This is a genomic window from Microvirga aerophila (assembly GCF_003332305.1).
Lineage (GTDB): Bacteria > Pseudomonadota > Alphaproteobacteria > Rhizobiales > Beijerinckiaceae > Microvirga > Microvirga aerophila.
This window is the reverse complement of sequence record NZ_QOIO01000008.1, coordinates 56,322-113,262: the sequence shown is the minus strand read 5'-3', so window position 1 is coordinate 113,262 and position 56,941 is coordinate 56,322. Positions and strand designations below refer to the sequence as shown.

At 61.4% G+C, this 56,941-nt stretch carries 51 protein-coding genes and 2 pseudogenes (1 of these 53 running past the window's edge); 37 read left to right on the top strand and 16 right to left on the bottom strand.

Annotated features, from left to right (window positions below; translation table 11 throughout):
- On the top strand, positions 1-213 hold the 3' portion of the coding sequence (locus DRB19_RS06285; RefSeq protein WP_114185173.1) for a hypothetical protein. It extends 186 nt beyond the left edge of the window; only the last 213 of its 399 coding nucleotides appear in the window; its start codon lies beyond the left edge, outside the window; the stop codon is at positions 211-213.
- 273 nt (positions 214-486) lie between these two features.
- On the opposite strand, the gene DRB19_RS06280 is transcribed toward DRB19_RS06285, so the two are convergent.
- The 4 genes from DRB19_RS06280 to DRB19_RS06265 all read right to left on the bottom strand — a co-directional run bounded on the left by DRB19_RS06280 (position 487) and on the right by DRB19_RS06265 (position 3,087).
- Entirely contained in the window at positions 487-834 is a 348-nt protein-coding gene (locus DRB19_RS06280) for a hypothetical protein (RefSeq protein ID WP_114185172.1), read from the bottom strand.
- Positions 835-1,267: 433 nt separating this feature from the next.
- On the bottom strand, positions 1,268-1,675 hold the full coding sequence (locus DRB19_RS32055) for a four-helix bundle copper-binding protein (protein ID WP_114185171.1): 408 nt from the start codon (positions 1,673-1,675) through the stop codon (positions 1,268-1,270).
- A 51-nt stretch (positions 1,676-1,726) separates the two neighbouring features.
- Positions 1,727-2,479: an FAD-binding oxidoreductase gene (locus DRB19_RS06270; RefSeq protein WP_114185170.1), complete on the bottom strand. Its 753-nt coding sequence runs from the start codon at positions 2,477-2,479 to the stop codon at positions 1,727-1,729.
- A 2-nt stretch (positions 2,480-2,481) separates the two neighbouring features.
- Positions 2,482-3,087, bottom strand: a complete 606-nt coding sequence (locus tag DRB19_RS06265; protein WP_114185219.1) for a sulfite oxidase-like oxidoreductase — start codon at positions 3,085-3,087, stop codon at positions 2,482-2,484.
- Between the two features lie 368 nt (positions 3,088-3,455).
- Here DRB19_RS06265 and DRB19_RS06260 point away from each other — a divergent pair, with 368 nt between their 5' ends.
- Complete coding sequence (locus DRB19_RS06260; RefSeq protein ID WP_114185169.1) at positions 3,456-5,084, top strand: NADP-dependent glyceraldehyde-3-phosphate dehydrogenase; 1,629 nt, start codon at positions 3,456-3,458, stop codon at positions 5,082-5,084.
- A gap of 525 nt (positions 5,085-5,609) precedes the next feature.
- Here the strand turns inward: DRB19_RS06260 and DRB19_RS06250 are convergent.
- Together DRB19_RS06250 and DRB19_RS06245 are read right to left on the bottom strand one after the other, a co-directional pair.
- Positions 5,610-5,813, bottom strand: coding sequence for a hypothetical protein (locus DRB19_RS06250; RefSeq protein WP_114185167.1), 204 nt, complete (start codon positions 5,811-5,813; stop codon positions 5,610-5,612).
- Between the two features lie 187 nt (positions 5,814-6,000).
- Positions 6,001-6,735 (bottom strand): helix-turn-helix transcriptional regulator, encoded by a 735-nt coding sequence (locus tag DRB19_RS06245; RefSeq protein WP_114185166.1) that lies wholly within the window; start codon positions 6,733-6,735, stop codon positions 6,001-6,003.
- A 1,135-nt stretch (positions 6,736-7,870) separates the two neighbouring features.
- Between DRB19_RS06245 and DRB19_RS30720 the strand changes: the two genes are divergently transcribed.
- A complete protein-coding gene (locus tag DRB19_RS30720) occupies positions 7,871-9,769 on the top strand; it encodes an amidohydrolase family protein (RefSeq protein WP_210207443.1) in 1,899 nt (632 codons plus the stop codon).
- A gap of 67 nt (positions 9,770-9,836) precedes the next feature.
- A pseudogene (locus tag DRB19_RS06230) lies at positions 9,837-11,762 on the top strand (FAD-binding oxidoreductase); the annotation flags it as partial.
- Here DRB19_RS06230 and DRB19_RS06225 read toward each other — a convergent pair.
- Positions 11,734-12,678: pseudogene (locus DRB19_RS06225) on the bottom strand (acetyl-CoA C-acyltransferase); the annotation flags it as partial. The pseudogenes DRB19_RS06230 and DRB19_RS06225 sit on opposite strands and share 29 nt — an antisense overlap.
- A gap of 78 nt (positions 12,679-12,756) precedes the next feature.
- Between DRB19_RS06225 and DRB19_RS06220 the strand changes: the two are divergent.
- Together DRB19_RS06220 and fabF are read left to right on the top strand one after the other, a co-directional pair.
- Positions 12,757-13,353, top strand: a complete 597-nt coding sequence (locus tag DRB19_RS06220) for a TetR/AcrR family transcriptional regulator (RefSeq protein ID WP_114185217.1) — start codon at positions 12,757-12,759, stop codon at positions 13,351-13,353.
- Positions 13,354-13,402: 49 nt separating this feature from the next.
- Positions 13,403-14,668 (top strand): beta-ketoacyl-ACP synthase II, encoded by a 1,266-nt coding sequence (gene fabF, locus DRB19_RS06215; RefSeq protein ID WP_114185164.1) that lies wholly within the window; start codon positions 13,403-13,405, stop codon positions 14,666-14,668.
- A 370-nt stretch (positions 14,669-15,038) separates the two neighbouring features.
- Here the strand turns inward: fabF and pdhA are convergent, their stop codons facing one another.
- Complete coding sequence (gene pdhA / locus DRB19_RS06210; protein WP_114185163.1) at positions 15,039-16,037, bottom strand: pyruvate dehydrogenase (acetyl-transferring) E1 component subunit alpha; 999 nt, start codon at positions 16,035-16,037, stop codon at positions 15,039-15,041.
- A 48-nt stretch (positions 16,038-16,085) separates the two neighbouring features.
- Complete coding sequence (gene nuoF, locus DRB19_RS06205) at positions 16,086-17,381, bottom strand: NADH-quinone oxidoreductase subunit NuoF (RefSeq protein ID WP_114185162.1); 1,296 nt, start codon at positions 17,379-17,381, stop codon at positions 16,086-16,088.
- A gap of 298 nt (positions 17,382-17,679) precedes the next feature.
- On the opposite strand from nuoF, the gene DRB19_RS06200 reads away from it, so the two are divergent.
- The 7 genes from DRB19_RS06200 (at position 17,680) to DRB19_RS06170 (ending at position 27,427) form a co-directional block, all read left to right on the top strand.
- Positions 17,680-18,858 (top strand): efflux RND transporter periplasmic adaptor subunit, encoded by a 1,179-nt coding sequence (locus tag DRB19_RS06200; RefSeq protein ID WP_114185161.1) that lies wholly within the window; start codon positions 17,680-17,682, stop codon positions 18,856-18,858.
- An 82-nt stretch (positions 18,859-18,940) separates the two neighbouring features.
- Positions 18,941-22,126, top strand: coding sequence for an efflux RND transporter permease subunit (locus DRB19_RS06195; protein WP_114185160.1), 3,186 nt, complete (start codon positions 18,941-18,943; stop codon positions 22,124-22,126).
- Between the two features lie 13 nt (positions 22,127-22,139).
- Complete coding sequence (locus tag DRB19_RS06190; RefSeq protein WP_114185159.1) at positions 22,140-23,435, top strand: epoxide hydrolase family protein; 1,296 nt, start codon at positions 22,140-22,142, stop codon at positions 23,433-23,435.
- Positions 23,436-23,619: 184 nt separating this feature from the next.
- The gene (locus DRB19_RS06185; protein WP_373867340.1) at positions 23,620-24,894 is read left to right on the top strand and encodes an epoxide hydrolase family protein; all 1,275 of its coding nucleotides are present in this window, start codon (positions 23,620-23,622) and stop codon (positions 24,892-24,894) included.
- A gap of 138 nt (positions 24,895-25,032) precedes the next feature.
- Positions 25,033-25,713 (top strand): NAD(P)H:quinone oxidoreductase, encoded by a 681-nt coding sequence (gene wrbA, locus DRB19_RS06180; RefSeq protein ID WP_114185158.1) that lies wholly within the window; start codon positions 25,033-25,035, stop codon positions 25,711-25,713.
- 208 nt (positions 25,714-25,921) lie between these two features.
- A complete protein-coding gene (locus tag DRB19_RS06175; protein WP_114185157.1) occupies positions 25,922-26,998 on the top strand; it encodes an alkene reductase in 1,077 nt (358 codons plus the stop codon).
- A 39-nt stretch (positions 26,999-27,037) separates the two neighbouring features.
- Positions 27,038-27,427: a RidA family protein gene (locus DRB19_RS06170; RefSeq protein ID WP_114185156.1), complete on the top strand. Its 390-nt coding sequence runs from the start codon at positions 27,038-27,040 to the stop codon at positions 27,425-27,427.
- Positions 27,428-27,517: 90 nt separating this feature from the next.
- On the opposite strand, the gene DRB19_RS06165 is transcribed toward DRB19_RS06170, so the two are convergent.
- Entirely contained in the window at positions 27,518-28,372 is an 855-nt protein-coding gene (locus tag DRB19_RS06165; protein ID WP_308494261.1) for an SDR family NAD(P)-dependent oxidoreductase, read from the bottom strand.
- Between the two features lie 342 nt (positions 28,373-28,714).
- Between DRB19_RS06165 and DRB19_RS06160 the strand changes: the two genes are divergently transcribed.
- From DRB19_RS06160 to DRB19_RS06140, 5 genes are all read left to right on the top strand, one after another.
- Positions 28,715-29,128 (top strand): cupin domain-containing protein, encoded by a 414-nt coding sequence (locus tag DRB19_RS06160; protein ID WP_210207445.1) that lies wholly within the window; start codon positions 28,715-28,717, stop codon positions 29,126-29,128.
- Between the two features lie 10 nt (positions 29,129-29,138).
- Entirely contained in the window at positions 29,139-29,603 is a 465-nt protein-coding gene (locus DRB19_RS06155) for a carboxymuconolactone decarboxylase family protein (RefSeq protein ID WP_114185153.1), read from the top strand.
- A gap of 36 nt (positions 29,604-29,639) precedes the next feature.
- Positions 29,640-30,629 carry an NADP-dependent oxidoreductase gene (locus DRB19_RS06150; RefSeq protein WP_245439297.1) on the top strand — a complete coding sequence of 330 codons (990 nt, stop codon included), beginning with the start codon at positions 29,640-29,642 and terminating at the stop codon, positions 30,627-30,629.
- A 291-nt stretch (positions 30,630-30,920) separates the two neighbouring features.
- Positions 30,921-31,265 (top strand): DUF1476 domain-containing protein, encoded by a 345-nt coding sequence (locus DRB19_RS06145; protein ID WP_114185152.1) that lies wholly within the window; start codon positions 30,921-30,923, stop codon positions 31,263-31,265.
- A gap of 369 nt (positions 31,266-31,634) precedes the next feature.
- The gene (locus DRB19_RS06140; protein WP_114185151.1) at positions 31,635-32,354 is read left to right on the top strand and encodes a hypothetical protein; all 720 of its coding nucleotides are present in this window, start codon (positions 31,635-31,637) and stop codon (positions 32,352-32,354) included.
- A 103-nt stretch (positions 32,355-32,457) separates the two neighbouring features.
- Here DRB19_RS06140 and DRB19_RS06135 read toward each other — a convergent pair whose 3' ends face one another.
- Positions 32,458-33,393: a YeeE/YedE thiosulfate transporter family protein gene (locus DRB19_RS06135; RefSeq protein WP_114185150.1), complete on the bottom strand. Its 936-nt coding sequence runs from the start codon at positions 33,391-33,393 to the stop codon at positions 32,458-32,460.
- A gap of 689 nt (positions 33,394-34,082) precedes the next feature.
- Here DRB19_RS06135 and DRB19_RS06130 point away from each other — a divergent pair.
- The 5 genes from DRB19_RS06130 (at position 34,083) to DRB19_RS06110 (ending at position 38,163) form a co-directional block, all read left to right on the top strand.
- Positions 34,083-34,379, top strand: a complete 297-nt coding sequence (locus DRB19_RS06130) for a hypothetical protein (protein ID WP_114185149.1) — start codon at positions 34,083-34,085, stop codon at positions 34,377-34,379.
- Positions 34,380-34,568: 189 nt separating this feature from the next.
- Positions 34,569-35,801, top strand: a complete 1,233-nt coding sequence (locus DRB19_RS06125; protein ID WP_114185214.1) for a bifunctional alpha/beta hydrolase/OsmC family protein — start codon at positions 34,569-34,571, stop codon at positions 35,799-35,801.
- 167 nt (positions 35,802-35,968) lie between these two features.
- Positions 35,969-36,106 (top strand): DUF1127 domain-containing protein, encoded by a 138-nt coding sequence (locus DRB19_RS06120; protein ID WP_114185148.1) that lies wholly within the window; start codon positions 35,969-35,971, stop codon positions 36,104-36,106.
- 82 nt (positions 36,107-36,188) lie between these two features.
- Positions 36,189-37,193, top strand: a complete 1,005-nt coding sequence (gene trxB, locus DRB19_RS06115; protein ID WP_114185147.1) for a thioredoxin-disulfide reductase — start codon at positions 36,189-36,191, stop codon at positions 37,191-37,193.
- 76 nt (positions 37,194-37,269) lie between these two features.
- Positions 37,270-38,163, top strand: coding sequence for a sigma-70 family RNA polymerase sigma factor family protein (locus tag DRB19_RS06110; RefSeq protein ID WP_162815603.1), 894 nt, complete (start codon positions 37,270-37,272; stop codon positions 38,161-38,163).
- A 100-nt stretch (positions 38,164-38,263) separates the two neighbouring features.
- On the opposite strand, the gene pdxR is transcribed toward DRB19_RS06110, so the two are convergent.
- Entirely contained in the window at positions 38,264-39,673 is a 1,410-nt protein-coding gene (gene pdxR, locus DRB19_RS06105) for a MocR-like pyridoxine biosynthesis transcription factor PdxR (protein ID WP_114185145.1), read from the bottom strand.
- A gap of 349 nt (positions 39,674-40,022) precedes the next feature.
- Between pdxR and DRB19_RS29785 the strand changes: the two genes are divergently transcribed.
- The 3 genes from DRB19_RS29785 (at position 40,023) to DRB19_RS06095 (ending at position 40,955) form a co-directional block, all read left to right on the top strand.
- Positions 40,023-40,286, top strand: a complete 264-nt coding sequence (locus DRB19_RS29785) for a hypothetical protein (protein WP_147021672.1) — start codon at positions 40,023-40,025, stop codon at positions 40,284-40,286.
- A gap of 3 nt (positions 40,287-40,289) precedes the next feature.
- Positions 40,290-40,433, top strand: coding sequence for a hypothetical protein (locus DRB19_RS29780; RefSeq protein WP_162815602.1), 144 nt, complete (start codon positions 40,290-40,292; stop codon positions 40,431-40,433).
- Positions 40,434-40,739: 306 nt separating this feature from the next.
- Entirely contained in the window at positions 40,740-40,955 is a 216-nt protein-coding gene (locus DRB19_RS06095; protein ID WP_114185143.1) for a dodecin, read from the top strand.
- Between the two features lie 71 nt (positions 40,956-41,026).
- On the opposite strand, the gene DRB19_RS06090 is transcribed toward DRB19_RS06095, so the two are convergent.
- A complete protein-coding gene (locus DRB19_RS06090) occupies positions 41,027-41,662 on the bottom strand; it encodes a TetR/AcrR family transcriptional regulator (protein ID WP_114185142.1) in 636 nt (211 codons plus the stop codon).
- Between the two features lie 237 nt (positions 41,663-41,899).
- Between DRB19_RS06090 and DRB19_RS06085 the strand changes: the two genes are divergently transcribed.
- The 6 genes from DRB19_RS06085 to cysS all read left to right on the top strand — a co-directional run bounded on the left by DRB19_RS06085 (position 41,900) and on the right by cysS (position 48,176).
- On the top strand, positions 41,900-42,433 hold the full coding sequence (locus DRB19_RS06085) for a YkgB family protein (RefSeq protein ID WP_114185213.1): 534 nt from the start codon (positions 41,900-41,902) through the stop codon (positions 42,431-42,433).
- A 109-nt stretch (positions 42,434-42,542) separates the two neighbouring features.
- Entirely contained in the window at positions 42,543-42,710 is a 168-nt protein-coding gene (locus DRB19_RS06080) for a DUF1127 domain-containing protein (protein WP_114185141.1), read from the top strand.
- 34 nt (positions 42,711-42,744) lie between these two features.
- Positions 42,745-43,197 carry a peptide-methionine (R)-S-oxide reductase MsrB gene (gene msrB / locus DRB19_RS06075; RefSeq protein WP_114185140.1) on the top strand — a complete coding sequence of 151 codons (453 nt, stop codon included), beginning with the start codon at positions 42,745-42,747 and terminating at the stop codon, positions 43,195-43,197.
- A 2-nt stretch (positions 43,198-43,199) separates the two neighbouring features.
- Entirely contained in the window at positions 43,200-43,715 is a 516-nt protein-coding gene (msrA, locus tag DRB19_RS06070; protein ID WP_114185139.1) for a peptide-methionine (S)-S-oxide reductase MsrA, read from the top strand.
- Positions 43,716-44,376: 661 nt separating this feature from the next.
- A complete protein-coding gene (locus tag DRB19_RS06065; RefSeq protein ID WP_114185138.1) occupies positions 44,377-46,641 on the top strand; it encodes a CDC48 family AAA ATPase in 2,265 nt (754 codons plus the stop codon).
- A 173-nt stretch (positions 46,642-46,814) separates the two neighbouring features.
- Positions 46,815-48,176: a cysteine--tRNA ligase gene (cysS, locus tag DRB19_RS06060; protein ID WP_114185137.1), complete on the top strand. Its 1,362-nt coding sequence runs from the start codon at positions 46,815-46,817 to the stop codon at positions 48,174-48,176.
- A gap of 850 nt (positions 48,177-49,026) precedes the next feature.
- On the opposite strand, the gene DRB19_RS06055 is transcribed toward cysS, so the two are convergent.
- Positions 49,027-50,343 (bottom strand): class I tRNA ligase family protein, encoded by a 1,317-nt coding sequence (locus DRB19_RS06055; RefSeq protein ID WP_114185136.1) that lies wholly within the window; start codon positions 50,341-50,343, stop codon positions 49,027-49,029.
- Between the two features lie 1,005 nt (positions 50,344-51,348).
- Here DRB19_RS06055 and DRB19_RS06050 point away from each other — a divergent pair.
- Positions 51,349-52,338, top strand: a complete 990-nt coding sequence (locus tag DRB19_RS06050; protein ID WP_114185135.1) for an MBL fold metallo-hydrolase — start codon at positions 51,349-51,351, stop codon at positions 52,336-52,338.
- Positions 52,339-52,429: 91 nt separating this feature from the next.
- On the opposite strand, the gene DRB19_RS06045 is transcribed toward DRB19_RS06050, so the two are convergent.
- A complete protein-coding gene (locus tag DRB19_RS06045; RefSeq protein ID WP_114185134.1) occupies positions 52,430-53,113 on the bottom strand; it encodes an HAD family hydrolase in 684 nt (227 codons plus the stop codon).
- A gap of 208 nt (positions 53,114-53,321) precedes the next feature.
- Between DRB19_RS06045 and DRB19_RS06040 the strand changes: the two genes are divergently transcribed.
- The gene (locus tag DRB19_RS06040) at positions 53,322-54,218 is read left to right on the top strand and encodes a pirin family protein (protein WP_114185133.1); all 897 of its coding nucleotides are present in this window, start codon (positions 53,322-53,324) and stop codon (positions 54,216-54,218) included.
- A 328-nt stretch (positions 54,219-54,546) separates the two neighbouring features.
- On the opposite strand, the gene DRB19_RS06035 is transcribed toward DRB19_RS06040, so the two are convergent.
- Positions 54,547-55,563: a hypothetical protein gene (locus DRB19_RS06035; RefSeq protein ID WP_114185132.1), complete on the bottom strand. Its 1,017-nt coding sequence runs from the start codon at positions 55,561-55,563 to the stop codon at positions 54,547-54,549.
- A 226-nt stretch (positions 55,564-55,789) separates the two neighbouring features.
- Here DRB19_RS06035 and DRB19_RS06030 point away from each other — a divergent pair, with 226 nt between their 5' ends.
- From DRB19_RS06030 to DRB19_RS30710, 3 genes are all read left to right on the top strand, one after another.
- Positions 55,790-56,053 carry a hypothetical protein gene (locus tag DRB19_RS06030; protein ID WP_147021673.1) on the top strand — a complete coding sequence of 88 codons (264 nt, stop codon included), beginning with the start codon at positions 55,790-55,792 and terminating at the stop codon, positions 56,051-56,053.
- A gap of 11 nt (positions 56,054-56,064) precedes the next feature.
- A complete protein-coding gene (locus DRB19_RS30715; protein WP_174799915.1) occupies positions 56,065-56,313 on the top strand; it encodes a hypothetical protein in 249 nt (82 codons plus the stop codon).
- A 243-nt stretch (positions 56,314-56,556) separates the two neighbouring features.
- Positions 56,557-56,709, top strand: a complete 153-nt coding sequence (locus DRB19_RS30710) for a hypothetical protein (protein ID WP_174799916.1) — start codon at positions 56,557-56,559, stop codon at positions 56,707-56,709.
- The last annotated feature ends 232 nt before the right edge of the window (positions 56,710-56,941 follow it).

The window sequence follows — 56,941 nt, the reverse complement described above, 5'->3', positions numbered from 1 at the left end:
CCACTTGAAGTTCACCTGACCGAAATACATCCGGAAGACACCACTCCTGGCGTACCGCCCTTCTGGATCGAGGTGTTCGACTGGCCGCAGCAGGCATCCATCGACAGCGTCGGATGCTACGAGTTCGACGAGGACGAACTGGTTGCTGCTGTCGAGATGATCGTGAGCACCGCGCAGGACACCCGGCGTCGGAAGAATCTGCCCCCACACTGACCACTAACCTGGATGGCACGGCTGAAATGTCGTGCCCCAAAGCGGGGTTGAGCCATGGACAGCAACAATGACCAAGGATCTTTCTGGGCGTCCGTCACTGCAGTGCTCACACTGACGCTGGTGATTGGCACACTTTATCTTCCCCTGTTCCTATAAGCCAGACGGATGCCGCTTCTGGTGAGCCGATGAAATCGTTGATCTCAGTGGCGGCGATCCAATTGCAAGAAGCGGCAGCACTTGCTTGAGCCAGAGATCAGTCATGCCCTGTTGGGCTCAGTTCGGGGTCGCGGGCCAGGGCTCATTCCGATGGGAGACCTTGCTGGAGATCCGGGCGGCAGCTTCGGTGCTGAAGCCGACCTCGATCAGGTCCCCCTCCAGTTCATCCAGGGTGTCAGGCTCCAGGGTAATCAGAGCACTGGCCGGATCGTCGGTTGCCACACTTGCCTGCCGGCTCGCAGCCATCCCGGGCTCATCATCGCAGTCGCGCAGGCACGTGATCGTGACGCGGAGGCCGGGTTGTCCATCCTGACCGATATCCGGCGGATCGTTGGGCCTGCGAACCTCGACCACGACCAGGTGCCCATCGAACTCGTCGTTGATGACAGTGTCCCATTTGCCCATGGTTCCTCCAGGCATTACCGCATGACCAGGTCCAGTCAAACACGAGATGAAGGCAGCAAAACGGTAGAGCGACATCATCTCGTTGCCAACAAAGCTGCCTCGTGGGAAAGAGGCGGCGGACCTGTGGAGCCGCCGCCAAGTTTCGGAAGGATGTACACTGAACCCACGAGGGATTGGGCGGTGTACAACGCGGGATCTTAGCGAAGTCCCCAGCCCTTTCCTGCAGGACCATGGCCTGAAGACTCAGATTGTCGCAACTTCGGGCGAAATCCGCAATCCGGACCTGAAGCAACTGCAGGAAGGCCGGAGATGTAAGCCGACCTGCGGCCACTCTCAGGCGCGGTGTCACCGTAGCGCAACCAAGGCTGGTCTCGATCGAGGCACCGGCTTGACGACAGCCGGTTGCCTGCCAAGGGCGACGAGCCTTCGTCTTTCACATCAAGGATGCGCCATGAAGCAGTGCCCGGCACGCCTGCTCGCAGCTGCGGCACGCCTCGGCACAGACACGGCAGTATTCATGCCTCGCGGCACGGTCCTCACATTCCTCCGCACAAACCCGGCAGGCCTCAGCGCAGGCCATCAGCTGCGCCTCCACCAGCATCGGGCTCGGGCGTGTCAGACGTGCGACGATACGGGCCGTGGCAAGGCAGACGTCCGAGCAGTCGAGGCAGGTTCGAATGCAGCAGACGAGGTCAGCCACGTGAGCCTCGCCCAGGCATGCATCGGAACAGCTGGCGCACAGGCTACAGCACTCATAGCACGCTGTCGTGCACGCCTCGATCAGGGACGGGTTGGGAGGCCGCTGAGGGTGAGTTGAGAAGACTGCACCTATTCTTTCCATGACCGCCTCCAAAAACGAACATTTCAGTGCCTAAGGCTGCCGCCGGCACGGCTAACCGCCAAACCGCTCGGTTCGGATGGTCCTCGGGTCCAACCCAATATCCAGGAGATGACCGGTGACGGCTTCAACGAAAGCGTTCGAGCCGCACGCGAAGGTCAGTCGCGGCGCGGTGCCCAGCCTTGCCAGGGTCATGTTGAGCAGGGATGCATCGATCCTGCGACCAAAATCCTGCGGACGACGCGCGGTGTCCCTGGACAGGCTCAACAGAAGCGTGAAGTTGGCCTCAGTTGCATCCCGTGCGATCAATTCCTCACGGAAAATCACGTCATCCCAGGTTCGGGCGGCGTGAAGAAGTACGACAGTGACGTCACGGCCAACTGCCGCGCGATGGCGCACGATCGACATCAGCGGTGCAACCCCGGACCCGCCCCCAATGAGCAGGAGAGGTCCGCCGTCCTCAGGACCCCACGCGAAGTGACCACCGATCGGGCCGCGGATCTTGATTGCGTCGCCGACCTCGGCCACATCATGGAAGAAGGGCGAGACCTCGCCGTCATCAAGGCGCTCGACGACGAGTTCGTAGAGCCCCTTAAATCCGGGGGCAGACGCAACCGAGTAGCTTCGCTGGGTCTGGTAGCCATCCGGTGTGGTGAGCCGGAGATCGAGGTGCTGGCCCGCCCGGAAGGAGCGCCAGGTCTGGGGACGAAGGAGAAAACTCTTCACCCCCTCTGTTTGACGCTCGATCCGTTCGATCACAGCCTCCTGCCATTGTACGTGACCTGCCTGTAGGGTCGCGTCTGTCATGGTCAGTCGCCCCTGTAGCGCTGCTCGCGCCAGGGATCACCGTAGATGTGATAGCCCCGCAGCTCCCAGAAACCGGCCTCATCGCGTTCGAGAAATTGAAGCGCATTGATCCACTTCGCCGATTTCCAGAAGTAGAGATGCGGCACGAGGAGCCTTGCCGGCCCGCCGTGCTCGGGCGTCAGAGGCTTGCCTTCGTAGTGCGTGGCGACCATGGCCTTGCCGCCGATGAGGTCGGCCGTGGGCACATTTGTCGAGTAGCCGTCAAAGGAATGGGCCAGCGTGTAGTCGGGTGGTAACGCAAGCCCGGCTTCGGCAAGAATATCGTCGATCAGGACACCTCTCCACGGCGTGTTCAGTTTCGACCACTTGGTCACGCAGTGGATGTCACGAGTCATCTTGGTCTGCGGCAGGGCAGTAAACTCCTCCCAGGTCCAGCGCATCATCGGGCGTGGACCGATCTTGAGGGTGAACGACCAGTCACCCAGCGAAACTCGCGGCGTCGGACCGGCTGAGAGGACGGGGAAGCCCTCGGTGCGGGATTGTCCAGGCGGGATACGATCCGCGTAATCTGCGGGTGACGTCTTCCTGGTGAAACCACGTGTCGCCATGTTCATATTCCTGGATGACGATGTTCCGTTTAGCGACGAACAAAAACTGGTAATGGAGTAGAGCCGCCTCATCTCGCCACAAGGTTTCCTCTGGAAAGGGACGGCGGTCCTACAGGATCGCCGCCAGGTTGAGGAAGAAGTACACCAAAGACCCCAGAGGAAATGAGCCGTGTACAGGCAAAGAGGTTAGCGGAGTATCGAGCCTTGTCTCGCAGGAACGTGCTGAGAGAGCTCTGATTGCCGCAATTCTGGGCGAAGACACGCAATCCAGAGCTGAATCAGGTCTGCGCAGGGGCGACCGGATGACGTACCATCAACACCGATGCCTGCTGACAGGATCCATTGACGGGCAGCACGGGAGGCAGTACATGGCCAACTCCGATGCGCTGAGGCAGCTCTTCCCCAAGGACGGCGAGCTCCCGGCTGACCACCGCCCTCCCCCGCCCCTTCACCAGCGCGCTTATTTGGTCAACGGCGAACTCAAGGCTTGGGACGGACCCGTCGACTCCGTGCGGTCGCCAGTCTGCGTCCGCACGGCGGATGGCCGTCTTGAGCAGATCGAGCTCGGGAGTGTGCCCTCTGGCGCAGAACAGGAGGCGGAAGAAGCCCTTGAGGCCGCCGTGGCTGCCTACGATGACGGTCGCGGCCTGTGGCCGACCATGACGGTGGCCGAGCGGATTGGCTGCCTGCAGGACTTCACAAACCAGATGATCAGCCGGCGGCAGGAGGTTGTCGATCTGATTGTGTGGGAGATCGGCAAGCCGAAAGCGGATTCCGAGAAGGAGTTCGACCGGACCGTCGATTACATCCGAGCGACGATCACCGCCCTGAAGGATCTCGACAACAGCAACTCCCGGTTCACCATCGTCGAAGGCACCATTGGCCAGATCCGGCGCACCCCGCTCGGGGTCGTCCTGTGCATGGGGCCGTACAACTATCCCCTCAATGAGACCTTCGCCACGCTGATCCCGGCCCTCCTCATGGGCAACACCGTGGTGTTCAAGCCGCCGCGGTTCGGTGCACTGTTGTTCTACCCGCTGATTGAGGCCTTCCAAAGCGCCTTCCCCAAAGGCGTGGTCAACATGGTGTACGGACGCGGCTCGGTGGTTGTGCCCCGTCTGCTCGACACCGGCAAAGTCAACGTGCTGGCCCTGATCGGCTCGAGCAAGGTCGCAGATCATCTCAAGAAGCTGCACCCGAAGGTGAACCGCCTGCGGGCCATTCTCGGCCTCGACGCCAAGAACGCTGCCATCATCCTGCCGGACGCCGACGTCGAGCTCGCGGTCAAGGAGTGCCTGATCGGAACCCTGACCTTCAACGGCCAACGCTGCACGGCGCTGAAGATGCTGATCGTCCACCGGTCCATCGTCGAGCCGTTCCTACGCCGGTTCAGCGAGGAGGTGGGCAAACTCAAGGTCGGCATGCCGTGGGAGAAAGGCGTCAACATCACGCCCCTGCCTGAGGCGGGCAAGACCAACCACATGACAGCTCTGGTGGAGGACGCCAAGGCCAAAGGGGCTCGGGTTGTGAACAAGGATGGTGGCAGTGTCGCCGGCACCCTGTTCTATCCGGCGGTGGTCTATCCTATCGAGGAAGGCATGAAGCTCTATCGCGAGGAGCAGTTTGGGCCTGTCGTGCCGGTGATGCCATTTGAGGAGCTTGAGATGGCGCTTGAGTACGTCACCACGTCCGAGCATGGCCAGCAGGTGAGCATCTTCAGCTCCAATCCGGATCAGGTCGGCCGGCTTGTCGATCCGCTCGTCAATCAAGTGTGCCGGGTCAACATCAACTGCCAGTGCCAACGCGGCCCCGACGTCTTTCCCTTCACCGGGCGCAAGGACTCGGCCGAGGGCACGCTGTCGGTGACGGATGCGTTACGCTCGTTTTCGATCCGCTCGATGATAGCGACCAAGGAAACGCCCGCCAACAAGGACCTGCTGGATGCGATCATCACCGAGCAGACGTCCAACTTCATCAACACGCGGTTCATCTTCTGACAAATGGGTCTGACCTCATGTTGAAGTTTGCTTTGACGTCTCTCCTGCTTCTGATGGGGAACGAGGCGTGGTCCCAGGTCAGACCTGTGAGCACCACCCTGACCTGCTCTCGCGCCGCCAGCCTTGTGGCCTCGCAAGGGGCAATTGTCCTTGGCACAGGAGTTTACACTTATGATCGATACGTCAATGGTCCGAACTTCTGCGCACGAGGTGAAACCGCCGAAGCTGCGTGGGTTCCGACAGTCGACAATCCCCAGTGCTTTGTCGGTTATCAGTGCCGCCAAGGGTTTCAGCGCCAAGGTAGCCGTTGATCATCCGGCTGTGGCGAGACACGGCTCACGTTCAGACCTCATGCGGACACTGACTAGAACGTTGAGAGCACATAATCCGGATGTCTCCAGTATATTAGGGCTGTTCCGGCGCGGTTTTCGGGGCTGAGCGAGAGGCCGAAAACTAGCTTGCTTCGGCGTTGCACCGAGCCACGACTCCGGAGTTCTGTAACTTTCGGTAAGCGACCAGAATGAGCTACTGTTCATCCTGGTAGCCGATTTCCGCCATCAGCCTGTCGGCCGCCTTCAGGAAGGGACGGAGGGTCTTCAAGGCCTTGAAGTCCTCCTCTATGAGCTGACCTTTTAGGACGACCGTGTAAGCCGCAATTCTCCGCAGCAAGGCATCAACCATTTCCTCCCGGGTCAACTCGTTCCCGTCAGGACCTTTCACCTTGGGCATCGGAATGTCCGTTCGACGTACCGTTGAGATCACCTGTCAAATAGCCGAGCATGGAGCTCAGGCTGGGGCTCCTGGTTGCAATCCTGCACGTTGGGAGCTCCCGCCCGGTGCCGCCCTGCTGCCGTGTCAGCCGGGCGTGATTATCATCTTACCTGAGGGAGGCCGGTATCCCAAGATCTTAGGAGGCTCAGTAGAGTTGCAGTTCCCCGGTCTGCAGGGCCACCACCACGGCGTGCGTGGTGTTGGCGGCGTTGAGCTTGCGCCGGGTGTTATCCAGGTGGGTGATAACCGTGGCCTCGGAGATGCCAAGCAAAGCGGATGTTTCCCAGGCGCTCTTGCCGGCAGCCGCCCAGGTCAGAACTTCGCGCTCGCGCGGAGTCAGCCTAGTTCTCGCATGGGGCTCTTCGCTATGGAGGATCCGGAGCCTTCCGTAAACCGTGAGAGCGAGAAGGTGAGCGGCCGCCAACTCCCTGGGACTGGCGTCGATTTTGCGGTCATGGGCGAAACTGAAGGCCGACTGCCACCCTGTCGCGCCGTGAATCGGCACGCAGAAGCCATCCCTGAGGCCGAACTCGGCGGCCTCTCCCAGCATCGGCCTGGAAAGGCTCTCGTCCCTCTGGTTGGGCGCATCACCCCACAGGAACGGAGAGCTCGTCGCAAGGACGTTTTGTCCGACAGGATCAACCTCGAAGTAGTTCTGTGATGAGTAGCGCTCCATCCAGCCGCCGGGCCAGGAGTCGAGAAGAACAAGGGGCTCCAGAGGTCGGTTCAGGAGCGGGAGCCCGGTGAGGATGAACGAAGAGAAGCCGAGGTCTGCCACGATCGGTCTGATCGCATGCATGCATTCCTCAAAGCTGGTCAGGGTCTCGCAGACCTCGACAAACTCGAAGACTTGATCGATAGAGCCGCAGTTTGGGGCCATTCTGAGCTCTTGAGATTACCCCCATCATAGTCCTATTTCATAGCTTAAATTCCTAGTTGTCAAATACGGGGCGAACCGCCCTCGAGCCAAAAGCCAAGGGCACACCTGGGCGCGGGGTGTATTGATATCCTCCGAGCACCTTGAGCGCACGGAACCTACCAAGGTGCCCCTTCCAAATCGGCGGCACTGAAACCGCTTCTCGCAACCGAATGCCAAATCGGCCTTTGAGCCCGGGGCGAAGTCTCCGCCCGCGATTTTGGCTGAGGATCTTTATCTAGGCTTGTCCAAGTGACGGGAAGCATCTTGCCTACCGCGACGACTCAAAGCATCACGCTCTCATGAGCGTCGAGCGGGCATACCGGCTCTTCTGGCGATCGGTGATCTGGCAGGGGCTACGCGTCTGGTGACGAACGGGGCTGAGGACAAGCATCCCTGCTATGATCATTGGTGGAACGCTGGCGGACCTGGGTTGGATCGGGAGAGGTTCCGGTCCTCCTTGCGCTTCTGATCGTGCTTGCCGCAGCGTGGCTCCCTGCTCTTGGGAGGTCGCATGTTTTTGGGAGGGTTCGTTGCCTTAACCGGCCCTGAAACTATGGCGAGACACCTGGCACCTCCCCCGCGTGTCTCTGTTGTCGACGAACTTGAGACGTGAGCGTCACATAAGAACCTGAGTCGTTATCCAACCAGAACGAGAGCGACAAAAGACCGAATAAACCGTGGGCTCGCATCACCGGAGCAACTTCCGGAAGAAGTGCGGGTGCCCGTCCAATCTGCTGCAGGGCCAGGATTGAGGCGGTAGCCCTTCAGGAACACGCGTGCGCACATCTTGGTTTGCGTAGCATGCCGGCCGAGTCACGAGGATCCTTGAGCAGAATCCGTCTTTGGTCGCATCGCTGATATAGGCGCTGTCGATCCCGTGATAGGGCCTGTCGCCCCTGGGGAAGGTCTCGTGTCACTTCGCTCGCAGCAGCAGCGACCCTGAGCCTTTAAGTTTCAGGAGGCGCAGCTCGTTGGCGGCACCCGACCAGCACTCCGGCGGACCTGTAAATGGCGATTATTTGATATGATCCGTCGAACCGTCGGGAGGCGAACGGGGCCGGGGTCGATATCTTCGTGTCGTTCTACTGAGCGACCGATGATGCTGCTGACAATGCCACGGATTGATGCCCATGTGCACTTCGACACAGCCAGAGATCTGGCCCGAGTCGCGGGCGGGCTCCCGTACGCACTGCCTGCTCCGCATCCTCTCAGCGCTTATCTTAACGCCCTGATCGATGCCGGGGTGACCCCTACCCTGCTCAACAATGTTCACCTGAGCATCCTGCCCGACTCCCAGAACGTATTCGCGTCTTTTGCCGAGCTGGCAGGCTTGCAGGAACGCGACCCGTTCCGCTACGGGAGTGTCCGGCTGGTCGGAACGATCCTAGCCGATCCCCTCTATGCCAACGCCGAACGCTTGGCGCATCCGCAGATTCAGGGGATTCGCATCGTGCTTCACGACGCCGGTCCCGAGGCGGTCGGCGACGATGCCTTTACCGGTGCGGACTGGCAGCAGCTTTTCACGCGGCTGCGGCCTGACCAGCATGTGCATGTGTATGCGCAGGAGGCCGCGGTCAACCTCAAGGTGTTGCGGCAACTGCCCGAACGGGTTCCCGTCCTGATCGATCACCTTGGCACGTGCCGTCCCGAGCGCGGCGTTGACGAACCTGCCTTCGCCGCCTTGCTCCGCGAAGCCAGAGAACGTGGAAACGTGTACTTCAAGGGACCCGGATACCGTACGGCGATCGACGCGGCGGCCGCATTGCCCTTCGCCGTGCGGATCGCCGAGCGGGTGGGCGCCCACAGGCTGCTGCTGGAGGCCAGCGACGCCCCCCCATGTCGGCGGCGACCGCGAGGGCCGGGCCTACGCCGATCACTTCACCCCTCTGGCCGCGTTCGACTTCGCCGCGCGGCTTGCCCGCGCCACCGCCGCACAGACAGGCACCACAGCCGATGCCCTGCTTCGCGGCGCATCCGCCGAGATCTTTCCGACCTCCTCTTGAAAGGGAAATCCATGACGAACTTGATTGAAGAAGAAATCATCTTCCCCGCGCCCTATCACGATGGCACCCATCAGCTGCGTGGGCGGGTCTTCCTCCCGGTGAGCCTGAGCGTCGAGCAGGAAAAGCTGCCTCCGGTCGTCTTCAACTCGGGCTTTACCGGCGGCGCCAGCATGTACGGCCAGTTGATGGGCAAGGCCCTCGCCGAGCGCGGCTACCGTGTGATGACCTATGATGTTGCCGGTTTCTTCAAAAACAAGGACGTACGCAACACCGTCAGACGCGGCGACCTCACGGTGACGAACGTCAGCCTTGAGGACCAGAAGGACGAGGTGCTCGCTGCGATCTCCTGGACCAAGGAACGCTTTGGTCGCATGCCGGTCGTTGCCTCGTGGGCAATGGGCTCGGTCGCCAGCCTGGCCGCTGTCGCCGAGCTGGCCCGCGCGGGCGGCGATCAGGTGCCGTACTACGTGCCGATGAGCTACACCCGCATGAGCGCGTTGCAGAACCTTCGCGCCGACAAGGAAGCCGCACATGCGGCGTTGATGGGTCTCTCCGACGACGAACCGGTGCCACCGTTCGACACGGGGACCGAGGCGACGAAGCTAGGTTACTATCCCCTCGATCCGGCGACGCAAGCCTACGTCGATGAGCAGCTCGGCAGCTATACGGATGCCGACGGTGTCGAGCGCTGGCCGGGGTGCAGCGCCGTGACCGCGAAGTCGTACAAGGAGTGCCTGGCGTTCGATCCGGAGGCTCAGCTCGCCGGCGCATCCGGCCGCTTCCCGCCGGCGCTGATCATCCATGGGGCGGAGAACACCCTGCACATGCCCGAGGAATCGGTGCGGCTGCACCAGGTCTATCCCGGGCAGAAAACCAAGGCTCCGCTGCTGATCGCCGGTATGGAGCATGGCCAGCAGTTGAGCGCCGAGAACGTTGTCTTCCGCTACATGATCGAGAACATCGACTGCGGAATTCGCGGGAATACTATGTGACCCGTTCCGCTTCTTGAACCTGTGCGGCCCTGGCAGAGCAGGGTCGCGCCCGGCCTCCGTGAACATCATGATCCCGAGCCTCCCGTCCGCATCTATCACGCTTTGGCTTTACCAGGCCTTCTGTGCCGAACTGCGGGCGCACGGCTTTGTGGGCGATCTGTCGGTGGCGGCCGGCGACAGGACGGTCATGGCGACCGACAACTCGATTTATCAGCTGACGCCGCAGGCGATCGCCTTCCCGCGCAACCGCGATGACCTTGTCCGGATTGCGAGGCTGCTCGCGGAGGATCGGTTCTCGGCCGTTCGGGTGGCGCCGCGCGGCGGCGGGACCGGCACCAACGGCCAATCGCTGACGGATGGGCTCGTCGTCGATCTGTCGCGTCACATGAACCGAATCCTCGCGATAGACCCCGTGCGCCGGACTGTGCGGGTGGAGGCGGGCGTTGTGAAGGACCAGCTCAACGCGGCCTTACAGCCGCACGGGCTGTTCTTCGCGCCCGAGCTGTCGACCTCGAACCGTGCCACGATCGGCGGCTTGATCTCGACCGATGCCTGCGGGCAGGGATCCTGCCTCTACGGCAAGACCCGCGATCACGTCCTGGAACTGACCACCGTCCTGTCCGATGGGACGGTCTGGCACTCGGTGCCCCTGGACGAGGAGGCGCTCGCGGCTGCCAAGGCCCGCCCGGACCGGGCCGGTGCCATCCACCGCACCGTCGACGATCTCGAGCGCGAGAACGCGGCGCTCATCGCCGAGCGCTTCCCCAAGCTCAATCGCTGCCTCACCGGCTACGATCTTGCACATATCCGGCGCCCGGACGGCCGCTTCGACCTCAATGCCATCCTGTGCGGATCGGAAGGGACGCTCGGCTTCCTGGTGGAAGCCACGCTCAACGTCCTGCCGCTGCCAAGCCACGCCGGGCTGGTGAACCTGCGCTACGGCAGCTTCGATGCCGCGCTCCGGGACGCCCAGGCGCTCGTCGCCTTCGGGGCGGCCTCTATTGAAACTGTCGATTCAAAAGTGTTGGCGCTCGCCCAGGGTGACCCAATCTGGACGGGCGTTTCGGCGTTCTTCCCCGAGGATGCCGGCGAACCGGCGCGTGGGGTCAACCTCATCGAGTTCGTCGGGCACAGCGCCGAGGATGTGGAGGAGGCACTAGCCCGACTGACGGCCGCGCTCGATACTGCCGGCCCTGTTGCGGGACGGCGCGGCTACACGATCGCCCGCGGCACCACCGATGTCGCCCGTATCTGGGACATGCGGAAGAAGGCCGTCGGGCTCCTTGGCAACATGAAGGGCGACAAGCGGCCGGTTCCGTTCGTGGAGGACACGGCCGTGCCGCCGGAGAACCTGGCCGACTTCATCGCCGAGTTCAGGGCGGCGCTCGACCGACGCGGGCTCGATTACGGGATGTTCGGGCACGTGGATGCCGGCGTGCTCCATGTCCGTCCGGCCATCGACATGAAGGTGCCGGGCGCCGAGGCGCTGATCCGCGATGTCACGGAAGAGGTCGTGGCGCTGACGCAGCGCTACGGTGGGCTCCTCTGGGGCGAGCATGGCAAGGGCCTGCGCTCCGAGTTCTCGCCCCGCTTCTTCGGTCTGCTCTACCCGGTCCTTCAGGCCGTGAAGGCGGCCTTCGATCCCTGCAACCAGTTCAACCCGGGCAAGATCGCGGTCCCGCACAGGGGGACGCTCCTGAAAGTCGACGGCGTGCCGACCAAGGGCCAGCACGACCGCACCATCCCGGCCGCCGTGCGGGCCGGCTACGACGAGGCGCTGCACTGCAACGGCAACGGCGCCTGCTTCAACTGGGACCCGGACGACGCCATGTGCCCCTCCTGGAAGGGCACACGCGAGCGCCGGCATTCCCCGAAGGGTCGCGCCCAGCTCATGCGTGAGTGGCTGCGGCGGCTCGCGGCAAAGGGCATCGACCCGCTGGCCGAAGCACATCGGCTGCGGACCCCAGATTCACGTCCCCGATGCCCCAGCCGGTCTTGTCAAGGACCTTGCGAATGGCCGGGATCGGCGCCGTGGTGAACCAGGCAGGATCCTGGGAATGGGTTGCGTGCGCCCTGATCTGAGCAAGAACTGGTAGACCGTCGCGTTCGGCCAAGGAGCGCCGCATCAGTACGAGCGCCGCTGCACCATCGGCATTCGCGGATGAACTCGCCGCAGTAATGGTCCCGTGGGGGCGGAAGGCGGGCTTCAGCGCGGGGATCTTCTCCGGCGAGACCCTGAGCGGGTTCTCGTCCGAGGCGATGACCGTGTCGCCCGCTTTGCTCTGGATCACCACAGGTGCGATCTCGGCGGCGAAAGCGCCCTCTTCCACTGCGGTACGGGCGCGGGTCAGAGTCTCAATCGCATAGCCATCCTGGTCCGCTCGGCTGAACTGGTAGGCCTGAGCGGTCGCCTCTCCGAAGTCACCCATGGGGCGGCCGCCCTCGTAGGCGTCTTCCAGACCGTCCATCATCATGTGGTCGATCAATCGGTCATGACCGACCCGGTAGCCGCCACGGGCCTTGGCCAGGAGATACGGAGCGTTTGACATCGACTCCATGCCACCGGAGACCACGATTTCGGCTGAGCCGGCCAGGATAATGTCGTGAGCGAGCATGGTCGCTTTCATCCCGGACCCGCACACCTTGTTGACCGTCGTTGCGCCCGTACCATCGGGCAGACCGGCCCCACGGGCCGCCTGGCGAGCCGGGGCCTGCCCCTGACCAGCAGGCAACACGCAGCCCATCAGGATCTCGTCCACTCTCTCGCCCGCGAGCCCGGCCCGGTCGAGGGCAGCCCGGATAACGTGGCTGCCAAGAGCAGGAGCGCTGAGTCCGGAGAGGCTGCCCTGGAACCGCCCCAGCGGGCTTCGCACAGCGGAAACAATGACAACGGGATCGGGTGACGACATTGAGCACTCCTTCACATGATGCTTGACATACGATATGACGATCATCATGTAAATAGCGTCTGGATGGGAGGCATGAGCATGCGCTACGAGAAAGGCCACAAGGAGCAGACGCGGAAACGTGTCGTCGAGGTCGCCGCGGCTCGGTTCCGGGCGAAGGGCATTGAGGGTACCGGCGTGGCCGGCCTCATGGCAGACGCGGGGCTCACCCACGGCGGCTTCTACGCACACTTCAAGTCGAAGGACGACCTCGTCCGCGAGGCTCTGGCCACCTCCCATGCCCGCAATCGCGAGAAATGGATCGCTGCGATCGAGGCTGCGCGAGACCGACACGAGGACGGGCTTGAAGCGTTAGTGCGATCGTACCTGCAGACGGCACACCGGGACCGGCCGCAGGCAGGCTGCTCCGTGGCGGCGCTAGCGCCGGAGGTCGCCCGCAATGATCCTAAGACCCGGGACATCATGGCCCGGGCCGCGGACGAGATGGCTGTGATCATCGCGTCCGAGTTGCCGTCAGCATTCCCCGAGGAACAGGCACGGGAAACTGCCTATGCGATCTTCGCCCTGATGATCGGAACGCTGCAGCTGGCACGGGTCACAACAGACCGGGCGCTCTCTGAGGCGATCCTCAAATCGGGACAAGACGCAGCCCTTCGGCTGGCTCGGCAGGAGTTCTGACAAATCGGCTCGGACGCAAGCGTCTGCAGAAAACAAGGGAGGATACAGCATGCGACGGATCGTTGTGACCGGCATGGGGGTGGTTTCGCCGCTCGGGTGCGGGGTCGAGACCAGCTGGGCACGGCTCCTCGAGAGGAAATCCGGGATCCGTCTGCTCCCGGCCGGATTGGTCGATGACCTCCCGGCCAAGATCGGCGGCCTCGTTCCCGATTATACCGAAGACGCGGGGGCAGGCTTCAATCCGGATGCGATTGTTTCGCCAAAGGACCAGCGCAAGATGGATCGGTTCATCCTGTTCGCTCTCGCGGCCGCACAGGAGGCGATTGCTATGGCAGGATGGCGCCCGACAACAGCCGAAGAACGGGATCGGACCGCAACGGTGATCGCCTCGGGCATTGGAGGATTCCCAGCCATTGCAGATGCTGTACGAACTACCGACACCCGTGGTGTCCGCAGGCTTTCGCCGTTCACTGTTCCGTCCTTCCTCGCCAACCTCGCGGCGGGCCATATCACCATCACGCATGGGTTCAACGGTCCGATCGGCACCCCTGTCACAGCCTGCGCAGCCAGCGTGCAGGCCTTAGGGGACGCAGCGCGAATGGTCTGGATGGATGAGGCGGATATCGCCATCTGCGGCGGGGCGGAGGCGTGCATCGACAAGGTCAGCCTTGGCGGCTTCGCGGCGGCACGGGCGCTCTCGACCGGCTTCAACGACGCGCCGGAAAAGGCCTCCCGCCCGTTCGATATGGAGCGTGACGGCTTCGTCATGGGTGAGGGAGCCGGCATTCTGGTGATCGAGGCTCTTGACCATGCCCTCGCCCGCGGCGCCACACCGATTGCCGAGCTCGTCGGGTACGGCACGACGGCCGATGCCTATCACATGACGGCTGGTCCCGAGGATGGCAGCGGCGCTGCACGGGCCATGAGCCTCGCCCTCAAGCGTGCAGGGCTGCAAGCTACGGATGTCCAGCATCTGAACGCTCATTCGACCTCGACGCCGGTTGGTGACAGAGGAGAGATTGCCGCCATCAGGTCCGTCTTCGGTCGGGACGGCGGGATCGCCGTGAGCGCCACGAAGTCGGCGACGGGTCACCTGCTCGGTGCGGCGGGCGGGCTGGAAGCGATTTTCACGGTGCTGGCCTTGCGCGATCAGATCGCGCCCGCAACGCTCAATTTGGACAATCCCGATCCCACTGCGGAGGGGATCAACCTCGTGCGCGGCTCGGCCCGTCGCATGGAGATCGAACATGCGATCTCGAACGGGTTCGGGTTCGGTGGCGTCAACGCGAGCGTCATCTTCCGTCGCTGGAACTGACCTCGGTCAATTGGGTCGCATTCTAGAGCATCGGACGAGAAGTCGGATCCGATGAAGTCTGCATCTCAGCCATCCTGGAGCCATGCCGAAGCCGCCGGTGGCGCGTCCACTTAACGGTCCGATGCTCTAGCGCATCGTGCGGAAAAGTGGATTCGGTCTTCCGCTATCGACGATGCTCTAGGACAATCCCATCCGTTCTTCGAACGTTTCGCCTGCACCGGCCGGGAGCATACCGTGGAGGTTGGAAATTCGGCCAGTCGGACGCTTTGAAGATCTCCGCTGGGAATGGAAGCCCGGTCAGGGTCGGATGGCGTGCTCATGCCCGACATCCTGGCCCAAGCCTGCGCTGCTACCAATCTGACAGGGCCTCTCAGGGTGTCTGGAGCAGGATGTCCGTGTAGAGTTCGGACGCGTCGGGCTCCGGATCGTGCGTGGCGAACTCGGCCGCCTCGTTGACGATCTCGCGCACGCGGCTGTCGATCGTCTTGAGCTCGTCTTCCGACAGCTTCCAGCGCTCCAGCAGACGGCGGCGGGATTGCTCGATGGGGTCACGCTCCTCCCGCACCTGGTCCACTTCCTCCCTCGTGCGGTACTTGGCTGGATCCGACATCGAGTGGCCGCGATAGCGGTAGGATAGCATCTCAAGGATGTAGGGGCCCTGGCCGGAGCGGGCATGCTCGATCGCCTTCTGGCCGGCGGCGTAGACCGCACGGACATCCATGCCGTCCACCTTCTCGCCCGGAATGCCGAAGGACACGCCGCGTTTCGAGAAGTCGGTCTGGGCCGAGGAACGGCTCATCTCCGTGCCCATGGCGTAGCGGTTGTTCTCGATTACGTAGACCACCGGCAGCTTCCAGACCGCTGCCATGTTGAAGCTCTCAGAAACCTGACCCTGGTTGGCCGCACCCTCGCCAAAGTAGGTCAGGCAGACATTGCCATTCTCGCGGTAGTAGTTCGCGAACGCGATGCCGGTGCCAAGCGACACCTGCGAGCCGACAATACCGTGGCCGCCATAAAAATGCTTCTCCTTCGAGAACATGTGCATGGAGCCGCCTTTGCCTTTTGACAGACCGCCGCGGCGGCCCGTGAGTTCGGCCATCACGCCCTTCGGATCCATGCCGCAGGCCAGCATGTGACCGTGATCACGATAGCCGGTGATCATCTGGTCACCGTCTTTGGTCGCCATTCCCATGCCGACGACGATGGCTTCCTGACCGATATAGAGGTGGCAGAAGCCGCGGATGAGACCCATGCCGTACATCTGGCCAGTCTTCTCCTCGAAGCGTCGGATCAGCAGCATCTCGCGGTACGCGTGCGCCTCCTGATCCTTAGTAAATTTCTGCTGATCCTTATTGGATTTAGGTGCCATGGTGCTCTCCCGACGCCTGGTGTCAGTCCAGTGTGCTTCACCCACGTGTCACTCCGCTGCGAGAGCTGGCTGGTGCTCATGTTGGTACGGGGCGATCCGCTCCAGCAGCATCGGGCGGAAGTGGCGGATCAGTCCCTGCACGGGCCAGGCGGCGGCATCGCCGAACGCACAGATCGTATGGCCTTCCATCTGCTGCGTGACCTGCTCCACCAGGTCGATCTCATGCGGATCGGCGCGGCCTTCGACCATCCGGTACATCACCCGCATCACCCACCCGGTCCCCTCGCGGCAGGGGGTGCACTGGCCGCAGCTTTCGTGCTTGAAGAACGCGCTCAGGCGAGCAATGGCCGCAATCAGGTCCGTCGACTGATCCATCACTACGATCGCAGCGGTGCCGAGCCCGCTTTTGAGGTCGCGCAGGCTGTCGAAGTCCATCAACAAGGTATCACAGAGATGCTTCGGCACCAGCGGCATGGATCCACCGCCTGGGATGACCGCCAGAAGGTTATCCCACCCTCCCCGCACGCCGCCTGCATGGGTGTCGATCAATTCACGCAGCGGGATGCTCATGGCTTCCTCGACATTGCACGGCCTGTTCACATGGCCGGAGATCGAATAGATCTTGGTGCCGGAGTTGTTCGGTCGGCCAAAGCCCGCAAACCAGGTCGCCCCACGCCGCAAAATCGTCGGCACGACGGCAATGGTCTCGACGTTGTTCACCGTGGTCGGGCAGCCGTACAGGCCGATCGCCGCCGGGAACGGCGGCTTCATCCGGGGCATCGCCTTCTTGCCTTCGAGGCTCTCAAGGAGGGCTGTCTCTTCCCCAGCGATGTAGGCGCCGGCCCCACGATGAAGGTAAAGATCAAAGTCCCACCCGGAGCCACAGGCATCGCGGCCGATCAAGCCAGCACCGTAGGCCTCGTCAATGGCCTGCTGCAGATGAGCGGCTTCCTGGATAAACTCGCCGCGGATGTAGATGTAGCAAGCATGGGCACCGATGGCGAACGACGTGAGCAGGCAGCCTTCCACCAGTTTGTGAGGATCATTGCGCAGAATTTCACGGTCCTTGCAGGTTCCCGGCTCGGACTCGTCGGCATTGACCACAAGGTAGCTGGGCAGAGGGCCGGATCCCTTGGGCATGAACGACCATTTCAGTCCCGTGGCAAATCCCGCGCCGCCCCGCCCGCGGAGCCCCGATGCCTTGGTTTCATTGATGATCCAGTCCCGTCCCCGCGCCAGCAGCTCGGAGGTCCCGTCCCAGTCTCCACGCATGCGGGCGCCGGCAAGCCGCCAGTCGTGGAAGCCATAGAGGTTCGTGAAGATCCGGTCCCTGTCGTTGAGCATGATCAGTTCTCCTCGTGTCGTCCGAAGTCACCATGAGAACGGAGCAGGCGTTTCCACTCCCTACCACAATCAGGGTCGGGGTTCATGCCGGGCGCTCCGGATTGCCGCAATTTCCGATAACTCGGCGCAATTCTTGAACTGTCGTTGCTCCTCGCGGGCGGTAAAATACTTCAAGATTGCGTAATGTTTCCTGCACCAAAGACGTAGGTGGGATGCCGACGCATCTCTTGCCGAGGCATGCCCCCTGCGTGATGGCGCAGACACCGGAAGCTCCCATCTGGTGGAGGCAATAGAGCCCATGACGATCTCCCAGACACCAGGGCATGTTCATCAGAGAGGATGCCTGCCGTGGCAGCGGCTGGGCCACGCTCGCGCATGCCACGCCCCAGCGGCACTCCGGTCCCGGTGGGTGCTTATCGCGCTTGGCTTATGGCTTGCGGCAGGAGGTCTGGCCTTTGCCCAAGGCGGCCCGGCTCCGCCGCCCCCCGTAACGGTCGCCAAGCCTGTGGTGAAGGACATTATCGAGCAGACCGACTTCATCGGCCGCTTCGAGGCGGTCGATCAGGTCGACATCCGCGCCCGGGTCTCAGGTTATCTCGACAAGGTTCATTTTAAGGACGGATCCCTCGTCAGGGCAGGAAATCTTCTCTTCACCATCGATCCACGTCCGTACCGAAATTCGCTTGAGCAGGCGAAAGCGGCCGTCACGTCTTCGCAGGTCCGCTTGGAATTTGCCCAGAGCGATCTGGCTCGGGCCGAGCAGCTGCGGATGACCGGCAACATCCCCGACCAGATCTTCGATCAGCGCCGGCAGGCCTTCCTGACCGGCAAGGCTGATCTCGACCGAGCCCAGGCGGCCCTACGCCAAGCCGAGCTCGACGTCGGGTTTACGGAAATCAAGGCGCCTCTGACCGGCCGGATCTCGCGCAAGCTCGTGTCCGAGGGTAACCTGGTCAACGCCAACGAGACTGTCCTGACGAATATCGTCTCGCTCCACCCGATTCAGTTCTACTTCGATGTCGACGAGCGTTCCTACTTGGCCTTCTCGCGTCAGACCCAGGGAGGGACGCGAACATCCGCAAACGGATCGGCGAACGAGGCTCTGCTCACGCTGACGGACGAGCGCCTGGGGCAGCGCAAGGGACAGCTCGATTTCGTTGACAACCGGTTGGATGAGGCCAGTGGCACGATCCGGGTGCGTGCGGTCTTCGACAACAAGGATATGTTGCTGACGCCCGGCTTGTTCGGCCGCGTGACGATCGGGGCTTCCGATCCCTATAAAGGCATCCTCCTGCCCGATGAAGCCATCGGCAGCGATCAGGACCGGCGTGTGGTCTATGCGGTCGATGAGAAGAATGTCGTCCATCTCAAGCCCGTGCGCATCGGTCCGCGGATCGACGGCTACAGAGTCATCCGCGATGGGTTGACCGGGAACGAGACCGTGGTCGTGAACGGTCTTGTCCGGGTTCGGCACTGAGCGCCGATCACGCCGCAGATGACGACGCTGCCGCTAACCCGAGAGCGAAACGGCACCTGACCTCGCTCATGAGGACGCCTCCATGCGAATGGCTCACTTTTTCGTCGATCGTCCCATCTTCGCCACCGTCCTGTCGGCGATTTTCCTTATCGTCGGTGGCATCGCCTACACGACCTTGCCGGTGGCGCAGTATCCGGAGGTAGCGCCGCCTACCGTGGTCGTCCGGGCGAGCTATCCGGGCGCCGATGCACAGACGGTGGCAGCCACGGTGGCGACACCGTTGGAGCAGCAAATCAATGGCGTCGAGGACATGCTGTACATGTCCTCTTACTCCACCAGCGACGGCGCCATGGCGCTGACGATCACGTTCAGGCTGGGCGCCGATCTTGATAAGGCGCAGGTGCTCGTCCAAAATCGGGTGGCCATCGCAACGCCGCGGCTGCCGGAGGAGGTGCGGCGTCTGGGGGTCACAACTCTCAAGAGCTCGCCTGACCTGATGATGGTTGTGCACATGCTCTCGCCGGACGGATCCTACGACCAGCTCTATATCTCGAACTATGCCCGCAACTACGTCCGCGACATCCTGTTGCGTCTCCAGGGCGTGGGTGACCTTACCATCTTCGGCGAGCGGCAATACTCCATCCGCATCTGGCTCGATCCGGAGAAACTCGCCTCCTACGGTATGACCTCGGGTGACGTGGTCCGCGCCATCCAGGAGCAGAACGTTCAGGTCTCCGGTGGCGCCTTGGGGCAAGAGCCGACCCCCACGGATGCTGCCTTCCAGCTCACGGTCACCACCCAAGGCCGTTTCGAGGATCCGCGCCAGTTCCGGTCGATCATCGTCCAGGCCACCCGCCAGGGGCACCTTGTGCGGCTGCAGGACATCGCCCGCATCGAACTCGGCGCCCAGGATTACGTGACGAATTCCTACCTGAATGGAAAGCCGGCTGTGGCCCTCGCGATCTTCCAGCGGCCCGGCACTAACGCATTGGCTAGTTCGGAGCAGATCATCCAGAGCATGGAGGAGCTCAAAGCCAATTTCCCGCCAGGGATCGCGTACCAGATCGTCTACAATCCCACCGAGTTCATCGCCGAGAGCATCAGCGAGGTCTACAAGACCCTGTTCGAGGCCACGGCCCTTGTCGTGCTCGTTGTCATCGTCTTCCTGCAGAGCTGGCGCTCAGCGATCATCCCCATCGTGGCCATCCCGATCTCGCTGATCGGCACGTTCGCCTTCATGGCGGCCCTTGGGTTCTCGATCAACACCCTCACCCTCTTTGGCATGGTTCTGGCCATCGGCATCGTGGTCGATGACGCGATCGTGGTGGTCGAGAATGTGGAGCGCAACATCGCGCTCGGCATGACGCCACGGGATGCAGCCCATGTCACCATGGACGAGGTGGGCACGGCTGTCGTGGCCATCGCGCTGGTTCTCGCCGCCGTCTTCGTGCCGACAGCCTTCATTCCCGGCATCACCGGCCAGTTTTACCGGCAGTTCGCGTTGACCATTGCGGTGTCCACGCTGATCTCGGCCTTCAATTCCCTGACCCTGTCGCCAGCTCTCGCCGCACGGCTCTTGAAGCCGCACAGCCACGAGCACTCCAGGAATCCGATTGCCCGGGTTGGGCGAACACTGGCAACCGGCTTTAACCGGGGCTTCGATGCGACCTCCAACGGCTATGCCAGAGCGGTTGGGGCGGTCGTACGGCATAAGCTGATCGTGCTGTCAATTTATGTCGGCCTGCTCGCTGGGACCGTGTGGATCGCCGATCACGTGCCACGCGGCTTCATCCCGACGCTCGATCAGGGCTATGCGATCGTCGTCATCAAGCTGCCGGATGGCTCCTCCCTGTCCCGCACCGACGCGGTCGTGCAAAGGGCCTCCAAGATCATTCAGGAGACGCCGGGTGTTCGGAACGCGGTAGCCTTTCCAGGGTTCTCGGGCGCCACCTTCACCAATGCGACCAACGCTGCGGCGATCTTTGCCGGGTTCAAGCCGTTCGAGGAGCGCATCAAGACTGGCGATTCCGGGCCCAAGATCATCGCCGATCTCTTCGCCCGCATGCAGCCGATCGAGGAGGCGTTCATCATCGCCATCCCGCCACCTCCCGTGCGCGGCCTCGGCAATTCCGGCGGGTTCAAGGTGCAGCTGCAGAACAGGACCGGCGATGACGTGCGTGGCATTCTTGCTGTTGCCTACCAGCTGACAACACAGGCTCGGCAGAATCCCAATCTGTCGGGGGTCTTCACGACGTTCTCGGCCAACTCACCCCAGGTCTACTTGGAGATCGACCGCCAGAAGGCCAGCATCCTCAACGTGCCGATCCCGAACATCTTCGAGACGCTGCGGATCAATCTCGGCACTGCCTATGTCAACGACTTCAACGCCTTCGGGCGCGTCTATCAGGTGCGGGCCCAGGCCGACCAGCGCTTCCGGATCGATCAGGAGGATATCAACCGGCTGCGGGTTCGCTCGTCCACCGGCGCCCTCGTGCCTATGGGCACCCTCGTGGAGATGCGGGAGATGTCCGGCCCCGACCTGGTCCAGCGCTACAACATGTTCACTTCGGTCGCGCTGCAGGGCAATGCGGCTCCGGGCGTGTCCTCAGCCGATGCGCTCAATACCATGGAGGCTTTGGTTCGGGAGAACCTCTCGCCCGGGATGGGCTTCGAGTGGACGGAGCTGGCTTTCCAGGAGCGGCAGACCGGCAACACGGCGGTGTTCATCTTTGCCTTGTCCGTGCTCTTCGTGTTCCTCGTGCTCGCGGCTCAGTATGAAAGCTGGTCGCTGCCGATCGCCATCATCCTGATCGTCCCCATGGCGGTGCTCTCCGCACTCGTCGGCGTGCTGCTGAGGGGGCAGGACAACAATATCCTGACCCAGATCGGCCTTGTGGTTCTGGTCGGGTTGGCCGCCAAGAACGCGATCCTGATCGTTGAATTCGCGAAACAGGCGGAAGTCGACGGTATGACTCCGGTGGAGGCGGTCATCGAGGCGTGCCGGCTGCGCCTGCGCCCGATCCTGATGACAGCCTTTGCCTTCATCCTCGGCGTGTTGCCGCTGGCGATCGCCACCGGTCCCGGGGCCGAGATGCGGCAGGCCCTGGGTACGGCGGTGTTCGCCGGCATGCTCGGCGTGACCGTGTTCGGCTTGTTCCTGACACCTGTCTTCTACGTGACGGCGAGGCTCGTGGTCCTATGGATGGGCAGGAAGCGCCGCTCCAGACCTGTCCGGTCTGCGGTTCCTGGTTCAACTCCGGCCGAATAAAGGGAAAAGATCAATGCGAGAACTATCATCACTTCCGAATCGGCGCCAACTTCTTGCCGCCACAGCTGCCGCGGGTGCGTTGAGTTTGCTTCCCGCGGGCTTGGCTAATGCGGCCGAAGGCGATGCGATCCGCCCTTTTACCTTCCACGCATCCCAAACCGCGATCGATGAGCTCCGTCGGCGCATTGCCGCCACGCGCTGGCCCGAAAAGGAGACCGTCGCAGATTCGTCGCAGGGTGTGCCACTCGCCACGATGCAGGAACTCGCACGCTATTGGGCGACCGATTACGATTGGCATAAGGCGGAAGCGAAACTCAACGCGTTACCGCAATTCATCACCGTGCTTGATGGGCTGGACATTCACTTCATCCACGTCCGGTCGAAGCATCCGAACGCACTTCCGCTGGTCATCACACATGGCTGGCCGGGCTCGATCCTCGAGCAGATCAAGCTCATCGGCCCGCTCACCGATCCGACTGCGCACGGCGGGAAGGCTGAAGATGCGTTCGATGTCGTCATCCCGTCGATGCCGGGCTACGGGTTCTCCGGCAAGCCGACGAGCCCCGGCTGGGGCCCCGAACGCATGGCCCGCGCTTGGCCAGAACTGATGAAGCGCCTCGGCTACACCCGCTACGTCGCCCAGGGCGGCGATTGGGGTGCGTTCGTTGTCGATCAGATGGGTTTGCAGGCACCGGCAGGACTGCTCGCCATCCACACCAACATGCCGGCTACTGTTCCAACTGACGTCGACAAGGCCCTCCTGGCTGGCAGCCCGGCGCCATCGGGCCTCTCCGCTGAGGAACAGCGTGCTTATGAGCAATTGGTTCGAACCTTCAAGCAGGTCGACTACGCCCGGCTGATGGCATCGCGGCCGCAAACCTTGTACGGCATTGCAGACTCTCCTGTCGGCCTCGCCGCCTGGCTTCTCGACCACAACGACGCGGATGGCCAGCCGGCGGCGGCGGTCGCTACGGCTCTGAACCGGACTGCAAGCGCCACGGGTGAACTGACGCGGGATGAGATCCTCGACAACATCACGCTCTACTGGCTGACGAACACAGGTGTCTCAGCATCGCGTCTCTACTGGGAATACAAAGGTGGCTTCTTCAACGCCAAGGGCGTCAAGATACCGGTTGCGGTAACGGTCTTCCCTGGCGAGCAATACGAGGCGCCGCGGAGTTGGACCGAACGGGCCTACCCTAAGCTCATCCACTATAACCGGGTCGAAAAGGGCGGCCACTTCGCCGCCTGGGAGCAGCCGATGATCTTCGTTCAGGAACTGCGGGCGGCCTTCCGGTCGCTCCGGTGAGCAAGGGGACGCGGGCGGTTCCCGTCTTTCTGCCGTCCGCGTCCTCACCTCCTCGAGGTTCTCAGGTATGTCAGCAGCATTCTGCCCCCCTCTTCAGACATGGAGAATGATCATGTCCGGACTCGACTCGAAGATCGGCAGGCGCCATCGCCATGCACCCGCCGCATTGGCCGGAGCGGTCGCAATGGTCCTTTCCACGGCCGCGGCCCGTGCTGAAACGATGTCCCCCGCACCAACTGGCATCGGGACCGTCGCTCAGGCATCCGTGAGTTCGAACCTCGGCGACACGTCGATCCGCCCGTTCCGGATCCAAGTGTCCGACGAGGCTCTCGCGGACCTCCGCCGGCGGCTCGCCACGACAAAGTGGCCTCAACGGGAAACGGTCACGGACGCATCGCAAGGGGTGCAGCTCGCGACGATGCAGAAACTCGCGCGCTATTGGCACACTGAATACGACTGGCGCAAGGTCGAAGCGAGGCTGAACGCCTTGCCGCAATTCACGACTAGCATCGATGGAATCGATATTCATTTCATACACGTTCGTTCGAAACACCCGAACGCGTTGCCGGTGATCATCACGCATGGGTGGCCCGGCTCAATCATTGAGCAGTTGAAGATCATTGATCCACTCGCGGATCCGACCGCGCATGGAGGCCAGGCGGAGGACGCTTTCGATGTCGTAATCCCGTCGCTGCCGGGCTACGGGTTATCAGGGCAACCGACCACCACAGGCTGGGACCCACAGCACATCGCCCGCGCCTGGGTCGAGCTCATGAGGCGCCTCGGATACACGCGATTTGTGGCGCAAGGCGGCGATTGGGGCGATGCCGTCTCGGAGCAGATGGCCTTGCAGGCTCCTCCGGAATTGCTCGGTGTTCATACCAACATGCCAGCCACTGTTCCGGATGACATTGCCAAGGCCCTCCAGTTCGGCGAGCCGGCACCGTCGGGGCTCTCGGTGGATGAGAAGAAGGCCTACGACCAGCTTGATTATTTCTACAAGCATGGCCTGGCCTACGCCCAGGAGATGAGCAATCGTCCCCAGACGCTGTACGGGATCGAGGACTCTCCCATTGGTCTCGCCGCGTGGATGCTCGATCACGACATCCGCAGTTACGAGCTAATCGCCCGCGTCTTTGACGGTCAATCCGAAGGGCTGACCCGGGATGACATCCTCGACAATGTCACGCTCTACTGGTTGACGAACACGGCGGTCTCTTCGGCTCGTCTGTATTGGGAGAATAAGCTCGCCTTCTTCGCCCCGAAGGGCATCACTATCCCGGTGGCCGTGAGCGTCTTTCCCGATGAGATCTACGCCGCCCCGCGGAGTTGGGCCGAGAAGGCGTTTCCCAAACTGATTCACTACAACAAACTCGACAAAGGCGGCCACTTCGCCGCCTGGGAGCAGCCGATGACCTTCGTTCAGGAACTGCAGGTGGCCTTCCGGTCGCTCCGCTAAGCGAGGGAACGCGGACGAATTCCCTCCCGGCTCGCGGCCGTCCGCGTCATCGAACTTTGGATGTTACAGGTGTGTCGAATGCGTTCCGTCCTCGCTTCATGGACCAGGAAACAAACCGGTCAGATAAGGAAGTCTCCCATGGCCAAGATACTGGTTGTTTACTACTCCTCCTACGGACATATCGAGCAGATGGCCCAAGCCGTTGCGGAGGGCGTCCGCTCCGTTGCCGGAACGGACGTCGTCATCAAACGGGTTGCGGAGCTGGTTCCCGAGGACGTCGCCCGCAAGTCCGGCATAAAGCTCGATCAGGAGGCGCCGATCGCCAGCCCCAACGAGCTTGGGGACTATGACGCTGTCATCTTCGGCACGCCGACCCGCTATGGCGGCATGGCGGCGCAGATGCGCAACTTCCTCGACCAGACCGGCGGGCTCTGGGTGAAGGGCGCTCTGGTCGGCAAGGTCGGCAGCGTCTTCGCCTCCACGGGTACCCAGCACGGCGGGCAGGAAACCACCATCACGTCGTTCCACACCACGCTCCTACACCACGGCATGATCATCGTCGGCCTGCCCTACTCCTTTGCCGGCCAGACCAGGATGGACGAGATCACCGGCGGCTCCCCGTATGGCGCTACCACGATCGCCGGCGGCGACGGCTCCCGCCAGCCGAGCCAGAACGAGCTCGACGGCGCCCGCTTCCAGGGCCGGCATGTGGCCGAGATCGCAGGACGGCTGGAGCACGGTGCCGGGGAGCGTGGGCCTGTTCCGCTCGAGATGCAGAACTCAACCGAGACGACCGGCGGCACCGCTGGGCAGCCGTGACGACGACACTCTGCACGGGGTGGGCGCTGGGTCCGGCAGCGCCGAGCCGGCCGACGGTACAGTCTATTCGCTCGTTCTTAGGCCTGTTTTGTGGTCCAGCCCAGCGGCATGATTGCCTCATTCCCGGATCCCACGATGAGGACCGGACCATGAGGATGATCAAGCCCACGAGCGTCATCGGCCCCGCCGGTACGCAAGGAGACGATTCATGACAAGCATCTGGGACCCGATCCGCATCGGCAACATGACGCTCAAGCACCGCTTCGCGATGGCGCCTATGACCCGCAGCCGCGCCAGGCCGGATGGCACGCCAGGCGACCTCGCGGCCGAGTACTATGCCCAGCGCGCCGCCTTCGGCCTGCTGATCGCCGAAGCCACGCAGCCGTCGGATGATGGGCAGGGCTATCTGACCACGCCCGGCATCTACACCGACGCGCATGTCGCCGGCTGGCGCCGCGTCACCGAGGCGGTGCACGCCAAGGGCGGCCACCTCTTCATTCAGCTAATGCACACCGGCCGGATGTCGCATCCCGACAACACGCCACATCACCGCCAGCCGGTCGCCCCCTCGGCGGTCGCGTCGGGACAGAAGATGTTCACGGCAGCCGGCATGCTCGACATGCCCGAACCGCGAGCGCTCTCCACGGAGGAGATCGCCGCGACGGTGCGCGACTTCGCCCATGCCGCAAGGCAGGCGATCGCCGCGGGCGCGGACGGCGTCGAAATCCACGGCGCCAACGGCTACCTGGTTCAGCAGTTCTTTGCCCCCAATGCCAATGTCAGAACGGATCACTACGGTGGCGGGATCGAAAACCGGGCGCGTTTCGCGATCGAGGTGGCGCGAGCGGTAGCGGAAGCGATCGGGCCGGAGCGCACCGGCATTCGTCTCTCGCCGGGATCGATGTTTGGCGGAATCGACGAAGGGCCGGACAGCGCCGCTCTCTACCGCTATCTGGTGCCAGCCTTGGCCGAGCTAAACCTCGCCTACCTCCATGTCGCCCATAGCGGGGACGAGGACCTGCTCGCCGAGATCCGGCGGCTCTGGCCGAACCCTTTGCTGGTCACGCGGGACAATCGCCCGCTCGCGAAGGCAGCGGACGATGTCGAGGCCGGACGTGCCGACGTCGCGGCGGTGGCACGCTGGGCATTGGCCAATCCGGATTTCATCGAGCGGTACCGGCTCGGTGTGCCGTTGAACGAGCCCGATCCGACGACGTTCTATGGCGGCGACGCCCGCGGCTATACCGACTATCCAACCCTCGACAAAACAGCCGCCGCGGCCTGAGCCGTGCCACGGCAGAATGCCATGAGAGGAGTGAAGACGATGGCCAAGCGTGATGCCATTTTCCCTGCCGGCGGGCAGGCGCTGTACGACATGAACCGCTATTCTGCAGCGATCCGCTCGGGCGACCTGCTGTTCGTCTCGGGCCAGGCCGGCAGCCGCGAGGACGGGTCGCCCGAGCCGGATTTCGAACGCCAGGTCCAACTTGCTTTCGACAATCTGAACGTGGTCCTGGCGGCAGCCGGCTGCACGTTCGACGATGTGGTGGACGTCACCACCTACCAGGCAAAGCAGTTCGAAATGGTCAAGGCCGTTCGCGCCAAGGTGATCGGCGATGCGCCCTATCCGAACTGGACCGCGGTCGGCGCCACTTGGCTCGCGGGCTTCGATTTCGAGATCGAGGTCATCGCACGCATTCCCGAGGCTGGCTGAAGTTCGGGATAAACAAGGCCAAGCTTGCACGGGTTAGACAAGGTGGACTGAACCTTCGTTTTCGCTAGCCTGCCGGATTCTTCAAAATGATCAGAATTTCTCGACCGCAGGCCGGACGTCGAGCTCCAGAGTCCAGACGGTGCGCGGCTGGCGGTGAAGGTGCAGATAAGTCTCCGCAAGCCCGTCGGGGTCAAGCATCGTGTTTGGATCGCGGTCCGGCTGGCGTTCACGCGCGGTGGGCGTCGCGATCTGGCCGTCGATCACCACATGGCCAACATGGATGCCCTGCGCCCCCAGCTCTCGCGCCATGCTCTGGGCAAGCGCCCGGAGGCCGAATTTCGGGACTGCGAAAGCGGCAAAGCCCGCGCTGGCGCGCCGACTTGCGGTCGCGCCGGTGAAAAGGATCGTGCCCCGCCCTTCCGGCACCATGCGCCGGGCCGCCTGTTGGCCGACATGGAAGCCGCCCAAGCAGTCGGTGCGCCAGCACCGCTCGAAAACGGCGGGATCAATGTCGAGGATGCTGCCTGGCTCGAACGTGCTGGCGTTGAACACGACGAGATCCGGCGCGGCACCCACGGCGTCGAATACGGCGGTGACCTCGTCCCCCTTGGTCACGTCGCAGGCATGGGCGGTCACGCCCTGCAGCCCCGCCGCGTCGCGCAGGCCCTCCAGCTTCGCGACGTCACGTGCCGCCATGGCGACTGCCATGCCCTCGCCCGCGAGCCGTCGCACGAGCGCCAGACCCAGGCCTGACCCAACGCCGAAGACGATCGCCCGTTCGTTCCTGCCGCTGCCCATGGGAACCCCCCTCTCCAGCCTCCTGGTCGATGTCTTCCAAATTTCCCATTCAAGGCGGGAGAATATTGGGTTTGTTGTTTTCGGGTCAGAGATGATGTTCTTGACGATGCACTGCGTCAATGACCCAAGGCTTTGGCACCGTTCCACGGCAAGCGCTCTGTCATGGCTTCCGCTTGGGGCATCCCAAACAGCACGGCCACGGTTCGGGTTGTCGGGTTGCCGAACCCAGTGCCGACGGGAGTGGTGAACGCCTCCGCAACGTCCGGAGACTCATCACAATACCCAACCGGAGCTTTGCGAGAAAAGCTTCCGTCATTCCCTGCGGGAGGCATACCACATGTTCATTGTGATCCCTCCGCCGTGCCACCGATCCAGTTGTCGGCCGATGGTGCAGTCTTTTCGCTCGTTCTTGGGCCTGTTTTGCAACCCATGACGGCGGCAAGATCGCTGCATTCCTGATCCCAACCTGAGGACAAGACCATGAGAATGATCAAGCTAACCTGTGTCATCGGCGCAACCGGTATCGCAATTGCCCTCGCCAGTACGACCGTGTCCGCCCACGGGCCAGGCGAGACGGTAAATCCCGTCTTCGAGCGGGCCATCCCGAACATTCCGGGCAAGACCCTGACCGCCCTTGAGGTGACCTATGCTCCGGGCGGCAAGTCGCCGTCGCACTTCCATCCCAAGTCCGCTTTCATCTATGCGCATGTGCTCTCCGGCGCCATCCGCAGCCAGGTGGGTGATGAGCCCGCCAAGGTCTACCAGGCCGGCGAGGGCTGGTACGAGAATCCGGGCTCGCACCACAAGATCAGCGAGAACGCCAGCGCTACCGAACCGGCAAAGCTGCTCGCCGTCTTCGTTGGCGATCCCGGAGAAACCCTGGTCACACCAGAGCATAAGTAAGGAGCCGACCATGACCCAGCGCATGAACTACGCGGCCGCTGCCCCGGGCGGCATGAAGGCCCTCGGCTCCGTCTACAGCTATGTGGCCCAGAGCGGCTTGCCGGCCATCCTGATCGAGCTTGTCTACCTGCGGGTCTCGCAGATCAACGGCTGTGCCTATTGCATCGACATGCACAGCCGCGACCTGCTCAAGGCGGAGGTGCCGGTGGAGAAGCTTGTGCTCGTCTCGGCCTCTGACGAAGCCGGGTCCCTGTTCAGCGACCAGGAAAAGGCAGCGCTCAAGTGGGCCGAGGTGGTCACCCGGGTGAGCGACACGCATGTGCCCGAGGAGGCTTATGCCGCGGCCCGGGCCACATTCGGCGAAAAGCAGCTGGCCGACCTGACGATCGCCATCGGCCTGATGAACGCCTTCAACCGCCTGGCGATCAGCTTCCGTGTGCCACCCCTCGCCGCAACCACAGCTGCAGCCGCGTGAGCCCTGCAGGAACGCGCCCGATGCAAGGAGATTCCGATGAGCACCAACAGCATCAGCCATGACGCCCGTCAGGACCCAACACCGTCATCCATGATGGCCTGGCGTGTGCATGAGTTCGGGCCTCCAGAGACCATGCAGTTTGAGCGCGTTCCTGTGCCCATTCCCGGCCCAGGCGAGGTCCTTGTGAAAGGCCGCGCCGCCGGGGTCGGCCCATGGGACAGTTGGATCCGGGCGGGGAGGAGCGCCCTGCCGCAGCCCCTCCCCCTTACCTTGGGCTCTGATCTGTCAGGTGAAGTCCAGGCCGTCGGGCCAGATGTCGCTGATTGGCGTGTCGGCGATCAAGTCTATGGCGTCACGCACCCGCGGTTCATCGGCGCCTATGCCGAATATGCCCTGGCCTCCGCGGCGATGATTGCGAGGAAACCGACCTCGATTGCTTACGTCGAAGCAGCCTCCGTACCGGTCATCGCTGTGACGGCTTGGCAGGGACTGTTCGACCAGGCTCAGCTCGAGGCCGGCCAGACCGTTCTGATCCATGGGGCCGCCGGGAACGTCGGCGCCTATGCGGTGCAGATTGCCAGGCGTGCTGGCATCCGGATCATCGCGACGGCAGCCACGGAGGATCTCGCCTATATTCGTGAGCTCGGCGCAGACGCGGTGGTCGACTACCAGACCCAGCGCTTCGAGGACGTGGCTTTGAATGTCGACGCCGCCCTCGATCTCGTCGGTGGTGACACGCAACAGCGCTCGTTCCAGGTCCTGCGGCAGGGCGGCAAGCTGATTTCGGCCGTGTCCCAGCCGGATCAGGACTTGGCCAAGAGCCACGGCGTTGATGCGGCCTTCTTCCTGGTCAATGTCACGACCAAGCACCTGACGGAGATCGCAGGCCTGATTGACAGCGGCGAGCTGAGGACGCGGGTGGGAGCAGTCATCCCTCTTGCGGATGCCCATGAGGCTCATCTCATGTTGGACGGCATACGATCGGTGCCGAAGGGAAAGATCGTTCTGGCCGCGGACACCCGGTGAACAATCAAGGCCGACGGACCACGTGACTGAAACGCTAATTGCGAGAGCAGACGGTCGCGCCACACCCGAGTGGAATACAAAAATCAAGGTCCGCAAATGGGGCGGCGCCATGATGGTGGCGATGCGACGATCTCATTGCGCTCGCTACTCGGGTTGCGAGCTGCAGGACTCATGACAGGACGTGCAGCGCCTACAAGCAGGGCATACTGACAAAACCTGATGAAGTTGTCGCTTTGTCAAATGTCACCTTCATATTGAGCCCATGCCTTAGAAAATGAAACAGGTGCCGTGATGAATAGCGACGAGCAAGTCAAAGACATCTTCAGGTTCGATCCCGACAGGGTTCAGAGGTACAAAGTCGTCCTCCGGCGAAACCGGCTTTTCGGCTTCTGGGCTGGGGAGCAACTCGGCATGCTCAGCTGCGAGATGCTCGATTATATCGCCAGTGTCGTGCATGCCGACCTGGAGGAGCCCAGTGATCTGGATATTCTCCGAAAGGTCCACGGAGATCTGCTAGCGTTTGGCAAGATGATCAGTGAGGCGGATCTCCGTGCCAAACTCGCGGAGGTGCAGGAGCAGGCACGCCACGAAATGGGGGCACTATCACACAGACAGGATATCGAGTTCCAAGTGTAACTCGCCTGTCCTCCCCGTATCATCCAGCCTCTGTGTCGTTGCTTCGATGTCCTCAAGACAGCAAGATCACATCAACAAGCTTCAAGTATCCTTACGGCCGCTTGGAGGGCTGATTATGCGGGTTCGATGACCTGACCCGCTGTCTTTCTCGGCCAAAGCTGCCTCTAGTCGCTTGATGTGCCAGTACCCCAACGGGAACAAGTCCCGTTGCTGCCTTTATCCGCCGATAAACTGCGATCGTTGCGAATAGTTGGAGACACGACCTCAGCTAGCAACAGCGACGCAGGGATCAACTCGGCAGCTCATCTTTCATAATGTGGCCCGTGGTCCCTCTCACTTGGGAGCGAGAACGCTGGAAGGAGAGATGGGATGCATGACTTACTCGAGCGTGTCCTCGCCGCACACGGCGGATCGGATCGGTGGAGCACCTTCAACGAGGTCAGCACAACAGTGGTGACAGGAGGTGACTTCTGGGCGACGAAGGGTATCACCACCGACGACATTCGTCGCCGGGCAACAGCCGGGATACAGCGGGAATGGGCAACCCTTGCGCCGTTTGGCAATCCGGACTGGCAAATGACATTCCGCCCCAACCGGGTTGTGATTGAGGCCAGGGACAAATCGATTGTTGCTGAGAGAGACGATCCTAAGTCGGCATTTGCGGGTCATGGGCTTGAGACCCCATGGGACCCATTACACCTGGCCTATTTCAACGGCTATGCCCTTTGGACGTATCTCACGACTCCATTCCTTCTGGCGATGCCCGGCTTTCAGGTTGAGGAAGCCGAGCCCTGGCAGGAGGAAGATGAAACCTGGCGGGTCCTGCGCGCGACGTTTCCCTCCGAGATCGCCAGCCACTGCCGCGTGCAGGACTTCTATGTCGGCCCCGATTTTCTGCTCCGCCGTCACGACTATCAGGTGGACGTTTCCGGCGGCCTCCTTGCTGCGCAGTACATCTACGATGTCAGGGAGCTCGGGGGGTTCATGTTCCCCACCCGAAGACGCGCTCACCCGCGCCTCGCAAACCGCCAGCCGGACCACTCACGCACACTCGTGTCGATCGACCTCAGTGGATATGAGGTGACTTGAATTCATTTGGACTGATCGGGATCCTGGACTTAGAGCCACGGGAGCCTATTGCAGGTATCATACCCACTCACGGAATTCCCGTCTGACATGGAGGGGATGGTGGTCACCGCATTGCTAGGCGTGCAAGCCGGATCGCGAGATAGATCGCGCAGCACATGCTGGCAAATGCGAGCCAGGCATAGGGCCAGAGCAGCGGCATGCCGACCAGGATCAGCGCGTCGTTGCCGCCGGGGACCAGGGCACCGCCGGCCCCCATCAGCGTACCACCCGCAAGGCAACGCCCGACGCTTGCTGCGTTCGGCATGACGTGCCTGACCCGTCCTCCCGTCCAGCCACCGAGCAGCGCGCCTGCCAGCAGCGCGGCAAACAGCAGCAGTCTGGGTGCCAGGTCGGCTGTCATGCCGTGTGCCATCCCGGCGAGCGTCTCGGTATAGGTCCAACTCCCCACTGTCAGGGACGCCGTGAGAAAGGTGATTCCGATGATCGTTGTCGCAACATGCGGTGACCAGATATGGCCGAGCGGCGTGATGCCCTTGCGCCGGATCGCCCGGCCATGGGTGAACAGCCGAACGGCGATAAGCACAAGGCAGAGGATCGCGAGCCAGGCGGATGCCTCCAGCACGCTCGACGTTTCAGCCAATGGCGCAGGGGCAGGCAGGTGGAGAACCGCCAGGCTACCGAGAAAGAAGCCGACCGGCGTGGCGAGATAGGCCCACTCGCCCGAGCCGAGCCTCGCGATCGTGCCAATCGCGCAGGTGCGGTTGACGAAGGCACCGATGCCGAGCAGCATGCCGCCGGCAACGGTGGCGAAGCCGGCTGCATAACCGGCCGGCATCACCGGGAGTAGGCCGGCCGTATTCAGCAGCACGAGGCCGCCGCCGACCCAGAGCGATGCCTCGATCAATGCGCCTAGGCGCCCGAACCGCCGCTCAGCGACAATTTCTTCTATCGCAGCGACGGTGCAGGTCCCGCCGCGCTGGATCGCGAATCCCATGAGGCCGATCGCAGCTAAGGCGGTCAGGATGGAGAGGGTTGCCATCGGTCGACCGTCAGGCGGCATCCGCCGATGCAATCGGCATTGCGCAGGGTATCGCCACGCGGTCGAGCGAGGAACCGATCGGCTTGGGCGGGCTACTCATGTTGAGTGCCTTTCGTTCGGGAGGGTGCCGGACACCCGCTATGATCGACGATCTGGCATCGGAATTCGACCGTAATCGCCGGCTCTCCAGGCCAGCGCAAGATCCGTTCCTGATTATACGTGATGTCTCAGGAATTCCGGCACAGCCATGAGCTGTGCCAGACGGTGATCCACCTGAACCGCCGCGCCGTTGTGTGTTCAATTCACTGGGTCGGAGTGGCTCATCGGAGCAAGTTCTTCCCCCGACGGGTTCAGCCCCTGCGAGCGCAGCCCCTCACAGTGACGAACCAGAGCATGACGCCTTCCGGCAAGACAGGGGGTGACATCCTCATGCGGAACAGCTCTGTATCGATATGCCTATGCTTCCGGCTGGAACTACCTCTCTCCAGCTCAGTGCGGCTAGTTTATAGAAGTTCCTTCATGGCTCCATCCTCTCGTTCACGAAAAGTTTAATGCCTGAGTCTTGCAAAACGATACAGATCTGTATACTTACTTTTCTATCAATACAAATCGGTATCGATTGGGTGCAACTAAAGCACGGAACATACCGATGATCGGTCACCTCTCTGTCGAAAGCGGGAGAGCTCATCATGAAGTCAATTGTTACGCTCGATCGTCTGAACCGGAGTCTTCGCGCCGCCAGTGTCGCCGCCGCCGTGACGGGCTTTGCCGCAACGGCTCAGGCGCAGTCTCTGGCCTACAGCCAGCGCATGCCGCCATCCACCCAGTCGATAGAGGCGGATCGAAGCGGCCGCAGTTTCGCTCGGACTGGCGCGACCGTTCCCAATCCAGGCACCGCGAAAATCGGTCCTCAATCCGAGATCGAACGACAGGCCCAGACACTAAGCGCCAAGGCTATCCGAACGATTTGCATCGGGTGTCTGTAGGTCAGACGAGCGATGGATCATTACAGTGTCCAAAGCTCCCTGAGCGCAACGATTGCCGCTGTGCTCACGCTGATCGCTGCAATCATCCTGCTTTATCTACCGTTGTTTCTGCGCTGATGCGTTCTGGACAGCGGCCCCGTTCAACACCGACGCCGGGGTATGGGCTGGAGTCACAGCCGGCGCCAGGAGATCAAAATGCAAAGCGTTAAGGTAGAATTTCCCGGCTCAAGCGGTGATCCGCTTGCCGCCCGGCTCGAACTCCCGCTTGGCCTGATCCGGTCCTACGCGATCTTCGCCCATTGCTTCACCTGCTCGAAAGACCTCTTCGCCTCCCGGCGGATCGCGTCCGAACTCGCCATGCGGGGTATCGCGGTACTGCGGTTTGACTTCACCGGCCTTGGGGCGTCGGGCGGCGAGTTCGCCAACAGCAACTTCTCGTCGAATGTGGAGGACCTCCGGCGGGCCGCCCAGTACCTCGCCAGCCATTTCGGTCCCGCCGAACTCCTGATCGGCCACTCTCTCGGAGGCGCTGCTGTCCTGGCGGTGGCTGCGGACCTGCCTGAGGTGCGGGCGGTGGTGACGATCGGGGCTCCAGCTGATACGGAGCACGTGATCCACAACTTCCGCACGCATGTGCCCGCTATCGAAAGCCACGGCGAGGCCGAGGTGGAGCTCGCCGGACGTCGCTTCACGATCCAACGGCAGTTCCTCGACGACGTACGGGGGCAGCATCTCGAAGCCAAGATCCACAATCTCGGCCGGCCCCTGCTCGTCCTGCACACTCCTGGCGACGAGATCGTTGGGATCGAGAATGCAAGGCAAATCTTTGCGGCCGCCCGGCACCCGAAGAGCTTTCTCTCCCTGGACGGCGCCGACCATCTCCTGACCCGGCACGAGGATGCGACCTTCGTCGCCGAGGTCGTCAGCGCCTGGTTCGGCAAATATCTGCCCAAGCCGTCGCGTGCAGAGCCGGCTGCCGATCACGACGGCGTCCTTGTCCGTGCGTCGGGTGAAGGCCGCTTTCAGCAGGTCGTTGAGGCCGGGCGTCACCGCCTGCTGGCCGATGAGCCGGAGAGCTATGGCGGGTTGGACAGTGGCCCCAGTCCTTACGACTTCGTGGCGGCGGGGCTCGGCGCCTGCACCTCGATGACGCTTCAGCTGTATGCCGAGCGCAAGGGCTGGCAGCTTCCGCCGTTCACGGTCGAGGTGCGGCACGCCAAGGTTCATGCTGAAGACTGTGTCAACTGCGGAGAAGGACGCAACGGCAAGATCGATCAGTTCGAGCGCCGGATCACCTTCGAGACGGATCCCGGGCCTGCGGTGACGGAGAAGATCGCGGAGATCGCCGACAAGTGCCCAGTCCATCGGACGCTTGAGGCTCGCTCACATATCGTGACGAAGGTCAGAACCTCCAATTCCTGATGCCATGGCGCGAGGACACCGAGGTTGAGCACGAGGCGGATACGCTGCGATTAAGCAGGCGATGGTACAGTTCTTTCGCTCAGTCTTAGGCCTGTTTTGTGGTCCAGCGCGATGGCAGGATCGCCACCATCAGAAGCAATCATTGCTTCCGTTTTAGGAGAATTCCCATGCTCGTCGCTTTTCTTCTTTCCAGGATCCATGCCTATCAGCAGTACCGTGCGTCCGTCCGTGATCTGTCGCATTTCTCCGACCGTGAGCTAGATGACCTCGGGATCTCCCGATACGAGATCGATACCGCGGCGTAGAGTCTCGCATGCAGCAGCGGCTCCCGTGCCTTCCAACGGGTGCATTTATCTGACCTCATTTTATGATTGTTGAGATCACTCTATGACCACACATCGCACCGAGGTCCTGATCATCGGGGCCGGACCGGCCGGCTACACCGCCGCCATCTACGCGGCTCGGGCCAACCGCAAGCCGCTTCTTGTGACCGGCATTCAGCCGGGCGGCCAGCTCACCATCACGACGGATGTTGAGAACTACCCTGGGTTCGCGGCGCCTGTTCAAGGGCCATGGCTGATGGAGCAGATGCGGCAGCAGGCGGAGAATGTCGGCACCGCTCTGGTGTACGACACCATCACCTCCGTTGATCTCTCCAGGCGCCCGTTCCACGCCCAAGGGGACTCCGGCGACACGTACATCGCTGACGCCCTCATCATCGCAACAGGAGCCCAAGCTCGGTGGCTCAGATTGCCCTCGGAAGAGATCTTCAACGGGTACGGAGTCTCAGCTTGCGCGACCTGTGACGGCTTCTTCTATCGCAACAAAGAAGTTGTGGTGGTCGGTGGTGGTAACACAGCCGCCGAGGAAGCGCTCTACCTGTCGAACCTTGCGTCCAAGGTCACGATCATCCATCGCCGTGATCGCCTCCGGGCAGAGCCCATCCTTCAGGATCGTCTCCTGGCCAAGCCGAATGTCGAGGTGATTTGGAATCACGTCATCGACGAGGTCCTTGGCAAACAGGAGCCGATGAAGGCGGTGACCGGCGTTCGGATCCGTGACGTGAACACGGGCGTGACGAAAGCACTCTCCACGGATGGTCTTTTCGTCGCCATTGGCCATGATCCCGCGACCAAGCTGTTTCGTGGTCAGCTCGATATAGATGAGGCCGGCTACATCAAAGTTGGCTCCTGGTCGACGAAAACCTCCATTCCCGGGTGCATGGCGGCCGGCGATGTGATCGACCCGGTGTTCAGGCAGGCCATCAGCTCCGCCGGAATGGGGAGCATGGCGGCCCTGGAAGCCGATAAATTCCTGGCCGAGCATGCCCCTGATCCAGTCGTCCGCTCGATCGAACAGCGTGAAAAGCAGATGATTGGGGCGTGGGACTAGGGGCGCGCACGGATGAGCAACTGATCGTTTCGGCTTCTGGCAATAGCGGAAGCAATAGCTTGAGATGGGTAAGGCCATGACATCGCGTAAGGGCGCAACAGGGCAGTTCGACAGGCTGCGGCCCCAGCTGACACGCCTCGCTTACCAAATCGTCGGCTCGTTGAAGGAGGCCGAGAGTGTTGTGCACGAGGTATCGCGGAGATGGCAGCGCCTTAAGTCAGTCGAAATCCAGGCCCCGGCAGCCTACCTCCACCGCTTGGTGGTCACGCTTTGCCTTGAAACGCTGAAGTCTCGTCCCAAGCAGGGTGTTGCCCCAAAGCTGTCGAACTCCATCAATGGGTCGTATGATGGGGGCCTGGGGCTCGATGAGTTGACACTGTCATTCATGCTTGCTCTCGAGCAACGCTCGGCTCTGGAACGCACCACCTTCCTGCTCCACGATGTATTCGGCGTTCCGGTCGAGGAAGTCGCGGCTACGATTCATCGTGATCCCGCAGAAGTGCATGAACTCGCATCTCGAGCCCGGCGACAGGTGCGACGAGCCCACTCGCATGACCAAGCAGGTCGAGAGGACGGCGATCGCATCGCGCGGGCATTCTTCGCGGCATCAACGGCCGGTGACCTCGAGTCACTCCGCTCAATGCTGGCATTCGATGTAACCATGACGATGGATGTTGGTGGTGAGCCGCTTTCTTCTCCCGGTCTTATGGCTGGTCTTGACCGCGTCGTCTCCCTGTTAGGCGAATTCTATCGCCAATCAGCCGATCATCCATCCATATTCATTCGGCCTATCTGGTTCGAGGGAAGACCAGGCTATCTGAGCGTTGAGCGCGACGATATCCTGCAAGCCACCATGCTTGAGATCTTGGATGGACCAATTACAGCAATTTACATGACTGAGAATACGGACGAGTTCGCCAATAACGTGAAAATGACATGGGAAGACGAGTGTTCGAATACCCTTCATTGATGATATAGAAAGCGGCATCTCGATGTCTGATCTAGCCATTGATCTATGAGCAGACCTGAGATCCGCGAAAGGGCGTATAGCCATCATCGCATCAGTACATCTAGCTTGCTTGGACAAGTTCGAGGAGCTTACAGCAGTCTTTCCGCAGCGTCCGCTCGGAATAGTTCGTGGCCCCCAGCAGCAGACCTCGTTGCGCCGGCGCCGACAGGTACCAGGGTGATAGAGGCACGGGCGCCATGCCATATTGCAGGGCTCGTTCCGAGACTGCGACATCATCATAGTGATCAGGAAGGATGAGACGCACGGCAAAGCCGCCATGGGCATCCACACCATAGCCTGATGGCACCAGCTCGCGGAGCGTGTCGGCCAGCCTCTGCTGACGGGCGGCATAAAGGCGCTTCATCTTTCTCAGGTGACGCAGATAGTGTCCTTCGCGAATAAACTCGGCGACGGTGTGCTGGGCCGCGACATTGGGTGCGGGAGCAAGGCAGGCAGCTGTTTCCGCAAATGTCAGCGCCAGATCGGGTGGAACCACCATGAAGGCCAGACGCAGAGACGGGCTGATCGTCTTGCTGAACGTGCCGATATGCAGCACCCGGCCGGCGCGGTCGAAAGAGGCCAGTGCCGGCGCGGCCCGCCCCTGCAGCTGCAGTTCGCCCATATAGTCATCTTCAATGATGTAGGCGTTCTGGCGTGCGGCCCAATCGAGCAACGCTCTGCGCCGGGGAAGCGTCATGGTCATTCCGAGCGGGGCCTGCTGGCCCGGTGTGACAACAGCGAGTGCGGCGTGCTGCGAGATCGCCATGCCCTGCCGGACGTCAAGACCTTCTCCATCCACCGGCACCGGCACGATGGTCAAACCGGCGATCTCGAGCGCCCTCCGCGTTAGGGGGAATCCGGGATCCTCAAACCAGGTGTTGGCCCCCTCCAGCTTCAGGGCTCTCGCAGCGATGCCGAGGGCGACGGAAAATCCCCCCGTCACCAGCACCTGATCGGCCGTGCACTGCAGGCCGCGGGCAATCGCCAGGTACGAGGCGATCTCGTGCCGGAGCGTGGGAGCGCCCCGCGGATCCGGGTAGCTGACCGGCTGCAGGGCCGCCGTCCGGGCGTTCCGGAGCATCATGCGGGTCCAGAGCTTAAATGGGAAGGCATCCTGCGCGGGCACGCCCATCTGGAAGGTCGCAGGGCGAGTGCTGAAGTCTGGCCAAAAGTCGGGGAAGGGGTGACTGATCGACCGTGCCGGTGACGCAGGCGGGGCAATCGGAGCCTCTGAAACCCATGTGCCGCTGGCCCCGCGGGAAACGAGAAGCTGCTCATCAAGCAGGCGCTCATAGACGACCCGAACCGTGCCCCGCGACACCCCCATTTGAACCGCAAGGTCGCGCCAGGATGGCAACCGGGCGCCCTGGGTGAGGGTCCCCTGGTGGATGGCGTTGCGAAGGCCCGTGTAGATCTGGGAGGAGAGCGATGCTTTGGCGTCTCGATCGATGCTGAAAGGCAGTGGGCTCATTGGGTTCACCTCCCTTCACACAGGGCAGTGCCGACAGATCCAGCGACTGCAAAGGCGGCGGGGCATCCATGCCATCGATGGTTTCCTCGGCCACGTTATCGAGCAGCCTTCAATCAAGGACAGGAACATTGTGCCTGATTTTCAGGTCTCTGGCTGTAGGAAAATTTGTACGGACCATGCCACACGCACCACCTCGGCGCGTCCGATGGGACGATAGTGCACGCTTATCGCTCAGTCTTGGTTCTGTCTTGTAGCCCAGGCCAGCGGCAAGATCCTCCCCATCGCACTCGGCAAGAGCCGATTGCACCATCCCTCAGGCGCCGGCAACCCCGGCCCTATGGAGAGCAAGATGTTGAGAAAGCTTCTTTTGACCCTGCCCCTCCTCGTTATCCCAGGCGTAGCCCTGGCGGAAATGGGCGGTGGTACCGATCGCGACCGTGTCAATCTGCAGGTTGAAGCCATGATGCGCGATGGCCGCTGGGAGCGGGCCATTGCTGAAGGTCGTGCCAACAGGCAGGCGTTCGAGGCGTTGCGACAGACCCACGACCAGATCTCCAAGCCCGCCGCCAGATACACGGCATCTGATGTAGCTGGCTGGCGTGGCAGGGACTAGATCATGACATACGCCAAGCAGCATCTGTTGAACCAGCTCGAACATCCCCGCCAACACGGTATGCCGTCCCTCATCGCCGCGATGGTGGTCCTGCTCAACATCGTCGCGACGGCCTCAACGCTGGTGGCGATCGATCCTCTATTTTGATGGCCTGTTGAGGATGACCAAACCTGACGCCGGTGATGAGGTTTCGTGCGGGCTCGTGCGCAACCACACAGCGGGCCAAAGCACAGCCCAGTAATGACCAGCGTGCACGCGATGACCAAGGACGTGCAGTGAGGCAGTCTGTTATGATTTCGCGCATTGCATCGTTTGTCTTCGGCATCGTCGCACCTCCAGCCCTGATGGGTTGGCTGGTGTTCCTGCACTGACGTCGGCCGTCGTCGCCTGTCCGGATCGACAGATGGATGCGACACGCTAGATCCGGTTGGGTGGAACCAACGGGAGTGTCCGATGAGTGATCATGTCTACAAGGTGGTTGAGCTCGTAGGCTCCTCGGCCGACAGCATCGAGGATGCCATCCAGACGGCCATCAAACGGGCGGACCAGACACTCAGGAACCTGCGCTGGTTTGAGGTCGTCCAGACCCGAGGCCACGTTGAGAACGGTGAGGTTCGCCATTACCAGGTCGTGCTCAAGGCCGGGTTCACTCTCGAGGCAGGCGGGTAACGCCTTCTCCGGGAACCTTCTCTCCCATATCTGACTGCTCGTGATCGGCATTGGCTGATCACTGGCAAGCCTCAGGACGCCTGGGCTCGCCGGCTGGTGTCTTCTCTTCGGGCTGACGGTGCGAGAGGAGAGTGTTCGGCGCCCTCGCCTTCCGCGGCGAGCAGCTGGGCCGCCATGCGCTTGGCCTGCCGGGCGGGCTCGGCGGTGCGGGTCATTTGGGCCACGGCGGTCGCTCCCTCGTGCAGCACGTTGATCTCGGCTGCGATCCGCTTCGGCTCAGCAAACCGCGCCGCGTGAGCGAGTTCCTCGAAATACGCCAGCGTCAGGCGCTTGTGCAGCGCGGCCGCGCGGAACACCGGATTGGCGGTGTCCTTATGCTCCCCGGCCGCACTCACGAACGGGCAGCCGCGGAACCTCTCATCCCGGAACCAGGCCTCGAGGCAGTCGAACGTCGCCAGCAGGCGCCCGACCGGATCGCTCGTCCGCTGCTCGACAAAGGCCCGCATGGCATCACGGGCCTGCTCGTCCTGCCGCTCGAGAGCCGCCAAGATCAGATCCTCCTTGGTGTCGAAGTGCCGGTACAGGGTCGTCTTGGCAACCCCGGCCTCGGCAATGATCAGGTCGACGCCCGTCGCGGTATAGCCGTGCTGGTTGAACAGCCGGAGTGCAGTCTCGAGCAGGTGATCCCGGATTTCAGAACGGCGCATGACACCCTCACATACGTAACAGGTCTGTATCTTTATTTAGCGGCAAATTCGGATAAATACAAGTCTGTCGCGACATAACGGCAGAATTGCAAGTGAGTACATGCAGCTATGCTCACAGAAGCAGATTGCAAAACGATACAGGTCTGTATATTTACCTTGTATCCGATACAGATCGGTATCGTCAGTCCCCGGCAAGCCGGCGGATTGCCCGACACAACCATTCCAGAGGAAAAGATCGTGTCTCACATTCCCGTCCACACCGCCCCGGCGTATCCGCGCCTCCAGGCCCGCGCCGCTTTCCCCGTTGACCTGGTCGACCGCTACGGCCGGGCTGTCACCACCACCGGCCTCTATGCCTCGCTGGTCGTGGTGTATGCTTGGTTCGGCGGCATGAAGTTCACCGCCTATGAAGCGCAGGGCCTGACCGGCCTCGTCGGCAACAGCCCGCTTCTGAGCTGGGCCTATTTTCTTTTCAGCGAGCGGCTGTTTTCCGGCCTTCTCGGCATTCTTGAGCTCAGCATCGGCGCCCTGATCGCGGCCCGGCTCGGCAGCCCGAAGTACTCGCTTGTCGGCGGTCTGCTCTCGGCTGGGCTGTTCGTGACTACGCTCAGCTTCATGGTGACGACACCGGGTGTGTTCGAACCGGAGATGGGCTTTCCGGCGATCTCGGTCGCTCCCGGGCAGTTCCTGCTCAAGGACGTCGGTCTGCTCGCTGTCTCCCTCTGGATCGCTGTCGACTCGTTCGCGGCGCTCCGTTCCGCCCGTGCCTAGCCGAAGGACGAGGGCGGAGCTCCCTCGGCTCCGCCCCCTGACACTCCGATAGCAGCAACCACCATTCCCAAACCGGCCGTGTCGGCCCATTCAACAATAGGAGTTTTCCATGTTTGTCACATTCATCCTGTCGAAGATCCGCGCCTATCAGCGCTACCGCGAGACCGTCCGCGAACTGATGCAGTTCTCCGATCGCCAGCTCGATGATCTTGGCATCTCCCGCGGTGAGATCGATCTCATCGCACGCCAGAACGCAGTCTCGTCGACCACTTCCTGAGCCCATCGTCCTCACGACGGAAGGAGAACAGCCAATGAAGACCTATCACAAGAACCCCGACGCCCTGTCCTGTCTCACCCCGGAGCAGTACCGGGTGACGCAGACGGACGGGACTGAGCGCCCCTTCGCCAACGAATACTGGGACAACGACGAACCCGGACTCTATGTTGACGTTGTCTCAGGCGAGCCGCTGTTTGCCTCGTTTGACAAGTACGACAGCGGCAGCGGCTGGCCCAGCTTCGTCAAACCGATCGACGCCGACAACATCATCGAGAACCGCGATACGAGCCATGGCATGGTGCGAACCGAGGTGCGCTCGGCCCACGGTGACAGCCACCTGGGACACGTGTTCCCGGATGGGCCACAAGAGGACGGCGGATTGCGCTACTGCATCAATTCGGCCTCGCTGCGCTTCATCCACCTGGATGAGTTAGAGAGCGAGGGCTACGGCGAGTTTCGCAAGCTCTTTGCAGAGAAAGGAGAATGAACATGACTGGTGTGACTGAGCGGGCCATCCTGGCCGGGGGCTGCTTCTGGGGCATGCAGGATCTCATCCGTCGCCGCCCCGGTGTCGTCTCCACCCGCGTCGGGTACTCCGGCGGGGACGTGCCGAACGCGACCTACCGCAACCACGGCACACACGCCGAAGCGATTGAGATCATCTTCGACCCGGAGAAGACAAGCTTCCGCGACCTGCTGGAGTTCTTCTTCCAGATCCATGACCCGAGCACGAAGAACCGGCAGGGCAATGACCTCGGTCAAAGCTACCGCTCGGCGATCTTCTACACCTCGGACGAGCAGCGCCAGGTGGCCGAGGACACGATCGCGGATGTGGATGCCTCGGGCCTGTGGCCAGGGAAGGTTGTCACGGAACTTGAGCCAGCGGGCGACTTCTGGGAAGCCGAGCCGGAGCATCAGGACTATCTCGAGCGGCTTCCGAATGGCTACACCTGCCACTTCGTCCGTCCGGGTTGGAAGCTGCCGCGCCGCAGCACCGCTGCCTAGGTCTGCAAGCATGGAGCGTTGATCTCCACCCAGGAGATCTCCGTAAAAGGAAGGGCCCGGATTGCTCCGGGCCCTTTTGTCTGCTCGATTAGAGTCATCATGGTCGACATCATGCCGGCTGTATGAGCGGCGCTCAAAGCTCCAATCTTCAGGCGTGAAGACGAGCGCGGACCGTCAGAACACAATTCACACTCACAATTTCCGCAAGCTCCGGCAAGCTCCCGCAATATCGAGACAATCGCTGACTAGGCGTCAATGGGCATTCGACTCATGATAACGCGTGAGACTACCGGTAAGTGCTTTCCGGGCGCGTACCGCAAAAATGGCCGAATTGGACCGGAACAAGTTAGTCATCCATTCGGATTGGCGTGCTGTTTAGGCGTGTGGGACTGGCGAATAGCAGCAAGCGAGGCCACCATGAAACACGACCATATCGCTTCACCTGTGGCTGGAGACTGCGATTGAGGCTACCCTCGAACCAAGAGCATATCCCCACCAAAGAACAAGCAGTTAGCAAAAAGTGAGGTGTTTGACCTGCGGATTTCTTGCCGAAGCCGAGCCCAGACTTCCGGACCTGTAACACGCAAGAGAATCTGCACAAGGCGCTCATCGTGGTGCTTGCCACCGCGTGTTCGCTTAACTCACCGATGGGACGGCAGCAATGGCAGAAATTGGACAGGCGGTACGCCTCCAGGTCGCGAATGCTCCCCTTGGCGATGCAGGACGCGGCATAGCTCGGATGAGCCATCAGGCACTCACAGCGATGGCTCTTCAAGAGGGAGAGGCTATCGAAATCATCGGCAAACGCCACACGACGGCTCTGGTCGTCGGCCCTTATCCTGAGGACGAAGGGCTCGACATCCTCCGCCTCGATGGCCTCCAGCGCGTCAATGCCGGGGTCGGCAGTGGCGATTACGTCGAGGTCAAAAGGGCCGAAGTTCGCCCAGCAGCGCGAGTCGTGCTCGCTCCCGCCCAGAAAGGATTCCGCCTGCAGGGTTGCAGCGATGCCCTGAAGCGCACCTTCCATCAGCGCCCGCTCACGGCGGGCGACGTGATCTCCACCTCCGTCTGCACCCCCAGCATCGCCGGCTCCCGCCTGCCCGACGAGCTGAGCGGGATGTTGAATATTCCGGCCTTCGGCCTACAAGAGATCCGTCTCGTGGTCGTCTCGACCGAGCCCCGCGGCATCGTTCAGGTCACGGCCAAGACAGAAGTCGATCTTCGTCCGCAGTTCGAGGCGCCGAAGGAAGTGCGACGGGGAGACGTCACCTATGACGACATCGGCGGCCTCGGCAGCACGGTGGATCAGGTGCGCGAAATGGTGGAACTGCCGCTGCGCCATCCGGAGCTGTTCCAGCGCCTCGGCATCGATCCGCCAAAAGGGGTTCTGCTCTACGGTCCTCCTGGCACCGGCAAAACCCGGCTGGCCCGGGCCGTCGCCAACGAGACGGAAGCACGGTTCTTTCACATTGCCGGCCCCGAGATCATGGGCCGGCACTACGGCGAGTCCGAGCAGCGTTTGCGGCAGGTCTTCCAGGAGGCTCAGCAGAATGCGCCCGCGATCATCTTCATCGATGAGATCGACAGCATCGCTCCCAAGCGTGAGGAAGTCACAGGCGAGGTTGAGCGACGCGTCGTGGCGCAGTTGCTCACCCTCATGGACGGGCTGGAGCCGCGCCAGAACATCGTGGTGATCGGCGCCACCAACCGTCGTGAGGCCATTGACGAGGCTTTGCGTCGTCCGGGCCGCTTCGACCGGGAGATCGTCATCGGCGTTCCAGATGAGCCCGGCCGGCGCGAGATCCTAGCGATCCACATGCGCGGCATGCCTCTAGCCGAGGACGTGAACCTCGACGAGGTCGCCCGCACCACCTACGGCTTTGTCGGTGCGGATCTCGCGGCGCTCTCCCGCGAAGCGGCCATGGACTCCCTGCGGCGCATCCTGCCGGGCATCAATCTCAGGGACGGCATTCCCTCGGATGTCCTCGAGAGCCTGCAGGTCATGCGGCAGGACTTCCTCAACGCCATGAAGCGGGTCCAGCCCTCGGCGTTGCGTGAGATCATGATCCAGGTGCCCAACGTCACCTGGGACGACATCGGCGGTGTGGAGGAGGCTAGAACCCGCCTGCGCGAAGGCGTGGAGCTTCCGCTCAAGAACCCGGAGTCGTTCCGGCGCCTTAGGATCAGGCCTGCCAAGGGCTTCCTGCTCTTCGGTCCGCCCGGAACCGGCAAAACCCTGCTGGCGAAGGCTGTCGCCCGCGAGGCGCAGGCCAATTTCGTGGCGACCAAATCGTCAGACCTCCTGTCCAAATGGTACGGAGAATCCGAGCAGCAGGTCTCCCGCCTCTTCGCCCGCGCCCGCCAGGTCGCCCCGACGGTGATCTTCATCGACGAGATCGATTCCCTCGCCCCCGTCCGCGGCGGCGGCCTGGGCGAACCGGCCGTGACGGAGCGGGTGGTCAACACGATCCTGGTTGAGATGGACGGCTTGGAGGAGCTGCAGGGCGTCGTCGTCATGGCCGCCACGAACAGGCCTAACCTGATCGATCCTGCCCTGCTCCGGCCGGGCCGCTTCGACGAGCTGATCTACGTGCCGGTTCCCGATGCCCAGGGCCGCCATCACATCCTCGGTATTCACACCAAGGCTATGCCTCTGGGGTCGGATGTCGATCTGGACAGCATCGCGGAACGGACGAGCCGCTTTACCGGGGCCGATCTTGAGGATCTCACACGCCGGGCCGGTCTACTGGCCTTGCGTGAAGCCCTCGATGCGCAGACCATCACTATGGCCCATTTTGAGCACGCCCTGCAGGAGACCCGGCCCTCGGTCACGCCGGAAATGGAGCGCGAATACCAAGACATGGTGGGCACTCTGAAGCAGCAAGGACCGCAGCGTCAGGTGATTGGTTTCCTGCCTTTGAGATAGGCTTCTGAATAGGAGAACAGAGGCCTTGCCCGGCCCAAGCACATCGCTCCAAGTCCAGCTGCGCAAGCCTAGCTCTGTCTGCCCAGGCGCAACAGCCAGGTCATTCGGTTCCCTCTCTATACATCTCCAAGGTACCAATGGTGGTGGTTCCAGATTGTACAGGAGGTAACTTCATGAACCTTCGTCTGCACAATTCGATGACACAAACGGTAGAGCCTTTTGTCCCTCAGGATCCACACCGGATCACCATGTACGTTTGTGGTCCTACAGTCTATGACACGCCGCATTTGGGCAATGCTCGGCCAGCAGTGGTCTTCGACGTGCTCTTCCGTCTGCTCCAACATCATTACCCGCAAGTTGTGTACGCCCGGAACTTCACTGATGTAGACGACAAGATCATGGAACGGGCTAGGGCGGATGGCGACCGCATCAGCGACCTGACGGAGCGCACGATCCAAGACTACCATGAGGTCACGGAGGCATTGGGTGTGTTGCGTCCAACCCACGAGCCTCGCGCTACCGGAGCCATTGACCGGATGCTCGACATGATCAGCCGTTTGATCGACAGAGGGCACGCCTATGAGGCCGAAGGGCACGTGCTCTTTCACGTGCCATCCTATCCAGCCCACGGACTGCTCTCCCGCCATCTCCAAGAAGATCTAGAGGCAGGCGCGCGTGTCGATCCCGCCGCCTATAAACGCCATCCCTCGGACTTCGTCATGTGGAAACCTTCCACTGTCGACCAACCCGGCTGGGATGGTCCCTATGGCCGAGGACGTCCAGGCTGGCACATCGAGTGCTCTGCCATGATCGAGGCTGTGCTGGGATATACCATCGATATTCATGGCGGCGGAGCTGATCTGCGCTTTCCTCACCATGACTGCGAGATCAGCCAGAGCCAGTGCGCTCATGACGGAGATCCCCTGGCTCGCTACTGGATCCACAACGGCATGCTTCTCATTGACGGGGAGAAGATGGCCAAGAGTGCCGGGAACTTCACCACGGTCCGGGATGTGCTCAATCAAGGGGTTCCTGGTGCGGTGATCCGGCTAGCGCTGTTGATGGCGCATTACCGCTCCCCGCTTGACTGGACCCAGCAGCTGCTTCGGGAGGCTGCCACGACACTTCAAGGCTGGCATAGAGCTCTCGACGACATTGCCGCTAATCAAGTAACGAAAGGTCATCACGCGCCTGTCCTGGAGGCCCTCGCGAGCGATCTGAACACGCCTTTGGCGATTGCGGAGATGCATTGGCTCGCCCGCGATCTGATGACGGGTAATCCGAAAGATCGGGTTGCCATCGCAGCGGCCATGCGGGAGGCCGGCAGTATTCTTGGGTTTGATCTCTACAACAATGATCAGTTTCTACGAGGACACGTGGATGAAGAGGTCAGAGCCTTGATCGTGCAGCGTACGGACGCCCGTAAGGAGGGGAACTTCGCTGAGTCAGATCGCATCCGGGACGCTCTGAGGGCTAAGGGAGTGGTCCTGGAAGACACGCCGAATGGAACAACTTGGTACAAGGATTTAAAATGAATTAAGAGCAGGCGAGTTGAAAGCCGAGCATCGTCATATATGGGTTGTGGGTAGCACAAGAGTCAGTGGCAGCGGGCATGTCGTGCGGAAGTTCATCATCCTGTTCTGGGTCTTGTTGAGCGTTGTCAACGCTGTTCACCTCGGCTATGCCCTATGTCCCACGCTAATATGGTCGCATAGGGGTAAACGGAAGGCTCTAACGCCACTGCACGCACCCATGCGCTTAAACTATTGCTTTCATTGGCACGTTCGGAATTTGCAATTTCGCTCCCCTTCTAAAGCGATCTGACCATTTTGGGTGTAATACGCCTCATTTGGGACGTTAGGAATGATAGCTCCCTTCAGGAGTCCCTTCACAATATCTGCCTACCTATACCGGGTTAGGATAAGATCTCGGTCATCAGGTGCGTCAGACAGCTTTGGTGCGCATTCGTAGTTGCTCGAAGTGTCAGAGCTGGATGCACGAGCAGACCGACTGAGATTGGATGTTTATTGTCGCTGTGAGCGTGCGAACGCTCGCAAAGGTTGGCCATAATCCACCCATAGCGTGCCTCAGATGAAGCCAAAGCCCGCCTCACCCCTGAGGCTGGCTTTTCGTTGATGGTTGTCTGCCCAAAAAGAAGAAGCCTGCACTGTCTGGGGCAGGCTCCTCATGCTCACGGCGGGCCCAATCTGAGACGAGTTCCGGTTTCAGCGCTTGATCAATCTGTAGCATTCCGCCGCCTCGATTGCCTAAGATGTGATCACGGCCGGCGGCCTTCGCCTCGATTCCGATCAGTCCCTGACCATCGAATGCTCAAGATCGAGAGGGCTGCCTTGTCCATGAATGGACTTGATCCGGATGACGTATTCATGAAGGCGTGAGCAAGCCCGGGACTGTACGGCTTCTCTCGTCCTCAGAGTGTAGAGCACAAAATCCGGGTGCGAATACACCTAGCACCTCTTCCACTCGCCGAGCTGTTTCCTCGTCTGGTCTCAGGTTCTTGTGACGGTTGTAGAACTCCATGAAGCCGCTGACGATCTTGTTGAATTTGAAGGCCCGCACGTCACAGTCCACTTGATCCTCGAAGGGCGACAGCTCGATCCGGTCGGAGCCTCGATCTGCCAGCCAGCGCCTCATCCGCGACAGGAACCTGCGTTGGCCGACGAGGTGCTCGTCCGACCACTCCCCGCCCTCTGAATAAGGACCGATGAACATCAGGTACAGCCGCAGCTCGTCGGGATCGTAGTCGTCGGGACTGACAGCATTCCCCTTCGACTTCGACATCTTCGCTCCGTCCCTCCTGATGACACCCTGGTGGATCACCTTCCTGAACGGCTCCTCCTGCGGGACGATGCCCATATCGAACAGCACCATGTGGATGAACCGGGTGTAGATCAGGTGCATGCAGGCGTGCTCGGCCCCGCCGACGTACAGGTCGACGGGCTGGTAGCAGCCCTCCGGCAGGAACTCGGTGTCGCTGTCGGTCAGGTAGCGCAGGTAGTAGAAGGACGAGTCCACGAACGTGTCCAGGGTGTCCGTCTCGCCCTCGACCGGGATCGGGCAGCCCCATGTCCGCTGTCGCGAGATACACCAATCCCTCAGGTTCGCCAGCCACGCCCGCTGCATCCGCTTGGTGGAATCCGGCATGTCGATCCGGTCCAGGCCGGCGATCAGACGGTCCCGGTAGTCCGTGATCCGGAAGTACCACTGGTTCATGTCCCGTCGCTCGACCGTGCTGCCGCAGCGCTCGCAGTGCCCGTCGATGACCTGCTCGTTGGCCAGCACGGTCTCGCAGGACGGGCACCAGTTCACCTCACCCCAGGCCTTGTAGGCCAACCCGCGCTCGTGCAGGCGCGTGAAGATCCACTGCGTCCACTTCATGTAAGAAGGGTCACAGGTGATCAGGCGCTCCTCGTAGCAGGTGTTCATGCGGGCCATCTGTCGCCTAAACTGCGCGATGTTCTCGTAGGTTACATAGGTCGGGTCACGTCCGACCTTGCGGGCGTAGTTCTCGGCCGGCAGACCGAAGGCGTCATAGCCGAAGGGCTGGAAGACTGTCGTGCCGCGGTGTCTCAGCCAGCGGCAATAGGAATCGATAATGGCATAGTTGTAGTAGTGCCCCAGATGCAGACCCGCCGCGGACGGATATGGGAACATCACGGCACAGTAGAAATTGGCTTTCATGGCTCGACTCTCTGCGTTCGGGCGAACTCAGAGAGGAGCGTCGCCCGGATTACTTCGCGAAAACGACGAAAGACCCGGCCGTCGGAACGACCGGGAGGCGAAGTCGCAGAATCTGAGCGAACGTGATCATGGTCTTAGATGTAACAACGACCCTAGGCAAGTTCAATATGCGACGTAGAACAGTCCTAGAAGTGATTATTGGCCCCGCCTAACTGAAGGTCCGCAAGAGGTCGATGCTGTTGAAAAACTCTCGCAACCTCATTTTCGCTAGCGGCTATATCGCTGTTACTGTGGTCACACGAGCGTCTCCATACAACCTGTAGATGCTCAGGATCTCGCAGGTGAGTTTTTCAACAGCATTGGTCAGGGAAAGCCTTTAAACGTGGCCTTGTGATGGTCGGCTCACCGCCGTCATGGAGGCGTTGGGCTGGCCAGTCGGAAGGTGTCGATTAGCTGCCGGTACGGCACGTTGTTGATTTTGCCACTCGGGTCAGAGTTGCTCCTTCCCTTTGATCCAGAATTCGACGTAGCCTTGCGTACAGCGCTCCATCCACAGAAAGAGCCTGTGGGAGCGTCGTCTCGGTCGAGGACCCGGTAAAGACGAGCTTCACTGATCCCATTGAGGTGCTTGGCGAGAGAAGATGGCCTGAAGCTTTGTCCATCCGCACAGGTGTAATGTACAGGTTTAGGATCTTGGGCCACCGCTCCATTGGCGGCGCCTACCAGAAACAGCGCGGTCAACGGCACTCGGCTGGGGGGAGGAGTTGAACCGTTCATGAGACAATCCTTTCTTTGCCAGCCGCCTTCTGCAAGGCCGCATTGATGCTGTCCTGCCATCCTAAACCGCCCTGTTGATAGTATTCGGATACTTCCTGCTCTTACCGGCCATTTTCGTCCGGCCGAACGTCATCCGCGGCAATACCAGGCGGATGGCGGTTGGCTTTCATCCCTCGCCTGTGCCAGCATTTCTCATGCGAACGTTCATTTGAAAGTGGCGGAACCTTCATGAGGCTGATCCCATCGCTTGTTTCAATGTCATTGCTTCTGATGCCCACCACCGCTCTGTCGGACCAGGGCTTCGATGTAATCGCTCTCGGCGCTCTGGGCGGCATTCAGGACGGCAATCTCAGCTCTTATCTCATTCGGCCGCACGGAGACCGGAACGCGATTGCGTGCGATGCCGGCAGTCTGGTCAACGGGTTGAAGGTCGCTCAGGACAAGGGCGTCTTCAGCGACGTCAAAGTGCCCGATGGCTCGACCGACAGCGTCATCGGGCACGTGTTGAAAAACGAGATCAAAGGCTACCTGATCAGCCACGCACATCTCGACCACGTGCAGGGGCTGGTGATCGCTTCGCCGGATGACAGCAACAAGACCATCTACAGTCTGCCGTCAGTGAGTGCGGAGATCGAGCAGACCTACTTCAACTGGAAGGCTTGGCCCAACATGCTGGATCGTGGCCAGCAGCCGCAGTTGAAGAAGTATCACCTGGAGGACCTGAAGCCTAGCGAAGCCAAGGAGCTAACAGGAACTGGCATGACCGTCACAGCATTCCCGCTCAACCATGGAGGAGCCGAATCCACTGCCTTCCTCATCGAAAGCGGGGACGATGCCATCCTATGCTTTGGGGATACCGGTCCTGACGAGGTCCAGAAGGTTTCCAACATGCAGGACATCTGGAAGGCTATTGCCGACAAGGTGAAACAACAGAAGTTGAAGGCGATCATTCTGGAGACGTCATACACCAGTGATCGGCCAGACAATCTGCTGTTCGGACACCTGACACCAAAATGGGTCCACAAGACCCTACATGGTCTGGATCAGGAGGCCGGTGGCAATGCTTTGAAAGGACTGCCGGTTGTCGTGAGCCATATCAAATATTTGCTGACCGGCGAGCAGCCTCAGGAGGCAATCCGCCAAGAACTGGAGGCTGGCAACGATCTCGGCGTCCAGTTCGTGATCCCGGAACAGGGCGCGGTTTACCATTTTTGGTGATGTGATGAACATGCGTCGCTTCAACGCCATCCGAGAAAGAGGTCATCACCGTCCCCTGGCCTGCCCACGGTAATGCTCTTATGCAGCGCTCTTAAGCCACATGTCGCAGGAGTTCCTTGACTGCCGGCTCCAGATCCGTGATGGGCCGGATGCCTGGCGGGAACTCTAGCGTCCGATCCTCCGGCCACGCGATGATGTGGGTTCCAGCGGCAAGGGCGGCTTGGGCTCCGGTCGGACTGTCTTCGATCGCGATACACTGCTGAGTCTTAAGTCCGAGAAGCGTCGCCGCCCGCTTATAAGGCTCAGGGTCAGGCTTGCCCCGCACCACATCATTGATCGATACTGAAATAAACCCGGGCTCTTCCAGACCGAGCACCCGGATGTTGGCGTTCACCACGATCCGGTCAGAATTCGAAACCAAGGCCTGCCGGAGCCCCGACTGCTCGAACATCCGCCAGGCCTCCAGCGCGCCGGGCCGCACCGCGATCTCTGCCGCATGGGCGGTGTAGTAGCTGTATTTCAGCCGGCGCCACTGGTCGAAGCTCATCGACAAGCCGAAGGTCTGCCGGCACTTCTTGTAGACGACCTTCGCCGCTCGGCCGACGATCTCATGATGAAACTCGTCAGGCACCTCCACCCCTTCGGTTGCCAGGGCATGTCGAAGGGCACGAAAGTGCATGGATTCGCTCAGCAGCAAGGTGCCATCGATATCCCACAGCACGGCCCGGAACGGATGCTGTCCTGGCCTAACTCCACTTGGATGTTCGTTCGTCATAGGATCAGCTCCATCGTGGGCTGGGAATGAAGACGACGCATGTGCTGTCTCACAGGTGGACCCACACAGCTCCAAGCGTCAGATCAGGAGGTATGGCCGCTCACCTGCCCGTATCAATGATCCCATCGCGCCTTCAGGCCACATTTCAGCCCGCCTGAGGGCCAACCATCCCGACTGGCTGGGGTTTGCGCTTGGCGTGGAGGGTTTGATGCTGGATCTGGTGATTGGCGCACGGCGCAAGGACCCTGGCGGCTTCGAAGTCGGTCGCGTGCTGCCGTTCATGCGGCGGCGCATGGTTGGGCCGTTCATCTTCTTCGACCATATGGGGCCCGTGGACCTGCCTCCGCAAGTGCCCCGCACGACCGACGTGCGCCCTCACCCGCACATTGGGCTCTCAACTGTCACATACTTGTTCGATGGTGAGATCATGCACCGGGACAGTACGGGGGCGCAGCAGGCCATTCGGCCCGGCGCCGTGAACTGGATGACGGCCGGCAGCGGCATCAGCCACTCCGAGCGCTTCGACGGCCCCATCCGGCAGAGTGGCGGGCGGGTGCACGGCATCCAGGCCTGGGTGGCCCTTCCGGAAGCTCAGGAGGAGATGGAGCCAAGCTTCATCCATCATGGCGCGGAAGACCTCCCGGTGTTTGGGGAAGCAGGTGTCTCGGCGCGATTGATTGCAGGTCGGGCCTTTGGGCTGACCAACCCGGTCAGGAATCAGTCTCCCCTGTTCTATGTCCATGCCGAGTTGCAAGCTGGTGGCCGGATTGGCATCCCGAGCGAGTATCCAGAGAGAGCCGCTTACGTGGTCGGAGGTCGAGTGGAAGCGGACGGGCGGGACTATGGCCCGGGGCAGATGCTGGTCTTCGCCGGACGCTCGGATCCGGTCCTGACGGCCCTTGAGGCCTCGACGGTTATGCTGCTGGGCGGTGAACCCCTGGGACCACGGCACATCTGGTGGAACTTCGTCTCCTCGCGCCAGGACAGGATCGAGCAGGCCAAGGCCGACTGGCAGAGCGGTCGGATTCATCTGCCCTTGAATGATGATCAGGAGTTCATTCCTCTACCCGAAGACCCGAAGCCGGCTCCTGAACCGATGTCTTGAGCCAACCCGCTTTCTGACCCGCGGCAACGCCCGATAATCCCTACTTATCGGACATTGCCCTATGGCAGCCAGAGCCGCGTCTCGGTGTTCCTGAACTCGTCAGAGGACAACAGAGCTATTACTCTCGATGCTGGGGCGTAGGTGGATAGGTGGGCTACCTCACCAAGCCCGTGGGGAACCCAGCAATGGACTACTGGGTGCAGCCGCGCTACTATTGCTAAGATTGCTAAGAGAGGTCTGGGACAGAAGCACTAGCCTAGACCAGGGATTCTTCTCAAGGGAGGGCACTAAGCGCCTCCTATAGCGTTGTGCTAAATGTACACTTGGATCAACCGGGCAACTCACGCGCCTTGCTGTCCAAGTAGCTGAAAAGGTCACTTCGTAAGCGCATGTATCTTTCTTGTACTATGCACACCTGCTTGTAGCGGATAGCATTCTTTTCTTGATCGACCAAGATGTGGGTCGGTGCTTTACGATCCTTATGCTCAAAATCGTAATGCTTAAGGTCGAGAAGAGACTGATGCTTTTCCTTCCACCACTGACTCATCACCCAATCTATCTTGCTGATGCTATGTCCCCAAAGATTGTGATCTTTCGACCATAACACCCCACTTTCGTAGCTGTCGGCCGCTGTTAGCTTGGGGCCGAGCCTCATAATGAGGGTATCTGCTTCCCGCAACATCGCCTCAGCATCTCGCGCTCGCAACGATGTGACCAAAAGCCAATACTGCTGGTCGTACACGGCTTTCTGTTGGTCTAGGGCATCCTGAAGGCTATCCTTTACAGAACTCGTATAATTCCACGCGTCTTCAAGCTTGGCCTCAAGATCTTCAAGACGACTTTCAGACTTCCGGTCCAAACCACCTGCTAAAATTCCTCCACCTTTGGGGCGAAGGCTGACTTCAATTTTCGTTAATCGGTCATTCAGACCGCCAATGTCGGATCGGATCCGCTCAAATCCTTCATCCCTCACCCTGTCAGCCGTAATCCAAGCCTGAGCTAGGCCGCTCAACTTGTTCTTAAGATTTCCCAATTGATCCGGGACCTCGGCGAGTCCTTCAGGCGCCGAGGTCACTTGGGACAGATGAGGAGCAGCCGGAGGGCGCATCAAACGGATGCCAACAGCGATAAGTGGGAGGGATAGTGCGAACAAGAGCCAGGCGGAAAGTCCAGCGGCGGCTACACCAACCCAGCCATAGCTATCCCAGTACCAGGACGTGTACGCCGATGCCGCTGCGGTAATACCGGCCCCTGTCAGACCGATTAGCCAGAGAATCCAGCCCCCGAGAGAAAAAAGCGTTTCGACATGAGAGTACAGTTTGTAAAGACGCGCGAGGATCGACATGCTTCCCAACTAACACCATCGTACTCGTCCTATGAAGTCGTAATCCTAGACTCCACAGCTTTGGTCTACCTGATTTGTCATCCACAGAGCTGCTGTGCCGCAGTATTGAGTGTCGACAGCTGGCCCGCAAACCTGCAAAGCGACGCCGATGCAGTGCTCAGGGAGTTCTTCTGGGTTTCAGTTGGGGTTGTCTGGTCGCGTGGCGTGCCTTGAAGCAGGCTGAAGAGTGCGGCGCTTAAAAGCGCAACCGTTCTTGGCCCAGGCACTAGCCCTGCTCGGCCGCTCGAGCCTCGCCAGCAATCTCAACCAACTTGCCCATCTGGCGAATGTCGACGCACTGCCGGTCGATCAGCAACCCGAGACAGAACTGAACGAAGCGGTTCGCGCCATTCGCTATATCCGTGACCTGCCTCTGTTCGCCCTCGGGCTCAAGCCGGAGGGCCGGTCAGGATCTTTAAAGGCTCACAGCGTGGCGGCGGTCAGGATTTGACCGTCCACCTCATGCGCATGGATGACAATGAGCATATCAGCCTTCATGAACTCAGGGGCTTCGCCTCCGACAATCTGAGAGATGCTTTCAAGGAGGCGGAAGCGATCAGTTGCGGCACGAAATGCCGCCAGTACCTCTGCTCGCTAAGCCTCAGCTCACCAGAGCAGGCCAATGTAACACCAGCGCAATTCGAGAATGCGATTGACCGGATCGAAGCCGAGTTCGACCTGAGCGATCAGCCGCGCCATTGTCTTCCATGAAAAGGAAGGCCGGCGTCACGCTCACTGCGTCTGGTCACGCATTGATCCCGAGACAATGATGGCCCGCCAGCTCTCGTTTTTCATGAAGAAGCTGGTTGGGACATCCCGCGATCTTTATCTCAAACATGGCTGGGACATGCCGCGCGGGCTTGCCAATACGGCGCAGCGCGACCCGCGCAACATTACTCCGGCCGAATGGCAGCAGGTCAAGCGCCAGGGCCTGGATCCGCGCGGACCAAGCAGATGTTACAAGATTGCTGGAAAAGCTCGGACGACCGCCAGTCCTTCGAGCGTAGTCTCGAAGAGCGCGGCTTTTTCCTCGCCAAGGGCGACAAGCGCGGCCTCGTCATTCTCGACCATGCGGGCGAAGTCTATTCGCAGACTTCGAGGTGTTGATGACCGGACGCGGTTGGGCGAACTGCGTAGAACAGGCGCCATCGGACGGGCCAGTTATCAGAAAGTCCGGACGGTATAAGAATCCGACCGATGATCCTGAGTTCGCCTCGAAGGCTCTCGTTATCTGCAATGCCGCTGTCGAACGGTTACGAGGGCGGATCGCTCGCGATTGGCCAAAGCGCTCGCACAAGCCGGACGCAGAAGGTCGCACTGTGCATCCGCTCCTCAATCG

Bases quoted from the DNA above. Each gene is read 5' to 3' on its own strand.
- DRB19_RS06280 (WP_114185172.1), bottom strand. From the start codon at position 834: ATGGGCAAATGGGACACTGTCATCAACGACGAGTTCGATGGGCACCTG.
- DRB19_RS32055 (WP_114185171.1), bottom strand. From the start codon at position 1,675: ATGGAAAGAATAGGTGCAGTCTTCTCAACTCACCCTCAGCGGCCTCCC.
- DRB19_RS06270 (WP_114185170.1), bottom strand. From the start codon at position 2,479: ATGACAGACGCGACCCTACAGGCAGGTCACGTACAATGGCAGGAGGCT.
- DRB19_RS06265 (WP_114185219.1), bottom strand. From the start codon at position 3,087: ATGGCGACACGTGGTTTCACCAGGAAGACGTCACCCGCAGATTACGCG.
- DRB19_RS06260 (WP_114185169.1), top strand. From the start codon at position 3,456: ATGGCCAACTCCGATGCGCTGAGGCAGCTCTTCCCCAAGGACGGCGAG.
- DRB19_RS06250 (WP_114185167.1), bottom strand. From the start codon at position 5,813: ATGCCCAAGGTGAAAGGTCCTGACGGGAACGAGTTGACCCGGGAGGAA.
- DRB19_RS06245 (WP_114185166.1), bottom strand. From the start codon at position 6,735: ATGGCCCCAAACTGCGGCTCTATCGATCAAGTCTTCGAGTTTGTCGAG.
- DRB19_RS30720 (WP_210207443.1), top strand. From the start codon at position 7,871: ATGATGCTGCTGACAATGCCACGGATTGATGCCCATGTGCACTTCGAC.
- DRB19_RS06220 (WP_114185217.1), top strand. From the start codon at position 12,757: ATGCGCTACGAGAAAGGCCACAAGGAGCAGACGCGGAAACGTGTCGTC.
- fabF (WP_114185164.1), top strand. From the start codon at position 13,403: ATGCGACGGATCGTTGTGACCGGCATGGGGGTGGTTTCGCCGCTCGGG.
- pdhA (WP_114185163.1), bottom strand. From the start codon at position 16,037: ATGGCACCTAAATCCAATAAGGATCAGCAGAAATTTACTAAGGATCAG.
- nuoF (WP_114185162.1), bottom strand. From the start codon at position 17,381: ATGCTCAACGACAGGGACCGGATCTTCACGAACCTCTATGGCTTCCAC.
- DRB19_RS06200 (WP_114185161.1), top strand. From the start codon at position 17,680: ATGACGATCTCCCAGACACCAGGGCATGTTCATCAGAGAGGATGCCTG.
- DRB19_RS06195 (WP_114185160.1), top strand. From the start codon at position 18,941: ATGCGAATGGCTCACTTTTTCGTCGATCGTCCCATCTTCGCCACCGTC.
- DRB19_RS06190 (WP_114185159.1), top strand. From the start codon at position 22,140: ATGCGAGAACTATCATCACTTCCGAATCGGCGCCAACTTCTTGCCGCC.
- DRB19_RS06185 (WP_373867340.1), top strand. From the start codon at position 23,620: ATGGTCCTTTCCACGGCCGCGGCCCGTGCTGAAACGATGTCCCCCGCA.
- wrbA (WP_114185158.1), top strand. From the start codon at position 25,033: ATGGCCAAGATACTGGTTGTTTACTACTCCTCCTACGGACATATCGAG.
- DRB19_RS06175 (WP_114185157.1), top strand. From the start codon at position 25,922: ATGACAAGCATCTGGGACCCGATCCGCATCGGCAACATGACGCTCAAG.
- DRB19_RS06170 (WP_114185156.1), top strand. From the start codon at position 27,038: ATGGCCAAGCGTGATGCCATTTTCCCTGCCGGCGGGCAGGCGCTGTAC.
- DRB19_RS06155 (WP_114185153.1), top strand. From the start codon at position 29,139: ATGACCCAGCGCATGAACTACGCGGCCGCTGCCCCGGGCGGCATGAAG.
- DRB19_RS06150 (WP_245439297.1), top strand. From the start codon at position 29,640: ATGAGCACCAACAGCATCAGCCATGACGCCCGTCAGGACCCAACACCG.
- DRB19_RS06145 (WP_114185152.1), top strand. From the start codon at position 30,921: ATGAATAGCGACGAGCAAGTCAAAGACATCTTCAGGTTCGATCCCGAC.
- DRB19_RS06140 (WP_114185151.1), top strand. From the start codon at position 31,635: ATGCATGACTTACTCGAGCGTGTCCTCGCCGCACACGGCGGATCGGAT.
- DRB19_RS06135 (WP_114185150.1), bottom strand. From the start codon at position 33,393: ATGGCAACCCTCTCCATCCTGACCGCCTTAGCTGCGATCGGCCTCATG.
- DRB19_RS06130 (WP_114185149.1), top strand. From the start codon at position 34,083: ATGAAGTCAATTGTTACGCTCGATCGTCTGAACCGGAGTCTTCGCGCC.
- DRB19_RS06120 (WP_114185148.1), top strand. From the start codon at position 35,969: ATGCTCGTCGCTTTTCTTCTTTCCAGGATCCATGCCTATCAGCAGTAC.
- trxB (WP_114185147.1), top strand. From the start codon at position 36,189: ATGACCACACATCGCACCGAGGTCCTGATCATCGGGGCCGGACCGGCC.
- DRB19_RS06110 (WP_162815603.1), top strand. From the start codon at position 37,270: ATGACATCGCGTAAGGGCGCAACAGGGCAGTTCGACAGGCTGCGGCCC.
- pdxR (WP_114185145.1), bottom strand. From the start codon at position 39,673: ATGAGCCCACTGCCTTTCAGCATCGATCGAGACGCCAAAGCATCGCTC.
- DRB19_RS29785 (WP_147021672.1), top strand. From the start codon at position 40,023: ATGTTGAGAAAGCTTCTTTTGACCCTGCCCCTCCTCGTTATCCCAGGC.
- DRB19_RS29780 (WP_162815602.1), top strand. From the start codon at position 40,290: ATGACATACGCCAAGCAGCATCTGTTGAACCAGCTCGAACATCCCCGC.
- DRB19_RS06095 (WP_114185143.1), top strand. From the start codon at position 40,740: ATGAGTGATCATGTCTACAAGGTGGTTGAGCTCGTAGGCTCCTCGGCC.
- DRB19_RS06090 (WP_114185142.1), bottom strand. From the start codon at position 41,662: ATGCGCCGTTCTGAAATCCGGGATCACCTGCTCGAGACTGCACTCCGG.
- DRB19_RS06080 (WP_114185141.1), top strand. From the start codon at position 42,543: ATGTTTGTCACATTCATCCTGTCGAAGATCCGCGCCTATCAGCGCTAC.
- msrB (WP_114185140.1), top strand. From the start codon at position 42,745: ATGAAGACCTATCACAAGAACCCCGACGCCCTGTCCTGTCTCACCCCG.
- msrA (WP_114185139.1), top strand. From the start codon at position 43,200: ATGACTGGTGTGACTGAGCGGGCCATCCTGGCCGGGGGCTGCTTCTGG.
- DRB19_RS06065 (WP_114185138.1), top strand. From the start codon at position 44,377: ATGGCAGAAATTGGACAGGCGGTACGCCTCCAGGTCGCGAATGCTCCC.
- cysS (WP_114185137.1), top strand. From the start codon at position 46,815: ATGAACCTTCGTCTGCACAATTCGATGACACAAACGGTAGAGCCTTTT.
- DRB19_RS06055 (WP_114185136.1), bottom strand. From the start codon at position 50,343: ATGAAAGCCAATTTCTACTGTGCCGTGATGTTCCCATATCCGTCCGCG.
- DRB19_RS06050 (WP_114185135.1), top strand. From the start codon at position 51,349: ATGAGGCTGATCCCATCGCTTGTTTCAATGTCATTGCTTCTGATGCCC.
- DRB19_RS06045 (WP_114185134.1), bottom strand. From the start codon at position 53,113: ATGACGAACGAACATCCAAGTGGAGTTAGGCCAGGACAGCATCCGTTC.
- DRB19_RS06040 (WP_114185133.1), top strand. From the start codon at position 53,322: ATGCTGGATCTGGTGATTGGCGCACGGCGCAAGGACCCTGGCGGCTTC.
- DRB19_RS06035 (WP_114185132.1), bottom strand. From the start codon at position 55,563: ATGTCGATCCTCGCGCGTCTTTACAAACTGTACTCTCATGTCGAAACG.
- DRB19_RS30715 (WP_174799915.1), top strand. From the start codon at position 56,065: ATGCGCATGGATGACAATGAGCATATCAGCCTTCATGAACTCAGGGGC.
- DRB19_RS30710 (WP_174799916.1), top strand. From the start codon at position 56,557: ATGTTACAAGATTGCTGGAAAAGCTCGGACGACCGCCAGTCCTTCGAG.